This is a genomic window from Thauera sp. 2A1 (genome assembly GCF_009469595.2).
Classification (GTDB): Bacteria; Pseudomonadota; Gammaproteobacteria; order Burkholderiales; family Rhodocyclaceae; genus Thauera.
In genome coordinates, this window is record NZ_SSXV01000029.1 from 1 (window position 1) to 56,673 (window position 56,673).

A 56,673-nucleotide genomic window follows, 5' to 3' on the forward strand; every position below is an offset into this window, starting at 1 on the left:
GCGTGCGCATCGAACAGCATCTCGTGGCTCTGCGTCGGATACGCCTGCACGACAAAGGCACGGCTATAGCACAGCTTCAGGTGCGCCACGAGCACCTTGCGCCACACCCCACCGATGACCAGATGCTCCTCGCTCCAGTCGAACTGGTGCGCCTCTCCCGGCTCGAACTGCAGCGGAACAAAGGCCTTCGCGACCGATGCACCGCCTTCGGCCTTCCAGCGCCGAATGAACTCGGTGACGCGGCTGTAATCGCCGTCGAACCCCTGCGTCTGCAACTGCGCAAACAGCTTCAGCGCCGTGCGCCGGTCCCGTTGCGGTCGCCGCGCATCGGTCTCCAACATCTTGACCAGATGCCCCGCGTACGGCGCGATCTTGGTGTCGCCGACCTTGCGTCGGTACTTCGGCTCAACACCCTCGGGCGCCTTCAACCACTTGCGGATCGTCTTGCGCGTCAGCCCCGTGCGACGCTCGATCTCCGAAAGCGCGAGCCCTTCCCGGTAGTACAACCGTCTGACTTTCCCCGGCAGATTCATGGTGATCATCTCCTCTGTTCCCCGCTCCTCGACGGAAGCGGCGGAGGTTAATCACCTGGGTACTTTTCAGCGCGCAGACCCCGCGAAATCTGGGTAGTTTTCAGTGCGCGTCAACAGCATGTAGGTCAGTTCGATGGCAACGGACGGCTGCGCTTCCTTGAAAACTTCCAGCAAGTGGGGCAACGAACTGTTGATCGAAAAGTCGTTGTAGGCGATTGCGATACGACCGATATCTCCGCGCGCCGCTCGCTGTGCGAGTTGAATGCCGCGTTGGATATGGGTGAAGGCCTGCTGGCATTCTGCCAGGAACAGCCTGCCAGCCTCAGACAGGGTGACCTGGCGGGTGGTGCGCGAGAAGAGCTCGGCTCCGATTTCATCCTCGAGGGACTTTATCAGGCGGCTCAGGGCCGGTTGGGTGATGAAGAGTGCCTCCGAAGCCTTCTTGAAATGCAGCGATTCGGCGACGGCAACGAAGGCCCGCATGTGGCGCAGGTCAAAACGGATATTGCTGCCCATGGGCGAGTCCGGAGGACGAGGTTTGGTGTGGCGATGGTTCCGCCCGGGCGGGCGACTGTCAAGTGTGCGATTGGAGTGTTATGGCCGATGCCGCGCGTTGTCGCACTGCAGCTTCCGGGCAGGCGAGTGCGCATGTCGATAGAGCTCGGCGATGGTCGTCGGACAGGGCTCATAGGCGTTGGGTCGAGCGCGCTTTGGACGGCGACACGCCGAAGAAGTCGCGGTAGCAGCGGCTGAAGTGCGGTGCGCCGGTGAAGCCGCAGGCAATCGCGATGCTGGTGATGGGGGCATTCGTCTGCAGCAGCAGGCGGCGCGCGCGCGTGATGCGCAATTCGAGGTAGTAGCGTGACGGAGTGGACTTCATGTAGCGCTGGAACAGCCGATCGATCTGGCGCCGCGACACCTGGGCGTAGTGCGTCAGGTCTTCGATCGAAAGCGGCTCCTCGATGTTGCTTTCCATGAGCTTGAGGATCGCGCGCAATGCGTCCGGCAGCGCGGTGCTGGCTTCCAGCACCGGCATCGGTCTGTCGGGCATGTCCTCGGGGCCGCGGTCGCAGGCGAGGATCTCCTCGATGCCCCTCACGACGTCGTTGCCGTGCTGGTGACGGATCACGGCCAGCATCATGCCCAGTGCGCTGTTTGCGCCGGCCGAGGAGATGCGGTCGCGGTCGACGACGAAGGGCGTCGGCAGCAGCTTGACCCTGGGGCAGCTTTCCTCGAGACCCGCGCGGCTCTCCGGGTGCACCGTGCACGCGTAGCCGTCCAGCAGCCCGGCCCTGGCGAGTACGCAACTGCCATTCCACAGCGCGCCCATGGTAGTTCCGTTGCGGGCAAAGGCTTTCAGGCGGTCGAGAACGGCACGCGGCGGCGCCAAATCCGAGCGATAGCCGCCGCAGATGATGAGCATGTCGAAGTCCGCCGCGCCAAGGGAATTCAGTTCGGCGTCGGCTGCGATGCTGATGCCGAGGTCGCTGAGGACCGAGCTGCCTTCCAGACTGATGGCGTCGAAGCGGTAAAGCGGATTGCGGCTCAGCAGATTGGCGGTGACGATGGCGTCCACCGCCCCGGTGAAGGCCATCATCGAGAAGTGTTCGAGCAGCACGAAGGCGATGCGCCGGCTGATCGGCGGATGGTCGCTGTCGTTCTGATGGGCCCGCAGATACGCCTGATTGCTGTGGCGCAGCCGGCTGTTGAAGCGTCTGCTTCCAGCCGGGCTGTCCGGAACCTTGATCTTGTCTCTCTCTGCGGTGCTCATTCCCTGCCTTGTGCTCCATGCCGCGACCCGGCGACCGCGGGGCTGGCGTCCCCGAGCGCGAAACGGGGGGTCGACTGGTCGCGAAACGCGGTCTCGGCTCCAGAGGATGGTTCGATGCTCTGGATGGCCTCGCCCATTTCGGGTCTGGGCCGCCTTGGGGCGGCGCTCACCCTGAGTGAGGGCCAGCCAAGGTAAGCATAAACGATGCCGATCACCAGAGACATCCAGCAGGCGAATGGAAGCGGGATGTAGATGCGGTTTTCGAAGTTGCCGCCCGACCCGCCAAGCCGGAGCGCGGTGATGACGATGGGGGTACCTGTGTTCCGGGGCACCAGGGGAGACCCGGGGACCACCTTCCCTTGTCGTTCGTGACCTCGTGGTCGATGCAGAGACTCGGGGCGCGTGCAAATGGCCTTCTTCCGACTTGTGCAATGTTGTGCAAGTTCGTGAGGAGCACATTTGCATCGCTGATGGACGATCCTGGAGACAAAAAATGCTCCGTCACATCGCCCGGGAGAGCGATGTGACGGAGCACGGAGGGAGGAGAGAAGTGCTGGATGGTCGCTGCGAGCCTCAGGCGGTGGCGAGGCTGGCCTTCTGCTTGGTGCCGGCAGGCGCAGCGCTTTCGCGGCCGACGCTCATCACGTACTCGACGCAGCGGTCGACCGACTCCACGTCGCCGAACTTGGCGTCGATGTCGAACAGGTTCCAGGCCACGGCACCGGGGATGCGGTCGCCGATGCACTCGCGCACAGCGATCGGGCGGAAGCCTTCAGCCATGGCGTCGCACACGGTGGTGCGGACGCAGGCAGAGGCGGTCACGCCGGTCACCAGCACGGTGTCGACCCCGGCAGCGCGCAGGAAGCCGGCCAAATAGGTGCCCTGGAAGGAACTGGCGTGCTTCTTGATGAGCACCTGCTCGCCTTCGATCGGCGCGATGCGCGAGTCGATCGCCCACAGGTTCTCGTCGGCCTGGGCCACGACGTCGACCGGGATCTTGTTGTGCCACAGGCCCATGTCGGTGTTGGGGTTGCTGCGGTCATTGACCTGGTAGCAGGTGGTCACATGTACGACCGGGAAGCCACGCTCGCGGAAGGCGGCCAGCAGGCGCTGCATGCCGGGGATGATCTCCTCGTCAATCTTCTCGCAGGTGAAGGGATTGCCCGGACGGGTCCAGGCGTTGGCGAGGTCGACGCTGACGAGGGCGGGGCGCTTGCCGAAACCGACTCGGCGCTGGAAGCCGCGCTCCTGGTACAGCTTGGTGGCCTGGGCGAAGGCTTGGTCGAGCATGCTCTGCAGATCGTTGGACATCTTTCAGACTCCTTTAGGTGTGAGATATCAAGGTTCCGGTAACCGCCTTCTCGTGCTGGCTGGTTCGGGTGTTGCCCTCAGGCAGTTCGAAGATTAGGGATGCGGATAAATAACGTCCAATGACTAATTGGGCGTGATTGATGCTCTTGAAAGCAATTATTTGCCAGGCTTTTCGGGCGCGCGCGAGCGCGCGACTAAGCGCGCGATTATTTTCGGCGCGGCGACGTAGCAAGAACGACGCGCATGTCGGATCCAGGATAGTTGCGCAAATCACGTCCATCCCGGACAAATGCGTGACGGATACAGGCAAAAGCGCACTGGGCGAACTTCCTAAGATCTGGCTCCAACAGGTTGCGAAACGGCGCACCTGCCGCCAGGGGCGGAAGACCCAAGAACGAAAGGAGACAGAACAAGATGTTTGCCATGACCGACCGCATCGCAGGTTTCGACGACGAGCTGAAGGCCGCGATGGACGCGGAGTTCGAGCGCCAGGAGTCGCACATCGAGCTCATCGCATCCGAGAACTACACCAGCCCGCGCGTGCTCGAGGCGCAGGGCAGCGTGCTCACCAACAAGTACGCCGAAGGCTATCCGGGCAAGCGCTACTACGGTGGCTGCGAGCATGTGGATGTGGTCGAGCAGTTGGCGATCGACCGCGCCAAGGAGCTGTTCGGCGCCGACTACGCCAACGTGCAGCCGCACTCGGGCTCGCAGGCCAACGCCGCCGTGTACATGGCGCTGCTCGAGCCGCACGACACCGTGCTGGGCATGAGCCTGGCCCACGGCGGCCACCTGACCCACGGCGCCAAGGTCAACTTCTCCGGCAAGATCTACAACGCGGTGCAGTACGGTCTGAACGAAGCCACCGGCGAGATCGACTACGAGCAGGTCGAAGCGCTGGCGCGCGAGCACAAGCCGAAGATGATCGTTGCCGGCTTCTCTGCCTATTCGCGGGTGGTCGACTGGAAGCGCTTCCGCGACATCGCCGATCTGGTGGGCGCCAAGCTCTTCGTCGACATGGCCCACGTCGCCGGGCTGGTCGCCGCCGGCCTGTACCCCAACCCGGTGCCGTTTGCCGACGTCGTCACCACCACCACCCACAAGACGCTGCGCGGCCCGCGCGGCGGTCTGATCCTGGCGCGCGCCAATGCCGAGCTCGAGAAGAAGCTCAACGCCGTCGTCTTCCCCGGCATCCAGGGCGGCCCGCTGATGCACGTCATCGCCGCCAAGGCCGTCGCGCTGAAGGAAGCGCTGCAGCCGGAGTTCCGCGCTTACCAGGAGCAGGTGCTGAAGAACGCGCGGGTGATGGCGGGCGAGTTCATCGAGCGCGGCTACAAGATCGTCTCCGGCGGCACCGACGACCACCTCTTCCTGGTCGACCTGGTCGCCAAGGGCATTACCGGCAAGGCGGCCGACGCTGCGCTCGGAGCGGCGCACATCACGGTCAACAAGAACGCCGTGCCCAACGACCCGCAGTCTCCCTTCGTCACCAGCGGCATCCGCATCGGCACGCCGGCGATCACCAGCCGCGGCTTCAAGGAAGCCGAGGCGAAGGCGCTGACGCACTGGATCTGCGACGTGCTCGACGACATCAACGACGAATCGGTGATCGCCGGGGTGCGCGAGAAGGTCAAGACCCTGTGCGCGCACTTCCCCGTCTATCCCGCCAGTCGCTGATCGGCGCCACCGGAGAACCGAGATGGCCATCAGCGTATTCGAGATGTTCAAGGTCGGCATCGGCCCGTCGAGTTCCCACACCGTGGGCCCGATGCGCGCCGCGCTGACCTTCGTCACCCGGCTGCAGGAGGAGGGCGTGCTCGCCCGGGTGCGCCGGGTGCGCGCCGAGCTGTACGGCTCGCTCGGCGCCACCGGCAAGGGCCACGGCAGCGACAAGGCGGTGATGCTCGGGCTTGAGGGCGAGGCGCCCGACCTGATCGATCCGGACACGATCGACGGCCGGCTCACGCGCATCCGCGACGGGCGCAAGCTCTCGCTGCTCGGCATGCACGCGGTCGAGTTCAACGAGAAGACCGACCTTCTCTTCCTGCGCCGCCAGAGCCTGCCCTACCACCCGAACGGCATGCGCCTGATCGCCTTCGGCGAGGGCGACGTCGAGCTGGCGAACCGGGTGTACTACTCGGTGGGTGGCGGATTCGTCGTCAATGAGGCGGCGGCGGGTGCCGACCGCATCGTCGAGGATCGCACCGAGCTGCCGTACCCGTACCGCAACGCGGACCAGTTGCTCACGCAGTGCGCGGTCAATGACCTCTCGATCAGCCAGTTGATGCTGGAGAACGAGAAGGCCTGGCGCAGCGAGGCCGAGACGCGCAACGGTCTGCTGCACATCTGGAAGGTGATGCAGGCCTGCGTTCGGCGCGGCTGCGAGGCCGAGGGCGTGCTACCCGGCGGCATGAAGGTGCGCCGGCGCGCAGCCGAGCTCTATCACAAGCTGTCGAGCGCGCCCGAGGCCTCGCTGCGCGACCCGCTGACGACCATGGACTGGGTGAATCTGTATGCGCTGGCGGTCAATGAGGAAAACGCGGCCGGCGGGCGCATCGTCACCGCGCCGACCAACGGAGCGGCGGGAATCATCCCCGCGGTGCTGCACTACTACTACCGCTTCATTCCCGGTGCCACCGAAGACGGGGTGGTGCGCTTCCTGCTCACCGCCGCTGCGATCGGCATCCTGTTCAAGGAGAACGCCTCGATCTCCGGTGCCGAAGTCGGCTGCCAGGGCGAGGTGGGCGTGGCCTGCTCCATGGCGGCGGGCGCGCTGACCGAAGTCCTCGGTGGCACGCCCGAGCAGGTCGAGAACGCCGCCGAGATCGGCATGGAGCACAACCTCGGGCTCACCTGCGATCCGGTGGGCGGGCTGGTGCAGGTGCCCTGCATCGAGCGCAACGCGATGGGCTCGATCAAGGCGATCAACGCCGCGCGCATGGCGCTGCGCGGTGACGGCAAGCATTTCGTGTCGCTCGACAAGGTGATCAAGACCATGCGCGACACCGGGCGCGACATGAAGGACAAATACAAGGAGACATCCCGCGGCGGCCTCGCGGTGAATGTCATCGAGTGCTGAGTGCGAGGAGCAAAGGTCATGCAACACTATTCAGGATTCGGGCTCGTCAAGCACGGGCTCAGCCATCACGAGAACTGGCAGCGCATGTGGCGCAACCCGGTGCCCAAGAGTCAGTACGACGTCATTGTCGTCGGCGGCGGCGGGCACGGTCTGGCCACCGCCTACTACCTCGCCAAGGTGCACGGCATCACCAATGTGGCGGTGGTGGAGAAGGGCTGGCTGGGTGGCGGCAACACCGCGCGCAACACGACCATCGTGCGCTCCAACTACCTGTGGGACGAGGCCGCCTGGCTGTACGAGCACGCGATGAAGCTGTGGGAAGGGCTGTCGCAGGATCTCAACTACAACGTGATGTTCTCGCAGCGCGGCGTGATGAACCTGGGTCACACGCTGCAGGACATGCGCGACATCCACCGGCGGGTAAACGCCAACCGGCTGAACGGCATCGACGGCGAGGTGCTCGACGTCAAGCAGGTCCAGGAGATCGTGCCGATCATGGACTGCTCGCGCAACACCCGCTATCCGGTGCTGGGCGCCTCGTGGCAACCGCGCGCCGGCGTCGCGCGCCATGATGCTGTGGCCTGGGGCTATGCCCGTGGCGCCGATGCGCTGGGTGTCGATCTGCTGCAGCAGACCGAAGTCACCGGCTTTCGCATCAGCGGCGGCAAGGTGCTGGGTGTCGAGACCAACCGCGGCTACATCGGCGGCAAGACCATCGGCGTGGTCACCGCGGGCAATTCCGGGGTGCTGGCGAAGATGGCCGGCTTCAAGCTGCCGATCGAGTCGCACCCGCTGCAGGCGCTGGTGTCCGAGCCGATGAAGCCCATCCTCGACACGGTCGTCATGTCCAACCACGTGCATGGCTATGTCAGCCAGTCGGACAAGGGCGACCTCGTCATCGGCGCGGGCATCGACGGCTACAACGGCTACGGCCAGCGCGGCAGCTACCCGACGATCGAACACACGCTGCAGGCGATCGTCGAGCTGTTCCCGATGTTCTCGCGCGTGCGCATGAACCGGCAGTGGGGCGGCATCGTCGATACCTGCCCGGATGCCTGCCCGATCATCTCGGCGACACCGGTGGGCGGGCTGTTCTTCAACTGCGGCTGGGGCACGGGCGGCTTCAAGGCGACCCCGGGTTCGGGCCACGTGTTTGCGGCGACGCTTGCCGAGGGCAAGGCGCATCCGCTGGCCGCGCCCTTCTCGATCGACCGCTTCATCTCCGGAAAACTCATCGACGAGCACGGCGCAGCCGGCGTCGCCCACTGAGGAGAGGACATCATGCTGCACATCTACTGTCCCTATTGCGAGGAATACCGCGAGGAAGAGGAGTTCCGGCCCAAGGGCGAAGCGCACATCGCGCGCCCGGCGGAACCGGAAGCCACCAGCGACGAAGCCTGGGGCGACTACCTGTTCTTCCGCAAGAACCCGCGCGGGCTGCACCACGAGCAGTGGTACCACGCCGCGGGCTGCCGCAAGTTCTTCAACGCCACGCGTGACACCGTGAGCTACCAGATTCTCGAAACCTACAAGGCCGGGCAGCAGCCCACGGTGACCGCTGCGGCCTCCGGCAAGAAGGTGGCAAAATGAGCCAACGCAATCGTATCGAGCAGGGCGGGCGTATCGACCGCAGCCGCCCGCTGCGCTTCAGCTTCAACGGTGTCGGCTACCAGGGCTTTGCCGGCGACACGCTCGCCTCGGCGCTGCTCGCCAACGGCGTCGACATCGTCAATCGCAGCTTCAAGTATGCGCGGGTGCGCGGCATCGTCGCCGCCGGCGCCGAAGAGCCCAACGCGGTGGTCCAGTTGGGCGCCACCGAAGCCTCGCAGGTGCCCAACGTGCGTGCCACGCAACAGGCGCTGTACGACGGTCTGACGGCCGGCAGCACCAATGGCTGGCCCAATGTCGACCGCGACCTGATGGGCGTGCTGGGCAAGGTCGGCGGCAAGTTCATGCCGCCGGGCTTCTACTACAAGACCTTCATGTCGCCCGCGTCGATGTGGCCGAAGTACGAGAAGTACATCCGCAAGGCCGCGGGTCTGGGCCGCAGCCCCAGGGAGCGCGACCCCGACATCTACGACCACATCAACCGTCATTGCGACGTGCTGGTGGTGGGCGCGGGCCCCGCGGGCCTGGCGGCGGCACTGGTGGCCGGGCGCGCCGGGGCACGGGTGATCCTGTGCGACGAGCAGGAAGAGATGGGCGGCTCGCTGCTCGACTCGCGTGAGCCGATCGACGGCCGGCCGGCTGCCGACTGGGTGGCCGCGGTGTTGCAGGAGCTGGGCGCGATGCCCGACGTGCTGCTGCTGCCGCGCACCACCGCCAATGGCTACCACGATCACAACTTCGTCACCCTGCACGAGCGGCGCACCGAGCACCTGGCCGACCTCGCCCCGGCGCAGAACGGCCGCCGCACGGTGCGCGCCCGCATGCACCGGGTGCGCGCCGGACAGGTGATCCTCGCCACCGGCACGCACGAGCGGCCGCTGGTGTATGCGAACAATGACGTGCCGGGCAACATGATCGCCGGCGCGGTGTCTGCCTACATCCATCGCTACGCGGTGGTGCCGGGCCAGCGCCTGGTGCTGTCGACCTCCAACGACCACGCCTACCGCGCGGCGCTCGACTGGCGTGAAGCCGGGCGCGAGGTGGTCGCAATCGTCGATGCGCGCGGGAATCCCGAGGGCGACCTCGTGGCCGAAGCGCGCAAGCGCGGCATCCGCATCATCACCGGTAGTGCGGTGATCGAGACGCGCGGCAGCCGTCGCGTCTCGAGCGCGCTGGTCGCGAAGATCGACCTGGCCGGTTTCAAGGTGAGCGGTGCGGTCGAGGAACTGGCCTGCGACACCGTCGCCAGCTCGGGCGGCTACAGCCCGGTGGTGCATCTGGCCGCCCATACCGGGGCACGCCCCGAATGGCGCGACGACGTCCTCGGCTTCGTGCCGGGCAAGGTGAAGGGCATGATCCCGGCTGGCGGCGTCAATGGCGTGATGGCGCTGGCCGAGGTGCTGGCCGACGGCGTCGAGGCCGGCTGCCGTGCGCTGATGGAGACGGGTATGAAGGCCGCACCTCTCCGTCTGCCCGAGGTGCGAAGGGTGCGAGAGGGCAAGGCGGCCGCCCTGTACCAGGTGCCCCACGTCAAGCCGGCGATGCGGGCGCCCAAGCAGTTCGTCGACCAGCAGAACGACGTCACCGCGGCCGGCATCGAACTGGCCACGCGCGAGGGCTTCGAATCGATCGAACACGTCAAGCGCTACACCGGCATGGGCTTCGGTACCGACCAGGGCAAGCTCGGCAACATCAACGGCATGGCGATCGCGGCGCGCTGCCTCGGGCAGAGCATCCCGGAGACGGGCACCACGGTGTTCCGGCCGAACTACACGCCGATCACCTTCGGCGCCGTTGCCGGGCGGCACTGCGGCGAGTTCTTCGATCCGCGCCGCTACACCGCGCTGCACGCCTGGCACGTGGAGCATGGCGCCAAGTTCGAGGAAGTGGGGCAGTGGATGCGGCCGTGGTACTTCCCGCGCGGCAACGAGACGATGCACGAGGCGGTGCAGCGCGAATGCCGCGCGGTACGCGAGAACGTCGGCATCCTCGACGCCTCGACGCTGGGCAAGATCGAGATCCAGGGCAAGGATGCGCGCGAGTTCCTCAACCGCCTCTACACCAACGCCTGGACCAAGCTCGACGTCGGCAAGGCACGCTATGGCCTCATGTGCAAGGACGACGGCATGATCATGGACGACGGCGTCACCGCCTGCCTGGGCGAGAACCACTTCCACATGACCACCACCACCGGTGGCGCGGCGGGGGTGCTCGATTGGATGGAGATGTGGCATCAGACCGAATGGCCCGAGCTGGAGGTGTATTTCAACTCGGTCACCGACCACTGGGCGGCGATGGCGCTCAACGGTCCGAACGCCCGCAAGCTGCTCGCCGAGCTCACCGACATCGACCTCTCGAAGGACAAGTTCGGCTTCATGGACTGGCGCGAGGGCACGGTTGCGGGGGTGCCGGCGCGGGTGTTCCGCATCTCCTTCACCGGAGAGCTGTCGTACGAGATCAACGTGCAGGCCAACCATGCGATGCACGTGTGGAAAGCGCTGTTCGAGAAGGGCGAGAAGTACGGCCTCACGCCCTACGGCACCGAGACCATGCACGTGCTGCGCGCCGAGAAGGGCTTCGTCATCATCGGCCAGGACACCGACGGCTCGGTCACGCCGGAGGATCTCGGCATGCAGTGGTGCGTCGGCTACAAGAAGCCGTTCTCGTGGATCGGCCGGCGCGCGCTGTCGCGCCCGGACACCAGGCGCACCGACCGCAAGCAGCTCGTGGGTCTGAAACCGCTCGACAGCAAGCTGGTGCTCGACGAGGGGGCACAGATCGTGCTCGACAAGGAGGTGAAGATTCCGATGCCGATGGTCGGCCATGTCACCTCCAGCTACTTCAGCCCGACGCTGGGGCATTCCTTCGCCCTGGCGCTGCTCAAGGGCGGCAGCCAGCGCATCGGCCAGACCGTCTATCTGCCGATGGCCGACGGCCGAGTACATGCCGCCGAAGTCGTCAGCCCCGTCTTCTACGATCCTAACGGAGAGCGTCACCATGTCTGATCTGTCCATCTTCGACCTGAACCCGGCGGCGGGCGCCAAACCCGAATCGCCGCTCGCCATGACCCGTGTGACCGTCGCGACCGTGGCCTCGGCGGCCAAGGCCGGGGTGGTGGTGCGCGAGCACGCCTTCCTCGGGCACCTCATCCTGCGGGGCCGCGCCTCGGATCCGGCTTTCTGCGCCGGCGTCGAGCAGGCGCTCGGCCTGCCGCTGCCGCTGAAGATGGGGCCCCTGTCGCGCGACGAGGCGCGTGGGGTCAGCGTGCAGTGGATGTCGCCGGACGAGTGGCTGGTCATCGTTCCTGCCGGCAGCGAGTTCGCGACGGAGAAGCGGCTGCGCGAGGCGCTTTCCGGGCACTACGCGGTGATGAACGTGAGCGGCGGCCAGACTGTACTGGAGCTCAGCGGCCCGGCGGTGAGGGACGTGCTGATGAAGTGCACGCCCTACGATGTGCATCCGGGCCACTTTCCGGTGGGCAAGGCCGTGAGCAGCGTGTTCGCGAAGAGCACGGCCATCATCCGCCGCGTGGCCGAGGACCGCTGGGAACTGGTGATCCGGCGCAGCTTCGCCGATTACCTGTTCCGCTGGGTGCTCGATGCCAGCGAGGAGTTCGGCGTTCATGTGGTCCAGTGAGGGAGGGGCCGCGGCCGGACTCGAGGACGCACCGGCCGGTTCGCCGGTGCGCGGCTCGGCGGTCAGCATCCCGCCGCTTCCGGGCGATGACAGCATCTTCCTGCGAGGACTGCGGGTGGAAGCGCTCATCGGCGTCTACGAGCACGAGCGCCATGCGCCGCAGCCGTTGGTGGTCGATCTCGAGCTGGGTCTGGCCCACTCGCGCGGCTGTCTCAGTGACCGCATCGAGGATGCGGTCGACTACGCGGAGGTGGTCGCAGCGTTACGACGACACGCGCTGGCGAATCGTCGTGAGTTGCTCGAGGCATTTGCGCAGGATCTCGCTGACCGCTTGCTGAGGGACTTTGCGCTGGTCTCGGTCGCAGTGACCGTGTCGAAGCCCGGCATCCTGGATGCGGCCGACAGCATCGGTGTGTCGATCAGGCGCTGGCGTCGCCAGTGCAGCGATGCCTGACGTCGCCAGCGGCTGAGTCGGTTCGCGGCCTCGGCACTGGCCAGGCCGTCGTGTGCGCTCCCCTGCGCGGCGATCCACTGCGCAGCGGGGCGGCTCCAGTCAGGCACATCGTCCACAGGGTTTTGCATTCGCTCGTCCTGGAGGTGCGGCTGCGCCGATCTACCGCACGACCGGAACGGCCATCAGGTAATCGTATAGCTTGTCGGCAAGGGCCGCGCGCTGGTCGGCGGGCATCGTGTCCGGCAGGCCCGGCATGCTGGTACCCGGCCTGGCGAGGTCGGGGTGCAGCACCCATTGCAGGAAGGCGGGGCGGCTCAGCGATTTGACCCGTTCGGCGAGGTTGATCGGCCACTTGTCGCCGCCATAGCCATTGACCTGATGGCAGCTCAGACAATACTTCTGCGCCAGACCGGCGGTTTGCGCATGCTGCGCAGCGGTGCCGGCCGGCAGCAGGGCGTCCAGCCGTGCCGTCGCCAGCGACAGTTGCTTGATCTGATACGGCCAGAAGGTGCCCCCTTCGGCGCGCAGTTCCGGGTTCCGGAGGTTGTCCCACACCAGGTACCAAGGGCCGAGGGCGACGTTCTTCTCGTTCTGCAAGCGGTTATCGACGCTGAAGGTGGGGTGTCCGGGGCGTTCGAACACCAGGTAGGCGCGATACTGGCCGAAGCGCTCGGCCGGAATCCGCGAGACGTAGCCGTCGAGCGCGCGGAACTCGATCTCGGCGCCAGGAGCGCGCCACGCCTGCCCCAGCCAGCGATCCAGCACCCGCTCCGCCGGCCACCCCCGATACTGGACAGGCACCGGCCGGTCGGCCGTTGATAGATGCGGTTCCACGACCTGGACCACGACCGCCGCTTCGGCCAATGACCCTTCCATGTCACGCGGGTCGGGCAGGTCGACCGCAGCGGCACGGCCATGAAGGATCGCGGCCACCGCCAGGAGGAGCAGCGCGATCACATTGCGAGGCTTGCCGAGGGCAGCTGACCAGATTCGATTCATCATGACTCGCTGCTCCCGTAGCGGCCTATATTGAGTACATGACCGGCAATCGCCGGGCGTCACGTGGAGCACGATCATGAACAAGGTGAGGAAAAGCAACAAGGAGCCCAAGAAGCAATCCGTCCTGACCCCCAAGGAAAAGAGGGCCTCGAAGCGCGCCCGGAAACACGCTCACGACGCGGTGCCGCTGATCACCCCGCGGTGAGGCTGGACTGGCCCGCACGATGCGCGGAATTGGTCGAGATGCGCCCCTTTGGGGATCGAGTTCTTGGCCCGGGTGGACGCGTGACGCTCGTCAGCACGGATGTTCGACGACGCGCGCCTGAGCCGGTTTTCACCGGCCGCTCCCATAGGGGCGGGTCAGCACTTCCAGGAAGTGTCCGTCCGGGTCGTCGAAATACATCCCCCGGCCCCCGTCGCCGTGGTTGATCTCGCCCGGTCGCGACCGTCCCGGATCGGCCCAGTATGGCAGGCCACGCCCGCGAATCCGGTCGAAGACCTGATCGAACTCGACTTCGCTGATCAGGAAGGCATAGTGCTGCGACGCGATCGGCGCGTCGGTATCGAGGAAGTCGAGGCTGACGCCGTTGTCGACTTCGACCACCACGAACGGGCCGAAACGCGTCGGCGGCGGAAGCCCCAGGATGTCGGTCAGGAATGCGGCCGACAAGTGGCTGTCGCGGGCGTGCACGATGGTGTGATTGAGGTGGACGGCCATGGCATCGTGATCGTTGCTGGGTTGGGCGACATCTACCGAAAGGTTGCCCGAGGGCCATTGATAGGCCCGGTAAGCCGATCTCGCTATGCTGGCCGGGCCGCGTCGATGATCCTCTCCTTCGATGGACAGCAATCGGCCGTGCCGGTTCGGTGGCGCGTCGAGCGAAAGCCCCATGGGCGCCAACGCAAGGCACATTAAGGCCGAGCCGGACGTTTCCGGGTATCACTCAAGCCAAGGATGAGAAAGCCATGAATTCCGATCTCAATCAGCGTATCAGTTTCAACCCCCGCCAATGCGGGGGCCAAGCCTGCATCCGCGGGCTGAGAATCCGGGTGGCCTACGTTCTGGAAATGCTTGCCCAAGGCGTCGAGCAATCGGAAATCCTTGCTGACTTCCCTGACCTGGAAGCGGCGGACATCATGGCCTGCCTGCATTTCGCCGCGAAGCGGGCGGCGATTGCGAGACTGGCGGCATGATCTTCTGGGTGGACGCCCAACTACCACCCGGGCTCGGCAGGCAGGCGAGCAAATCGTCGAACTCGGCGACGCGTGAGCAGGATCTGGCCCGTAGCTCAAATGAATCGGTCTTTCCGGGCGGTACACATACATCCCCGGTCGAACGGCAAAATCTCCGCGATCCACCTCGCTACTTCGAGCATGTCTTCATCGTCGTCGATGAAATCGGCTGCCGCGCCAAGCCGAGTACAGATCGGATTTCCAAGTCGGTTCAGCTCGCAGGCAGCATGCTGGTCGAGGGCGGGTGCAATGCGTGCGGAAATTTCGCGGGTGAGAGCCCGACCGGCGAAGCCATAGGTCAGCCGGATCATCCCGAAGCCGCGGCGACCCCGCTCGATCCGGCGGCGGATGTCCGCCGGCTTTTCCTTGAAAGCGATGGTGCTACCATCGCCGCATGAGTGCCAGCGCCGAACTCTTCGCCATCGCCACCTCGCGCCTGGGCAAACGCTTCGACCAGATCATGGCGCTGGACGGGCTGGATCTTGGTGTCGCCCGCGGCATCATCTTCGGCCTGCTCGGACCGAACGGCGCGGGAAAGAGCACGGCGATCAAGATCCTCACCACGCTGCTCGATGCCAGCGGTGGTTCGGCCCAGGTCGCCGGCTTCGACGTGGCGAAGGAACCGGTCGAGGTGAGGCGGCGCATCGGCTACGTGCCGCAACTGCTGTCGGCCGACGGTGCGCTCACCGCCACCGAGAACCTCAACCTTTCGGCGCGCCTGTACGGCCTGCGAGGAGCGGAGCGCGCGGCACGCGTGCGCGACGCGCTGGCCTTCGCCGGGCTCGACGGGGTGGCCGACAAGCTGGTGCGCACTTACTCCGGCGGCATGGTCCGGCGGCTGGAGATCGCGCAGGCGACGTTGCACGGCCCCGAGGTGCTGTTCCTGGATGAACCGACCAGCGGTCTCGACCCGGTTGCGCGGCACACGGTGTGGGACCGCCTGCTGGAGCTGCGGCGCAGCCGCGGCATGACCATCCTCATCACTACTCACGACATGGAAGAGGCCGACGTGCTGTGCGACGAGCTGGCGATCCTGCATCGCGGCCGGCTTGCCGCCGTCGGCAGCCCCGCAGCGCTCAAGGCGCAGGTCGGCCCCGAGGCGGATCTGGAGGACGTATTCGCCCATTTCAGCGGCGCGGTGATGGATCAGGGCGGGCGCTTCCGGGACATCCGCGAGAGCCGCGGCACCCTGCAACGTCTGGGGTGAGACGCATGCGCGCGTACGCGATCGAAACGGCGGCGGTGGCGGACGCCGAGGTGCGCAAGCTGATGCGTGACCCGACCGAGCTGATGTCGCGCGCGGTGCAGCCGGTGCTGTGGCTGGCGATCTTCGGCCAGGTGTTCAGCCAGGTGCGGGGCATCCCGACCGGCAGCCTGCGCTATCTGGATTTCATGGCGCCGGGCATCCTCGCGCAGAGCATCCTGTTCAGCGCGATCTTCTACGGCATTTCCGTGATATGGGAGCGCGACCTCGGCATCGTGCACAAGATCCTCGTCACACCCGCCCACCGCAGCGCGCTGGTGCTCGGCAAGGCGATCGCCTCCGGCCTGCGCGGCCTGGTGCAGGCCGTCGTCGTGTATGGCGTCGCCGTCGCGACCGATGTCGACATCCAGTGGACACCGGCGGGCGTGCTGACCGTGGTGCTGGCGGTGGTGCTCGGCTCGTGCATCTTCTCCACCTTCTCGCTGGTCATCGCCTGCATCGTCAAGACGCGCGAGCGCTTCATGGGCATTGGCCAGGTGCTGACGATGCCGCTGTTCTTCGCCTCCAACGCCATCTATCCGCTCGACCTGATGCCGGGCTGGCTGCGCACCGTCGCCCTCGCCAACCCGCTCACCTACCTGGTCGACGTGCTGCGCGGCGCGATGATCGTCGGCGGCACCAGCGTGCACGCCTGGACGACCAGCTTCGCGGTGTTGCTGGGGGTGTTCCTGGCGCTGCTGGCGCTGGCTGCGCACCTGTATCCCGGCCTGGCGCGCTGAAATCGAGCCGGCGCCGCAGGGCTCAGGCCGTGAGCCGTGCGCCCAGCGCTCTCACTTCAGGCGGGCCGTTGACTGGCGCGGTGTCGCCCCGGGCGACGGTCTGCAGCAGGCGCGACACGACCGGCTCCAGAGGCAGCGATACGCCGAAATGCAGCGGCTTGCCGTCCCTGAAGATCGCCAGCGTGGGGAAGTTGTCGACATCGATGTCGCCGACGAGCTCGGCGTCGTCCTCGATGTCGGCCCACGCGAACAGCATGTCAGGGTGTGCGGCGGCGATGCGCTCCAGCACGGGGCGGAATTCACGGCAGGTACCGCACCATTCGGCGCACAGGGCGATCACGACCAGGGTACCCGGGACGAGCCGTGGATGGCCGGGAAGCTCGGCGACGGGGATCAGTGCGGTCATGCGTGGCGTCGCGGGTCGGTTCAGGCGCGTGCGGGCGCCTTGTCGACGCCCGGCCTGCTGGGGAAGAAACTCACCTTCTGCGCCACCACCGCATCGCGCATCTTCGCCACATGCGGTTTCATCGCGCCGACCACGTGCATCTCGCAGCGCTTGCAGTCGAAGCGCAGGGTCAGGGTTTCGTTGCCGTTGACCAGTTGCATCGGGTCGGGGCGGATGCCTTTCACTTCCTTCGGGCACAGGTTGAAGCTGTAGCGCAGGCAGTGCTTGGTGATCATCAGCGACACGTCGTCGCGTTCCTCGTTGGCCTCGTAGGCGGCGTCGATGAGCTTGACGCCGTGCTTCGCGTAGAAGGCACGGGCCTGGTCGTTGAGGACGTTGGCGAGGTAGCTCAGCGCGTCCTGCGGGTAGGGCACCGGCGGCTCGACCGCGGCGGCGCGCGGCGGGCGGACGTGAGCCTTCAGGCGGGCGGTTTCGAGCTGCTCGACGGCGTCGCGGCGCAGCGCGTTGAGCTGCGAGGCGGGCAGGAAGGAGGCTTCGGTCACGTCGAGCGCGATGTCGCCGGCGCTGAAGATCGTGTTGCCGAGCTTGGCGATGTGCTCGCGCAGCGTGGCGAGCGCGCGGTCGACGTTCTGTGCCGGCTCGTGCGCAGCGATGACGCTGGCGGTGGCGGTGACGCCGTCCTCGTCGGTGACGGTCAGCGCGTACCCGTCGGGCGTGGCGAAGAAGCGCGCATCGACGCGGATGCGGCGCTCGGCGGATTTCTTCTCCAGCGCACGTTCGAACTCGTGGTCGTGGTTGCGGAACAGCGACGTGCCGGGCACAAGGTCGGCAGGCAGCGGATCGGACGGGAAGACGCGGTCGATACCTTCGCCGCCGCCGTTGGCCTCGGCGCGGTTGACGCGCAGGCCAGTGAGCTCGCCCTTGGGGTTGTACCAGGTGAGTCCGTCGGCATTGTGGATCGGGGCTGCGCGCTCGACGTCGAAGAACTTGTGGCCCTTGGAGTCGATCTTCGTCACCCGCCCAATCGGTTCGCCGACGAACTTGGGCGATTCGAAGGCCTCGATGCCGTGGTGGCGCTCGTTGGCGAAGTAATCGGTGTAGCCGCGGTTGAAGGTCTTGTCGGCCTGCGGCGTGAACAGGAAGGTGCTGCGCCCGCTGGAGGCGCGGCGATACACCGGGCCGTCCGCCTCGGGGTGCTCGATGATCTCGTCTAGCAGCGTGCGGTAGTGCGCGGTGATGTTCTTGACGTAGGAGAGGTCCTTGTAGCGACCCTCGATCTTGAACGAGCTGACGCCGGCTGCGGCCAGGGCGCGCAGGTTGGCGCTCTGGTTGTTGTCCTTCATCGACAGCATGTGCTGGTTGCTGGCGATGGTGTTGCCGTCCTTGTCCTTCAGGTCGTAGGGCAGGCGGCAGGCCTGCGAACATTCGCCGCGGTTGGCGCTGCGGCCGGTGTGGGCGTGGCTGATGTAGCACTGGCCCGAGTAGGCTACGCACAGCGCGCCGTGCACGAAGTATTCGAGGTAGCAGCCGGTCGCCGCAGCGATCTTCTTCACGTCAGCCAGCGTCAGCTCGCGCGCCAGCACGATCTGCGAGAAGCCGACGTCCTGCAGGAAGCGCGCCTTGCTGGCGTCGCGGATGTCGGTCTGCGTGCTGGCGTGCAGCTGGATCGGCGGCAGGTCGAGCTCGAGCAGGCCCATGTCCTGCACGATCAGCGCGTCGACGCCGGCGTCATAAAGCTGCCACACGAGCTGGCGCGCGGGTTCGAGCTCGGCGTCGTGCAGGATGGTATTGAGCGCGACGAAGATCTCGGCGTGGTAGCGGTGCGCGTGCGAGACCAGGCGCGCGATGTCGGCGACGGTGTTCTCCGCGGACGAGCGCGCGCCGAACGACGGGCCGCCGATGTACACCGCGTCCGCGCCGTGGTTGATCGCCTCGATGCCGATGTCGGCCGTCTTGGCGGGGGCGAGGAGTTCGAGGACCTTGCGGTCGCGGGGGGCTGCAGTGCTCATCGGGAAAAACGCGCGCAAGCGCTTGATCGGAAAGGGCGCAATGATACCGCGTCCGCCGATACCGCGTCCGCCCGCTTCAGGCGTCGCGATGTGGGCGCCGCATCACCGCTGGCAGCAGCACCAGCAGGCCGATCGCGTCCGCCAGCCAGTCCAGCGGGTCGCCGACACGGGTGGGTGTGAAGGTCTGGGCGACTTCCATCGCCGCGCCGTAGGCAAGCAGGCCGACAACCAACACGGCAGTGCGCTGCGGCCAGCCGGCCCGCCCCAGCAGCGCCAGGGCGGCGAACACCAGCGCGTGCTCGACCTTGTCCTGCCACGACACGATCTGCACGATGTCGGGCGCGGGGAGCAGGGCGAGCCAGAAGAAGAGCGGCAGGGCGATGGTGAAGAGGAGGCGTGCGGGGAACTTCAGCGAAGGGTGGGGCATCAGTGTTGGCATTGAAAATTGTCCGCGAGATTGTCGCATTGGTCCGATGTGCGTGTAGGAGCGGGCTTGACCGCGATCTCGGGAGTCGGTCAGGGGCGCGGGTCAGGGGCGCCTGTCGCGGTCAAGCCTGCTCCCACAGGATCTCTCGACGCGATGAGGGCTGAGGATCATTCCGGAGTGAAACCATGAAACGCCTCGCTGCACGCGCCTTGCTTGCCACCTTCTGCATCGCGGTCTTTGCGCCGGGGATCGCCGCTGCGGCCGGCATGCAGGTGAAGACCGAGACCGGCACCGTCGTGCTGACCGAGGTCGCGCGCGGTCTGGAGAACCCCTGGTCGCTCGCCTTCCTGCCCGATGGCCGTATGCTGGTCACCGAACGGCCGGGGCGCATGCGCCTGGTGTCGCCGTCCGGGGCGTTGTCTGCGCCGCTCGCCGGCCTGCCGGCGGTGCATGCCAGCGGCCAGGGCGGTTTGCTGGACGTGGTGCTGAGCCCGGGCTTCGCGACCGATCGCCTGATCTACTTCAGCTTCGCCCAGCCCACTGCCGGTGGTGCGCGCACCGCGGTCGCGCGTGCGCTGCTGGACGCGGATGCGCTGCGGCTGCAGGACCTGCGGGTGATCTTCGCGCAGAAGGACGACCCGCCCGGCAGCCACCATTTCGGCTCGCGTCTGGTGTTCGGGCGCGACGGCACGCTCTTCGTGACGCTGGGCGAGCGCTTCAATCATCGGGACCGTGCGCAGGATCTGGACAGCCACCTGGGGAAGGTGGTGCGCATCAATCCGGACGGCAGCGTGCCGGCGGACAATCCTTTCGTCGGCCGGGCGGGAGCCTTGCCCGAAATCTGGAGCTACGGCCATCGCAACGTGCAGGGCGCGGCGCTGCATCCCCAGACCGGCGCGCTGTGGGCGCACGAGCATGGGCCGCAGGGCGGTGACGAACTCAACATCCTGCTCGCCGGGCGCAACTACGGCTGGCCGCAGATCACCTTCGGGCGCGAGTACGTCACCGGCTTCAGGATCGGTGAAGGCACCGAGCGCGCCGACGTGCAGCCTCCGCTGAAGCAATGGACGCCGTCGATCGCGCCGTCGGGCATGGCCTTCTACACCGCCGACGTGTTCCCGCGCTGGAAGGGCAATCTCTTCATCGGTGCGCTGAAGTACCGCATGCTGGTGCGCCTGGTGCTGGACGGCGACAACGTGACGCACGAGGAGCGCCTGCTCGCCGACCAGGGCATGCGCATCCGCGACGTGCGTCAGGGCCCGGACGGACGGCTGTGGCTGCTGGACGACAGCAACGGGCGCATCCTGCGGCTGGACCCGCGCTAGAGATCACCTGGACATCAGGCAGCCTGCTTGATCGCCAGTAGGGCCTGGTTGCGCAGCGTGCGCAGCAGGGCCAGCTCGGCTTCGGCGATGACGATGTCGCCGGCGTGGTCCTTGTCGGCGTAGATGAGTGCCACCGGCTTGTTCTTGAGGGTCAGCGGAAACAGCACGAAAGTCTGCGAGCTCAGCGCCTTGCGATACCAGGCCGGGATGCGGCTGGCGATCTGCGGGTCGTCCACGTCGCTGATCAGGATGTCCACGCCCTTCGCCGTGGCGACGTTGAACACGTTGTCCGGCTGCGTCGCGAGGCTGAAGCGCACGCTGCGGATCAGCAGGTCGACGTCCGGCCCGAAGCCGAAGCGACCTGCCATCGAGTTGTTGCGGGCGTCGCGGATGCACAGCAGCACATGCTTGAAGCCCATCGCGCGGTAGATGGTCTCCAGGATGATGCGCAGCACGTCGTTGAGTTTCAGCCCCTCGAGCAGCGCATTGGTGATGTCCTGGATGCCGGCAGTCAGCACCGACTGCGGGTCCGGCTTCGGGGAGGGCGCAGCACCGTCAGCGATCGCGCCGGCGGGCAGGGCTCGTTCCTCGAGCTGGCCAGGCACCGGCGCTTCCCCGGCGGGCGCTGCCCCAGCCTCCGCAGCATTGAGGAAACGATGCAACTGCCGCCCGATGCGGGTGGCGGGCAGATGGATCTGGATGATCCCGGCGATGTCGGTCAGTTCGTCGATCGCCGTGTCGAGCACTTCTTCCAGGGCGTTCTCGGCCATCGGCACGGCGTCGGTGAAGCGGCTGGCGATGTGGCGGATCTCGCGGTCGCGCTCGGCCGGGGCCAGGCCGGCGACGGCATCGCACAGTTCGTTGGCGCAGGCCGACAGCGCCCGCAGCCGCCCCTCCTGGGTATCGATGCGCCGCACCGGCCCTTCGGCGAGCTTGCGCATGCTGCTGACGATGACAGGCGGAAAGCCCCAGGCCTGCGCCAGCCCGGTGCCGAGATCCTCGAAGCTCAGGCCAAGCACCTGCAGCGCCGCCACATCCTCGCTGCAACTGCTCTGCCTCGCGACGCGGCGGATGTCCTCGCTTTCCTCGGCAAAGTAGTATTGCGACACCAGCCGGCCGAGGTTGTGGAACACCGCGCAGATGTAGGCCTGTTCCAGTTCGCGCAGGCGCATGCGCGCCGCAATCTCGCGCGCCAGCAGGCCGGCCAGGCAGGCGCGCAGGAATTCCTCCTTCAGTTGCGCCGCATTGGCCTTGTCCTGCAGGTGCTCGAACAGCAGCACGGTGATGGCGATGTTCCGCACCGCGTCGAAGCCGAGGACGATCACTGCGCGCGAGACCGTGCTGATGCTGCCGCCACCGGGGCGATAGTGCACCGAATTGACGACTCTCAGCAGCTTGTTGGTGAGTGAGAAGTCGCGCAGGATCAGCTCGGAGAGCTTGCTCACGCTCTCCGATTCGCTCGCGGTGATGCGGTTGATGGCGACCACCGAGGACGACAGCGCCGGGAAATCACCACGGTGGCGCATGCGCCGCAGCATGAATTCGAGCGCTTCCTGGCGTGGCTCGGTACGCTGCTCGCCCTCATGCGACAAGGACTCGCTGCCGGCGTCGGAGACCTGCGGCGGGAGACTGGATCCGGATTGCGATGCGTCAGAGCCTGGCTGCGTCATGGGAGGAAAGCGAGGTCGGGATTCTGTCGCCCGGAGCGAACTGGCGCGTGGTGCACGCAACCGTCTTGCAGGGAGCGTCGGCGGGTGGCCCGATTATGGCACACGCACGATCGTCGCTGCGTCGGCAGCATGCCAGCGACCCGATGCTGTCATGCAGGCGTGGCATCATCGCCGGATTTGCACAAGGCGGCGGCGACCGATGGAAAGTCCCTACAAAGGCAAGACCGGCCTGCGCCGGATCTGGAACGCATTCCACTATTCGCTGGACGGCCTGCGCGCCGCATGGCGGCACGAGGACGCGTTTCGCCAGGAGCTCTGGCTGGCGTTGATCCTGGTGCCCGCAGCCCTATGGCTTGGGGAGTCCGGAGTGGCGAAGGCGGTGCTGGTCGGCAGCCTGGCGCTGGTACTGCTGGCGGAACTGCTCAATTCTGCGATCGAAGCGACGGTCGACCGCATCTCGCTCGAGAATCACAATCTGGCCAAGCGGGCGAAGGACATCGGCAGCGCGGCGGTGCTGTTGAGCCTGTGCAACGTGGTGCTGGTGTGGGGGCTGGTGCTGTTCGGCTGAGGATAGCGGGCGGCCTCAGGCCGACGTGGGACCCCAGGTGCGGACGGCGCCGGTGTCGACGTGCACGAAGTCGGATTCCGGGTAATAACCCACGCCGCCCAGGCCCAGATCGATGGCGGCATCACGCAGGCGGTGCGTCGGTACGCCGGGAAGGCGGATGTCGATGGCGCGGCCGTCCATGTGCAGGCTGCGCTTGGCGACGCCACCGCCGCCGGTCTTGCGCAACATTTCGTTGGTGCCGGGTGACCGATAGGCGGAAATGATCTCGAAGGTTCCGCCGCCAAGGTTTATCCTCAGCGCATGCAGGATGTCGAACAACTGCGGATCCATCGCCTGCGCCTCGCCGGTGCGGAAGTCGCGCAGCAGCCAGTTCATGCGCTGCAGGGCGGGTGGGAGGTAATTGCGGCCGTCGTGGTAAACGACCTCGAGCCGCTCGTCCGTGTGTGTGTGGCGGAACGAAAGCTGGCGTCCATCGGCGATGATCGCGGGCAACTGCGCGGCGCGCGCCGTCATCATGGGCAAGCCGATGGGCGCGGCGAAGACACCCTTCAGCAAGAGCCGCCGCAGATTCTTCGCGGGAGAGGAATGACGCATGGAAAACTCGCTGTCCGAACAAGCACTTGACGAAGGCCGAATGCTAAACGATGTTGCGATCGGTTTGCGCAAAAATTTTCACGTCCTGCGCCGCATCGTGCTCTGCGGGCTGGCGCTCGCGGGCCTGGCGGGGCAAGCCTGGGCGCAAGGTGACAACGGGGTCGTCCTCCCTCCCCTCGAGCAGTCGATCGCGCGCGAGCTGAGCGCGCGTCCCGCATCGAGGGAGTGGGACGTGGTACGCACGACCTACGAGCGGCGTGGTTTCGCGCCGATCTGGGGGGACGCGGGGCGCAGGTCGGCGCTGATCGCCGTTGTCGAGGAGAGCCGGGCGGACGGCCTGGAGCCGGCCGATTACGGCATTGCGCAACTGCGCGCGAGCGCGCCGGCACGCCCGGCTGATGAAGATCCGTCGGTCGTGGCGGCGCGCGACGTGTTGTTTACCGGATCGCTGGCGAAGCTGGTCCGCCACCTTCGCTACGGCAAGGTCGATCCGCGCAGCCTGCATTCGATGTGGAATTTTTCGCCGCTGCCCGACGCCGGAACGCTAGCGGCGCAGTTGCAGGACGTGCTCGACGGTGAATCATTGCCGGCGGCGGTCGCCGCACAGGCGCCGCAGGTCGATGCATACCGCAACCTGCGCGTGGCGCTCGCACGCTTCCGCGAGCTCGAGCGCGCCGGCGGCTGGACGCGCATTGCGGCGGGGCCGAGCTTGAGTGCGGGCGATCGGGGACCGCGGGTCGCTGCGTTGCGGGCGCGGCTGCTCGCCAGCGGCGATCTGGCGGCATCCGGTGGCGCGAGTGGCGATCGCTTCGACGACGCGCTGGTGAGCGCAGTCAAGCGCTTCCAGGCAGGCCACGGGCTCGATGCGGATGGGGCGGTGGGCATGGCGACGCTGGAAGCGCTCAACGTGCCGGTGACGGAGCGCATCTCGCGGATTCGCGCCAACCTCGAGCGCTGGCGCTGGGTCGCGGCCGATATCGATCCCGACCTGCTGCTGGTCGATGTCGCCGGTTTTCGTGCCGAGCTGCGCCTCGCCAATCAGCGGGTGTGGTCCACCCGCGTGGTGGTGGGGCGGCCGTCGCGCGAGACGCCCTCCTTGCTGGACAGCGTGCAGCATCTGGTGCTTAACCCGAAGTGGGTCGTGCCGCCCACCATCCTGCGCGAGGATGTGATTCCCGGCATGCGGCGCAACCCGGGTTACCTGAATTCCCATCGATTGCGACTGGTGGATCGGTCCGGGCGCACGGTCGACGCGTCGGCCGTCGACTGGGCCGGGCAGGGCGGCAGCTTCCCCTATCAGGTGGTGCAATCCTCCGGGGCGGATGGCTCGCTGGGGCAGATCAAGTTTGCGCTCGGCAATCGCTATTCGATCTACCTGCACGATACGCCGTCACGCGCGCTGTTCAATCGTGCCTCGCGCGCTTACAGCTCGGGCTGCGTCCGTGTGCAGAATCCGCTGGAGCTGGCCGTGCTGCTGCTCGACGACCCGACGCAGTGGAGCCCAGAGGCTCTGAAAGCGGCCATCGCCACCGGCAAGACGCGCACCGTGCCGGTGAATCGCGACATCACGGTCATGCTGCTCTATTACACGGCCGATGCGGACGCATCCGGCACAGTGCATTTCCGCAAGGACATCTACGATCGTGATGCACGGCTGCTGTCCGCGCTGTCATCGTAGCGACGCAGGAGCGTAACGGCAGCGTCGCAATCGCCGCCTAAGCTGCGGCGACATGAAGACGCTCGATTTCATCACCGAGGATCTCTGCCTCGAGCCGCGGCTGCGCATTGCGCTCGTCACCGAGACCTATCCGCCCGAGGTCAACGGTGTGGCGATGACCTTGCAGCGCATGGTCGATGGGCTCATCCACCGCGGCCATCGCGTGCAACTGATCCGCCCCCGGCAGGCGCGCAGCGAGGTCGCCCATTGCGGCGGCGACTACGAGGAGATGCTGTCGCGCGGCATGAAGCTGCCGCGCTACGACGGTCTTCGTTTCGGCCTGCCGGCGAAGGCCGCTCTGGTGCGGGCGTGGAGCCGGCAGCGGCCGGATCTGGTGCATGTGGCCACCGAAGGGCCGCTCGGCTGGACGGCGATTTCGGCGGCGAGGAAGCTGCGCTTGCCGGTGACTTCCGATTTCCACACCAATTTCGATCATTACAGCGAGCATTACGGCGTGGGCTGGCTGCGGCAGCCGGTGGCGGCCTATCTGCGTCGCTTCCACAACCGCACCGAAACCACGTTCGTGCCGACCGCTGAGATGGCCCGCATCCTGCGAAGCCAGGGCTACGAGCGCGTCGAGGTGGTGTCGCGCGGCGTTGATACGAGCCTGTTTTCGCCCACGCGCCGCAGCGACGTGCTGCGCGCGCAGTGGGGCGCGTCGCCCGACGATGTGGTGCTGATCAGCGTCGGCCGCGTGGCGCCGGAGAAGAACCTGCCGCTGGTGTTGCGCACCTATGCTGCAGTACGCGACGCCTGCCCTGAAGCGCGACTGGTGATCGTCGGCGATGGGCCGATGCGCGAGGCAGTGGCGAACGAATGTCCCGAGGCGAAGCTGTGCGGCATGCGCATCGGCGAGGATCTTGCAGCTCATTACGCCTCCGCCGACCTGTTCCTGTTTCCCAGCCTCACCGAAACGTTCGGCAACGTGATGCTCGAGGCGATGGCGAGCGGCTTGTGCGCGGTGGCCTTCGATTATGCGGCGGCGGCCGAGGTGGCACGTGACATGGACAACGGCCTGTGTGCGTCGGGTCGCGACGAGGCCGCGTTCATCGACCGAGCGGTCCGTGCCGCGTGCGATGGCGCGCTGCGCCGCCGGCTCGCGGAGCGGGCGCGCGCGAGCGCCGAGCACTTCGACTGGGAGCGGGTGAACGACCAGTTCGCGGCCTCGCTGCTGCGCGCCTGGCAGGGCGCGCACCCCGCAGCGGGCGAGGCGGGCGCAGATCGACTACTGGGTGCGGAGCGCTGATGCAGCAGGTCCGCGCCGTGTTCATCTCCGACGTGCATCTGGGCACGCGCGCCTGCCAGGCCGACCGCCTGCTCGATTTCCTGAAGGAATACGAGTCCGAGTACCTCTACATGCTGGGCGACATCGTGGACTTCTGGGCAATGAGCCGCGGCATCCAGTGGGCGGCGTCACACAATACGGTGGTACAGAAGGTGCTTCGCCGGGCGCGCCGCGGCGACAAGGTGTTCTTCATCCCGGGCAATCATGATGAGGCTCTGCGCGAATATGCGGGGATCGCCTTCGGCGACATCCGTGTGGAGAGCGAGTGGGTGCACCAGGGCATCGATGGCCGGCGTTACTGGTTGATCCACGGCGACGAGTACGATCAGGTGACCCGCCATCATCGCTGGGTGGCCGTGCTCGGCGACGTCGCCTACAACGGGCTGGTCCGCATGAACCACGTCCTGTCACGGGTGCGGCGCGCGCTGCACATCTCAGGTTACTGGTCGCTTGCGGGCTACGCCAAGCAGAAGGTCAAGCGTGCGGTCGGCTTCATCTTCGACTTCGAGGATGCGGTGGCGCGTGCCACCCAGCAGCGCAGTCTGGACGGCGTGATCTGCGGCCATATCCACTGGGCCTCCGATCGCCAGATCGGCGCGATCCGCTACCTGAACTGCGGCGACTGGGTCGATACCTGCAGCGCGATCGTCGAGCATTACGATGGCCGGATCGAGGTGGTGAATTGGGGTGTGCTGGCCGGTGCGGCGGATCGCGACAAGGAGGCGATGGACACGCCCACACTCGTCGCCTAAGATTCGCGGCCCGCGCCGGCGTACCGCGCCAGCGCGTGACGAAGATACGAAAAACGAATGTCGCCCGACCGTCGCGATCCGATGCGTCCGGAACCGGGTGAGGAGACAAACAACATGCAAAACCCTGTTCGGGCTCCCCGCTTGCGGCGAGCCCTGTTCGCCATGGCCACCATCACCGCCATGGGCGGCCTGGGGGTCCCGCCGTCCGCGATCGCCGAATCCGCAAACGCTGCTGCTCATCTCGCCGCAAGCGGGAAGGTTGCCAGAGCAGGCACGGTGACGGTACGCCGTGATTCCTGGGGCGTGCCGCACGTCTATGCGAATACCGTCTTCGGCCTGTTCTATGGCTACGGCCATTCGGTGGCACAGGACCGCCTGTTTCAGATGGAGATGGCGCGCCGCAGCACGCAGGGCACGGTGGCCGAGGTGCTGGGCGACAAGTTTCTCGCCTTCGACAAGGCCACCCGCGCCAATTTCTGGCCGGCTTCGATCCATGCGCAGATCGCGGCCCTGCCGAAGGCGGATCGCGACATCCTCGAAGGCTACGCCGCTGGGATGAACGCCTGGCTCGACAGGGTCAAGGCCGATCCAGATCGCCTGATGCCGAAGCAGTTCCGCGATTTCGGCTTCGAGCCCGCGCCGTGGACGGCCTACGACGTCGCGATGGTGTTCGTCGGCACGATGGCCAACCGCTTCTCCGACTTCAACACCGAGCTCGACAATCTCGCGCTGCGCACCGCTCTGATCGACAAGCACGGCGAGGCGAAGGGGAAGCAGATTTTCGACCAGTTGAAGTGGATCGTGGACCCCGAGACGCCGACCACGATCGCGCCGGAGGAAGGCGAATACGCGGTGAAGCTGGCGCGTCAGGCCAGCGATGCGTCCCTCGCCTATGCGCTGCCGCGCTACGACGACGTGCCGCCCACCCTGGCCCGCCTGGCGAAGACGCCTGACGGCGCGCTGGCCGGCGGCACGCCGGAAGCGCAGCGCGAGCTGCTGCTGGCCGAACTGCGTACGCTGGGCATGACCGGCCAGGCCGGCTTCCCGGCGGCGAGCAACATGTGGATCATCGGCCGCAAGCTTGCGCGCGGCGCCAACTCCATCCTGCTCAACGGCCCGCAGTTCGGCTGGTTCGCTCCGGCCTACACCTACGGCATCGGCCTGCACGGCGCTGGTTTCGATCTGGTGGGCAACACGCCGTTCGCCTATCCAAGCGTGCTGTTCGGCACCAACGGGCGCATCAGTTGGGGCTCCACCGCCGGTTTCGGCGATGGCGTCGACATCTTCGTCGAGAAGCTCGATCCGGCCGACCCGATGCGCTACCAGCACAAGGGCGAGTGGCGCACGATGGAGAAGCGCACCGAGACCATCGCGGTGAAGGGCGCTGCGCCGGTCACGCTGGACGTGTTCCGCACGGTGCATGGCGTGGTGGTCAAGAGCGATGCGGCGCAGGGCGTCGCCTACTCCAAGCAGCGCACCTGGGACGGGCTGGAACTGCAGTCGCTGATCGCCTGGACGCGCAAGGGCCAGTCGCAGAACTGGGCGCAGTGGCTGAAGCAGGCCGAACGTCACGCGCTGACGATCAACTGGTACTACGCCGATGCCAACGGCAACATCGGCTATGCGCATACCGGGAAATATCCGAAACGCAAGCCTGGCCACGATCTGCGCCTGCCGGTGCCGGGCACCGGCGAGATGGACTGGGACGGCCTGCTTTCCTTCGACACCAACCCCAAGATCTACAACCCGCGCCAGGGCTACATCGCCAACTGGAACAACCCGCCGATCAAGGGCTATCCCAACCCGGACATGATCTGGCTGTCGTGGGGCGCCGCCGATCGCCTCAACGAGCTCGAGCAGCGCCTGCGCGCGAAGGGGCCGATGGACGCCGAGGGCATGTGGAGCCTGCTCAAGCCCACCAGCCTGGCCGACGTCAATGCGCGCTACTTCCTGCCGGTGCTGCGTGATGCGGTGGCGCCGCTGCCTGAGGGCGATGCGCGCAAAGCGCTGGTCGCCGCGCTGCAGCAGTGGGACGGCATGAATACCGACAACAACCGCGACGGCGTCTACGACCATCCTGCGCCGGCCATCCTCGACGCCTGGCTGAGCGCGATGCTGAAGGCGACGTTCGCCGACGAGGTGCCGGCGGACTTCATGCGCTATTTCGGCGCCACCGGCTATCCGACGCCCGACCGTCCGCCGGCAGGCTCGATCAACATCCAGGTCGGCACCAAGCTGCTTTACCAGGTGTTGCGTGGCAAGTCGGCCAGCGTGCCGCAGCAGTACGACTTCCTGAACGGTCGCGATGCGCTCGAGGTGGTGCGCGAGGCGCTGGGCCAGGCGGCGGACAAGCTGGCGGCTGAGTACGGCGGGAAAGTGCCGGCGAACTGGAAGGTGCCGGTCGCGCGGCTGCGCTACTTCACCAACAACTTCATGGGCATCCCGCAGGCGCTCGAGGTCGAGGGGGCGCAGACGCACGTGGTGATGAACCGCGGCACCGAGAACAACATGGTGGCGCTGGGCGGTGGCGCGGTGCGGGCCTGGGATGTGCTCGGGCCGGGTCAGAGCGGCTTCATCGACGCGCAGGGAATGCGCTCGCAGCACTACGCCGATCAGCTCGAGCTGTTCGACACCTTCGGCCGCAAGGCCCTGCCATGGTCGGCTGAGGAGGTCAGGCGCGACACCCGCTCGGTCGAGCAGCTCTCGCTGCCGGCGCGCTGAGCCGTCTGCGGCGCAGGAGGATGCAGGCCGGGCGGAGTCGTTGGGTCTGCCCGGCTTGCGATGCGCGCATTTGCCGAAAAGCGGCGTGCATTTGCTACGATCAGGAACTTACTTTTTCTACCAGCGGAGTTGCCTGTGCCAGCCTTGCTACCCAATGTCGATCCCGACGGGCTGCTCGAATATTCGGTGGTGTACACCGATCGCGCGCTCAATCACATGTCGCGGCGCTTCCAGGGCGTGATGAAGGACATCTCCGCGATCCTGAAGCAGGTCTACAACGCCAGGTCGGCGATCATCGTCCCCGGTAGCGGCACCTTCGGCATGGAGGCCGTCGCGCGGCAGTTCGCGACCGACCGCAAGTGCCTGGTCATCCGCAACGGCTGGTTCAGTTTCCGCTGGTCGCAGATCTTCGACATGGGCCGTATCCCGTCGGAGCAGATCGTGCTGAAGGCCCGCCAGGTCGAGTCCGGCCCCAAGGCGCCGTTCGCGCCGGCGCCGATCGACGAAGTCGTGGCGACGATCCGCGCTAAGCGACCCGACATGGTGTTTGCGCCGCACGTCGAGACGGCCTCCGGCATGATGCTGCCCGATGACTACCTGCGCGCGGTGGCGGCCGCGGTGCGTGAAGTGGGCGGCCTGTTCGTGCTCGACTGCATTGCTTCGGGCACGATGTGGGTGGACATGGCCGACGTCGGCATCGACGTCCTCATCAGCGCGCCGCAGAAGGGCTGGAGCGGCTCGCCCTGCTGCGCCTTCGTCATGCTGGGCGAGCGCGCGCGAGCCCGCATCGACGAGACCTCCAGCACCAGCTTCGCCTGCGACCTGCGCAAGTGGCTGCAGATCATGGAAACCTATGAAAGCGGCGGACACGCCTACCACGCGACCATGCCGACCGACGCGCTGGCGAGCGTGCGCGACGTCATGAAGGAAACGCAGGCCTACGGTTTCGACAAGGTGCGTGACGAACAGCGCGAGCTTGGCCGGCGGGTGCGCGCCACGCTGGAGCGCAAGGGCTTCCCCAGCGTGGCAGCGCCGGGCTTCCAGGCACCGAGCGTGGTCGTCAGCTACACGGACGATGCGGAGATCCAGAACGGCAGCAAGTTCGCCGCCCTTGGCATGCAGGTCGCCGCCGGCGTGCCGCTGCAGTGCGACGAGCGCGCCGACTACCGCAGCTTCCGCATCGGCCTGTTCGGGCTCGACAAGCTGCATGAAGTCGAACGCAGCGTTGCGGCCCTGGAGCAGGCGATCGAGCGCCTGCCCGGCTGACGTCGCCGGACATCGGCCAAGCTCGAAAATCGCTCGCGGCCGGACCGGATCCGGCTGCGGCTGCGGCGACAAGACCTGGCTTGGGGCGCGCCAGCGCGGCAGCCCAGCAACGGACATTCACTGAAGGAATTCCCTCCCATGAGATTCGGCACCCCTCTGTCTCCCAGCGCGCTCAAGGTCATGCTGCTCGGCGCCGGCGAGCTCGGCAAGGAAGTGATCATCGCGCTGCAGCGGCTGGGCGTGGAGGTCATCGCCGTGGATCGCTACGCGGATGCGCCCGGCCACCAGGTCGCGCATCGTGCGCACGTCATCTCGATGACCGATGGTGCAGCGCTTCGCAGCCTGATCGAGCAGGAGCGGCCGCACCTGATCGTGCCGGAGATCGAGGCGATCGCCACCGACATGCTGGCGGAAGTCGAGGCCGAGGGCCTGGCCGAAGTGATTCCCACCGCGCGCGCCGCGCGCCTGACGATGAACCGCGAAGGTATCCGCCGCCTCGCCGCGGAGGAGCTCGGCCTGCCGACTTCACCCTATCGCTTCGCCGATTCGCTCGAGGCGCTGCAGGCGGCCATCGACGAGGTGATCGGCTATCCGTGCATCGTGAAGCCGGTGATGTCGTCGTCCGGGAAGGGGCAATCGACGCTGCGCGGCCCGGAGGATGTCGGCAAGGCATGGGAATACGCCGCGGCGGGCGGGCGGGTGAACCAGGGCAGGGTGATCGTCGAGGGCTTTGTTGACTTCGACTACGAGATCACGCTGCTGACGGTGCGCGCGCGCGATGAGCGGGGCGAGGTCCAGACTTACTTCTGCGAGCCCATCGGCCATGTGCAGGTGGCCGGAGATTATGTCGAATCGTGGCAGCCGCAGCCGATGAGCCCCGCCGCGCTGGCGGAGTCCAGGCGCATCGCTGCTGCGGTCACCGGCAACCTCGGCGGGCGTGGCATTTTTGGCGTCGAGCTCTTCATCAAGGGCGACAAGGTGTGGTTCTCGGAAGTCAGCCCGCGCCCGCACGACACTGGCCTGGTGACGCTGTGTTCGCAGCGCTTCTCCGAGTTCGAGCTGCATGCGCGCGCCATCCTCGGCCTGCCGGTGGATACGACGCTGCGCGAGCCGGGCGCCTCGGCGGTGATCTATGGCGGCATGGAAGCGGCGGGGATCGCCTTCGACGGCGTGGCCCAGGCGCTGGCGGTGCCGCGCAGCGACCTGCGCCTGTTCGGCAAGCCGGAATCCTTCGTCAAGCGTCGCATGGGGGTTGCCGTTGCGAATGGTGCCTCGATCGACGAGGCGCGCGAGCGCGCGAAGCTGGCCGCGAGTCGGGTGAAGCCAGTCGCCGGCTGAGCCTCGTCGGCGATCGCTCACCGATGAGTTCAAGATCGCGGGCGCGGGCGCCGCATCCTCGGTCGCTGCGCGGTTCGCCCGGTGCGCGACGCGGTGGTCGAACCGGCCTCCCAGCCTTGTCCCCTGCAAAAACCTTGTTGTATCGTCCGGCGCCCAGCCGCAGACCAGTCGCGAGATTTCCGCCATGACTCATACCGCCCCCGAACTCTTTGCGACCGTGATCTTCGCGATCGCTGTGCTGCACACCTTCTCGACCAAGATCTTTGCCCGTCTTGCGCATCTCCAGCCGGCGCACGCCGGACTCTGGCACCTGCTGGCAGAGGTCGAAGTCGTCTTCGGCTTCTGGGCATTTGTCCTGATTCTGGGGCTGTTCGTGCTTTCGGGCGAGCAGGCCGCAGTGGGCTACCTCGACGGGCGCAATTTCACCGAACCGATGTTCGTGTTCGTCATCATGGTGATCGCTGCCAGTCGTCCCATTCTCAACGCAGTGGTCGGGGTGGTGCGATTGTTTGCGGCCGCGATTCCGATCCCGCGCGCCGTGGCGATGTATTTCCTGATCCTCGCAGTTGTGCCTCTGCTCGGCTCCTTCATCACCGAGCCGGCGGCAATGACCCTGGCCGCGCTGATGTTGCGCGAGAATTTTTTCCAGTATCAGCTTTCGAACCGCCTGAAGTACGGCACGCTGGGTCTGCTGTTCGTGAATGTGTCGATCGGCGGCACGCTCACCCATTTCGCTGCGCCGCCGGTGCTGATGGTGGCTGGCAAGTGGGGCTGGGACACTCTTTACATGTTCTCCCACTTCGGTTGGAAGGCCGCGGCGGCAGTGACCTTCAATGCGTTCGTCCTGACCTGGTTCTTCCGCAAGGAACTCGCCCAAAGGGGGCACGTTCATGGTGAATCCGGATCGTCGAAGGTGCCACCGGTCGTAACGGGCATCCACCTCCTCTTCCTGGTGGCGGTCGTCGCATTTGCGCACCACCCTGCCGTGTTCATGGGCCTGTTCCTGTTCTTCATCGGCTACACCGAAGCCTACAAGAAGCACCAGGATCGCCTGATCCTGCGCGAGGGGCTCATGGTGGCCTTCTTCCTCGCCGGGCTCGTCGTGCTGGGCGGATTGCAGCAGTGGTGGTTGCAGCAGACGCTGGTGGGCGTCGAACCGACGCTGCTCTACTTCCTGGCGACGGCACTCACGGCCGTGACCGACAATGCTGCGCTGACGTATCTCGCGTCGCTGGTCGAGGGCGTCACCCTCGACTTCAAGTACGCAATCGTGGCCGGAGCGGTCACGGGCGGTGGTCTGACGATCATCGCGAACGCCCCGAACCCGGCAGGCGTTGCGATTCTCAAGTCGAGCTTCACGGACGAAGCGATCAGTCCGCTCGGCCTTTTCCTCGCGGCCCTGCCACCGACCTGCGTTGCGATTTTCGCTTTCCAGGCCTTGTAGCGACTGCTCCGGTTTTGCATCGGGATCGCCGGGCCGGCCGCATTGCGGTCGGCCCGGCGTCCTTTTGTGCGTCCATTGGGGTCGCACCGTGCCGCGAGGTGGAGTGGGCGCTACCGGTTGAGTGGGGAAAGTTTGACCCGCCGTGACACTGCTGGACCCTCACTCATGTTTCCGGCGAGCGGCTTCAATCCCCTGAAGGCATTCGGAGTTTGGGTCGTCAATACCGTAAATCTGGTGGGTCGGCCGTGACCCGATAATTCAGATGCCGGCTTATGCCGACCTTGCGCCATCCCGCTGCCTGCAACGCCGTCAGGTTTTTGGAAGCAGGTGGCGCGGTACTTGCTGACTGAGCACGGACCGAACTCGGAGCCAGCGCCATGCTCGATGGCAACCTCTCGAGGGTGACGTGGGCAATACAACGGTATTTCGCCAGTCATCCGGACGCCGCGGACAGCGCGCAGGGCATTGCGCGTTGGTGGCTGGTGGGTGAGGGCGTCGAGGCCACCGCGGATGAGGTGGAGGCAGCGCTCGGCGTGCTGGTGCAGCGCGGGGTGGTGCGGGCTCAGCGCATGCCCGACGGGCGCCTGATCTATGCGTGGGCGGGCGTACGGGGCGCGGGCGGGACGCACTGACGAAATTCGATACGGAACAGGCGATGGCGAACGTATTCGGTGTGCATTCGGTCGGCAGCTCGATCGCGACTTTCCTGCGGAACACCTATCCCGCGGAAGTCGCCGGCCAGACCATGCCCGCCTGTGAGTTCAGCCTGATGAGCGCCGGTCAGCTCGCCGGCGACATGGAGGAGGGCAATCGCATCACGCTCTTCCTTTACCGCATCTCGGTGAATGAGCACAGTCGCCAGAGCGCCCACCTGCGCGCGGCCGAATCCGGTGCCGGACCGCTGGGTCTGGATCTGCACTACCTGATGAGCGCGTGGGGCATGACCGCGCATGAGGAACAGGTGGCCCTGACCTGGGCGTTGCGCCAGTTGCACCAGTTTCCAGTGCTGGACTTGTCCTCCCTGTCACCCGAGGCCGGCTGGGCGGGCGACGAGGTGATCCAGATCGTCCCGTCCGAGTTGTCCACCGAGGACCTGATGCGCATCTGGGATGCCCTGACGCCGTCGTATCGACTATCGGTTTCGTGGGTCGCGAGGCTGGTCCGGATCGACCCGGATGTGGATGCCGCCGAGTTCCGGCCGGTGGTTGCGGCGCGCTTTGCCTTTGGCGAGGAGGCGCGATGAGCGTACGCGAATTGCGCGAGCTCGAGCGCCTGGAATGGCGGGTGCTCGGCGCCCTGCGCCCGGTTGACGGCGTGACCGCCATGCCCTTGCGCGCGGCGCACGGCATGCTGCGGGTGGAGGCCGAAGGCGCGCGCATCGTCCGCAACCGCAGCGGTTTGTTCGTCATTCACGAATGGGATCGGCTGCCCGCCCACGCCCTTCGTTTCGACGCGCCACCGCCAAACCCTGATCCGGGTAGCGAGTCGCTGGAGGTTGTGGTGCGCGAACTGTCCGGCCGGTACCTTCCGCGCATTGCCCACATCGCGCTGCCGCGCGATCCGGACCCCGATGCCGATGCGGCGGATTCGCTCTTCGTCCCCGCGGACGTGCCACTCTATCCCGCGCCGACCGCCGATCTCGGCACCAACTGGTGCGCCCTGCGCGTCACTGTGACGCGCAATTTGCCGGGCAACGCTGGCGGCAATGCCGGCAACCGGCCGCTCGGCGATGCGCTCGGCGGTGCGCTGCTGCGTGTCGTGTCTGGTGGCAGGGTCATCGCCCGCGGACTCACTGATTGGCGCGGCGAGGGGCTCGTGCCGGTGGCCGGCGTGCCGGTCACGACCTGGTCGGAAGAAGAAGGTGCGGTGGTGGTCAGCAGCATCGCCGCAACCGTCGAAGTGTATTTCGATCCCGCAGCCGGGACGCGCACGAACCCGTCAGCGGTGGCTGGGGGCCGTCCGCCGCCACGCTTGCCCTTGGTGGACCCCGATGATCTGGAACGGCGCCGCGCCACTCTGCCGTCGGCACAGCGCAACCTGAGCCTCGCAGCGCGGGGCACGCCACACCTGAACCTGGGCCTCGACTTGCCATGAGATGGGAGTCCATGCGTCGTCGTCCATTTCCCTGGGCGTGAACACGGCCCAGCACGCTCGAAGAAAGGAGACCAGCCATGCCCGAGTACCTCGCACCCGGCGTCTATGTCGAGGAAACCAGCTTCCGCGCCAAGTCCATCGAAGGCGTGGGTACCAGCACGACGGCCTTCGTCGGACCGACTCGCAAGGGGCCGTACCGTGCCGACGAGGACGAGCAGGAAGTGCCCGAACTGCTCACCAGCTTCGGTGATTTCGAGCGCATCTACGGGGGAATCTCGGACCTTGCGCTGACGGGCACCAGCCCGAACACCAACTACCTTGCGCATGCGGTGCGGGCCTTCTTCAACGAAGGCGGCTCGCGTCTCTACGTGTCGCGCGCGGTGGGCGCCAACGCGGCAACGGCGGCGGCTGGCGTCACTGCCGACGGCACCGCCGCTGACGAGGCGGTGAGCTTTGTCGCGCGCTTCCCCGGCTCGATCGGCAACGGGCGCATCGTCGTGCGCGAAGTGCTGGCGCCGGTCGCGCTGCCGGCGATGCAGAACGCCCCCGCAGGCACGCTGCTGGTGACCGGCAGCGGCGGCACGACCGCCTATCACCTGAAGGTGGGCAGCGAATGGCGGCCCGCAAGCAATCCGGCCGGCGCGGCTGAAGTGGTTGCGACCCTTGCCGCGGACACGCCGCGCATCGTCACGCTGCTGGTGGTGGCGATCGATGCCGATGGCGAGAACCTCAGCTTCGAGGGCATGGGTTTCGATCGCACCCATCCAGCCTGGGTGGGGCATGTCATGTCGGCTACGCCGTCGCGACGCGCTGATCATCTGCAGAACATGTTCGCGATCACCATCGGCGGCAACGTCAGTGCGCTGGAGTTGCGCAATGCCCTGTTTGCCGGCGCCACGGCCAATGCCGCGGGCGAACTGGAACGCAGCTTCGCGCTGGGCAACGGCGCCGACGGGGCGGCACCGGCTTCGAGCGACTACGCGCTCGCGCTGGGCGAACTGGCCAGCCTCGAGGACGTGTCCATCGTCGCTGCGCCGGGGGCTGCGGCCTACGCGGATGCGCAGGCGGTGAACAACCTGCTGATCTCGCACGCCGAGGCGCGCCGCGCCTACCGCATCGCGGTGCTGGACCTGCCGCCGGCGCAGACGCCTGGCCAGGCCCGCACGCTGCGCGGCCTGATCGATTCGCGCTACGCCGCGGTGTACTACCCCTGGGTCGTCGTCCCCAACCCGCTGGCGCGCCCGGGCCGCGAAGACATCCCGCGCGAGCTTGCGCTGCCGCCGTCGGGCTTCGTGACCGGCATCTACGCGCGCAACGACATCCAGCGCGGCGTGTGGAAGGCGCCGGCCAACGAAGTGGTGCGCGGCGCATTGCGCTTCGAGCTCGACATCAACTTCGCGCAGCAGGAAATGCTCAACCCGATCGGCGTGAACTGCCTGCGCTACCTGTCGGGGCGCGGCTTCCGCGTGTGGGGTGCGCGTCTGCCCTCGTCCGACCCGGAATGGAAGTACGTGAACGTGCGGCGCTACTTCAACTATCTGGAGTCGTCCATCGACCGCGGCACGCAATGGGCGGTGTTCGAGCCCAACGGCGAGCGCCTGTGGGCCAACGTGCGGCAGACGATCTCCGACTTCCTCTACAACGAGTGGCGCAACGGCGCGCTGCTTGGGACCAAGACCGAGGAAGCGTATTTCGTGCGCTGCGACCGCAGCACCATGACCCAGAACGACCTCGACAACGGTCGGCTGGTGTGCCTGATCGGCGTGGCGGTGATCAAGCCGGCCGAATTCGTCATCTTCCGCATCGGCCAGAAGACCGCCGATGCCAGTGCCTGAGCGAGGGGGACTGAATCATGGCTGAACGCATCACGCCCTACGGCGCCTTCAACTTCGTCGTCAATTTCGATGGCGGCGAGGAGTTCGGCGGCTTCTCCGACGTGTCGGGCATCGGCACCGAAGTGACGGTCGCCGAGTATCGCGCCGGCAACGACAAGGAAAACCATGTGCGCAAGGTGGCCGGCGTACACAAGGTCAGCGACGTGACCTGCAAGCGCGGCATCGTCAATTTCGACAGCCTGTGGGCCTGGATCCAGCAGACCCGCACCGATGGCCCGGCCGCGCAGAAGACGGTGGCCATCACGCTGATGGACGAGGCACGGAAGCCGGTGCGGACTTGGGTGCTGCGCGGCTGCATCCCGATGAAGTACACCGGCCCGACGCTGGCCGGCAAGGGGGGCACCGACGTAGCGATGGAGGAAATCGTGCTGTCGGCCGAAGGCTTCGAGATCCAGGCCTGAGGCCCGTTCGACACGATCCGGACCGACATTCCGATCCATAACCGACGAACGCCAACGAGCCTGCCATGTACGGCCTGCGCTACGAGACCGCCGCTCCGCCGCTGCGCCCGGATCCCAACCGGGTCGACGTCGCCTGCTTCATCGGCTACGTCGCGCGGCGGCCCGGCCCGCTTCCGGCAAGCGTCATCGACGCGCTTGCCGCGCAGCGCTGGCTGGTGCGCGACGCGACGGCGGCACGTGGCTGGTCGCCCGGCTCGTGGCGTAGCGATGCCGACGAGATCGAGACGCTGTTCCAGCTTCCCGTCGTGGTGGAGAGCTGGGCCGCTTTCGACGCCCTGTTTGCCTGGGACGCACGGCCGGTGAAGGCGGGCAGTACGCGCCGGTGCACGAGCTACCTCGGCGCGGCGGTGCGCAGCTTCTTTGCCAACGGGGGCCGTCGCGCTGTCATCGTGCGTGCGGGGGATCCCTGGCCTTTCCTCGAGGCGAGCGGGGAACGCGCTGCGGCGCGCGATGAGCGGCTCGCGGCGCTCATCGCACCCGAAGCGACGGCGGTCGATCCGACGACCTGGCGCGGACTGGGGCATCTGTTCGGATTGCCGGAGGTGGCGCTGGTGGCGGCGCCCGACCTCGCCGATGCCTGCGCCGCCGATGGCGACACGGTGAGCGTCGCGATCGAGCCGCCCGCGTCACCGGAAGTGTTCGTGGAATGCACCGACGGCGGCGAGGCCCGCGTGGAGGAGGACGTCGGCCTGCGCGACCTCGCCCCGCCGCGCTGCGACGAGACGGGTTTTTACGCCTGGCGCAACGCGGTCGCCGCGGCGCGCGCACGCTTCGCCCGCGACCATCGCGAGATGCAGTTCCTCGCAGCCTTGCCTTTGCCGCGCGCGGATGTGCGCAGCATCGCGGTCTCGGGCACGGTGTGGGCGCAGGCCGACTTTGCCGCCTGGCTGGAGCGTGCCGGGATCCTGCAGGCGGGCATTGACGACGACCCTCAGGGCAGGCCCGAGGCGGCCTTCGTGCAGCTCGGCTGGCCCTGGATCAGGACGAGGTCCAGCAGCGACCTGCCGTCGCTCTTGGAGCCGCCCGACGGGATGCTGGCTGGTCTGCTGGCGCGCAACGCCCTGGCGCGCGGCACCTTCCGTTCGGTCGCCGGCACGCTGTTGCCGGCGGTGTATGACAGCGAACCGGTGTTGAGCTGGAGCGGTGTCGCCGAAACCTCGTCCGACCGACTGGCCGAGCGCGTGTGCGTGGTGGCGCCAGGTGCCGACGGCTGGGCGTTGCGTTCCGATGTGAGCACGTCGGACGTGGAGCCCTGGCGCGCGGGCGGTGTTGCGCGCCTGCTCGGCGCCATCCTGCGCGCTGCGAGGCGTGCAGGCGAGTCCGCCATCTTCGAGGCCAATGGCCCGGCACTGTGGGGCCATGTGCGTCGCAGTCTGGAGCAGACGCTGCTGGCGTTCTGGCGCGAAGGCGCGCTAGGCGGTGCGACTGCCGCCGATGCCTTCGTCGTGCGCTGCGACCGCAGCACCATGAGCCAGAACGACCTCGACAACGGCCGCGTGCGCGCCGAGATTGCCGTGCTGCCGGTCGCTTCCGTGGAGCGGATCACCGTGGTGCTGGAGCTGATCGGCGGTGGCGTGGCGCTGACGGCGCAGGAGGTGGCGTGATGGCAGATCCGCTGAGCCGGGAGGCGAAAGAGCGGCTGGATTACGCGCCGCTGCACGTCTTCCGCTTTCACGTCAGTTTCCGCAAGCAGGCGCTCGGCCACGTTCCCGCGAGCACGACGGATGTGCCGATCTGCCAGGGAGCCTTCTCCGAGTGCACCGGCCTGGAGGCGACCATGGAGCCGAAAGTGATCAAGGTCGGCGGGTCGAACTATGGCGCCGCGCAGCGCGCCGGCCCGGTGAGCTTCGCCACCGTGGTGCTCAAGCGCGGCATGACGCAGACGCGCGATCTGTGGAACTGGTTCAGCATGGTGGGCGGCGGCGCCTACGCCTATCGCCTGATGGTCGAGATCGAGATGCGCAACGCGCGCGACGAGGCAGTGGTGCGCTGGGCCTTGCGCCGTGCGCTGCCGGTCAAGTTCAAGGCGGCGGACCTCAATGCGAAGGGCAACGAGGTCGGCATCGAGGAACTGCATCTGGCGCATGAAGGCCTGGTGCTGCTGCCGGTGAGTGGAGGCTGAAGATGCCCGAACTGCCAGAAGACCGCGCCGACACGCCAGCCACCTTCGAGACCCTGACGGGGCCGAAGGTGCAGGTGGACGTGCATTTCAATCCCGCCAGCCTGCAGATGCAGGTCAGCAACACGTTGAAGGAAGAGGGCAAGGGCGCGAAGAAGAAGCAGTACGTCAGCCAGACCTCGTCCAAGTTGACGATGGATCTGGTGTTCGACACCACCGACACCGGCACCGACGTGCGCGTCGTCACCAAGAAGATGGCGCAGATGCTGCAGCCCATCGCCGAAGGCAGCAGCAAGTTCGTGCCGCCGACGGTGAAGTTCTCGTGGGGCGCCTATTCCTTCACCGGCCTGGTGGAGCAGTACAAGGAGACGATCGATTTCTTCGCTGCCGGCGGCCTGCCGCTCCGCGCATCGATCAACCTGACCCTGGCCAACCAGGAGAAGGTGTTCGACATCGGCACCAGCGACCAGCAAGCCAGCGTCGATAGCGACATTACGCCCGAGGCGGTCGTCGTGCCGGACGACGGTGGCCCGGTCGGCGGTGCGCAGGGCCTGGCGAACGCGATGGGCGCGCCGCGCGCCGCGCGAGGTATCGCCGGCGCCAACGGCGCAGCCAGCCTGCGCTTTGGCGCTGGCGGCGGACTGGCGGTCGGCGCGTCGGCGAGCGTGGGATTTTCCGCCGGTGCATCGATGGGGGCGGGTTTTTCGGGTGGCATCGGCGCTTCGGCCGGCGCCGGATTATCCGCGGGAGCCTCGGCCAGCGCGGGATTCGGTGCCAGCGCGGGCGCGGGAGCAAGTGCCAATCTGCTGCCCGCCGCAGCGTTTGCCGCAGGCGGAGGGGCAGGGATCGGCCTTGGAGGAAGTGCTGGAGCCGGTGCCGGACTGTCGCTCGGTGGCGGGGTTGGTGCGGGAGTTGGTTTGTCGGTGGGCGGCGGTGTCGCCGTCGGGGCTTCGGCGGGCGCTGCCGCCAGCGCCGGCCTTGCTGTCGGAGCCAGCGCCAGCGCGGGGTTCTCCGGCCTGCGCAGCGAGACGACGGTTTCGACCCACACGCTGTCGACCAGCCAGTTGCTGCAGCCGGCCGTGTCCAGCTCGCCACACGGTTCGGTTGCTGCGGGTGGGAGGCTGATCGACGACGGCAGCAGCGGCCTGAAGGTGGACGTGGGCGCCGAGGCGGATTTCGTCATCGGCATCCGCTGAGTCACGAGCGAAGAGGAGCACGGCCATGCCGATCACGATCGAGGAAATGCAGGCGGAGGTCACGCCCGAGCGCGAGATGCCGGCGCAGTCTTCGTCCGGCGGTGAGTCGCAAGGGGCGCGCGACATGGAGCTGATGGAGCGGATCGCGCGCGAGCAGCGGGTGCGCGAGGAGCGGGCACAGCGGGTGGTGGCGGATTGAGGTGCGAAGGCGAACGAACGTCCCCGTAGGAGCGGGCTTGACCGCGATCTCACACGTCCGGTCGCGGTCGAGCCCGCTCCTGCACGGATGTGGTGCCCGGGAATGCCCTGCATCCGGGTGGTCCTGCTTGAGCGCGGAACGAACGAGCAAATAGCTGGGAGCAGCGGAGATGTCTGAAACCTCGGTCAGTCAGCAGGCGGTCTATCGCGCACGGCCCACCTTGCGCGTGGCCGGGCAGGCCGACGAGCGGGTGTCGGAGCTGCTCATCGCCATGTGCATCACCGAGGCGGAAGGCGGCATGAGCACTGCGGAGCTGCGCTTCTCCAACTGGGTGAGCACTTCGGCCGGGGCCGAGAGCGCGTTCGAGGACGGTTCGCGGCTGGCGCTCGGCACCGCGATCGAGGTGTATGCAGGCGACGAGACGCAGCCACGGGAAATCTTCCGCGGCGTGGTCAGCGCGCTGGAGGCGGAGTTTGGCCAGGGCACGCCGCCGGAGTTGACGGTGATGGCCGAGGATCCGCTTGCGAAGGCGCGCATGGCCCGGCGAAGCAAGGTCTACGCCGACATGGCGCCGGCCGAGGTGGTGCGGCAAGTGGCGAACGAGCTCGGCCTGCGGCCCACGGTGCAGGGCTTGAGCGCGCCAGTGGGCACCTGGGCGCAACTGAACGAAAGCGATCTCGCCTTCCTGCGCCGGCTGATCGGCCGCTTCGATGCCGACCTGCAGATCGTCGGCGACGAATTGCAGGTGTCGCCGCGCGGTGACGTGCGCCGTGGCGAACTGACGCTGGAAATGCATGGCCAGCTCGCCCGTGCCCGCGTGGTGGCGGACCTGGCCCAGCAGGTGACCAAGCTTACCACCGGCGGCTGGGACCCGGTCGGCGGCAGCACCGTCAGCGGCGAGGCGACGCGCCTCACCCACGGCGGCCCGGGCAGCGGCACCAGCGGCAGCGACTGGCTGGCGCGCGCGCTCGACGACCGTGCCGAACACTTGGGCCATCTCGCGGTGAGCACCGATGCCGAAGCGCAGGCGATCGCCGAGGCCGCCTTCGACCGCCGTGCGCGTCGTTTCGTGCGGCTCGACGGGGTTGCCGAGGGCAATCCGCAACTGCGCGTCGGCACCCATGTGGCGGTGAGCGGCATGTCGGCGCGTTTTGACAATACCTACTACGTGGTCGAGGCACGTCACCGCTACGACGTGCATGCCGGCTACCGCACCGAATTCGTGGGCGAATGCGCCTGGCTGGGAGGCCGCTGATGGATCGCGCACCACATTTCGAGCGCAGCGCCGGCTGGATGCAGGCGGCCTATCTCGCGCGTGTGGTCGATATCAACGACCCCGAAAGCCGCGATCGCGTGCAGGTACGGCTGTACGCCTTCGACGACGTGGACGGCCAGGACGCGCCGCTGTGGGCGCGCGTGGTGTGCCCCTTTGCCGGCGCGGATCGCGGCGCCTTCTTCATGCCCGACGTCGACGACGAGGTGCTGGTGGTGTTCGTGCAGGGTGACCCGCGCCATCCGCTGGTGGTGGGCGGCCTGTGGAATGGCGCGAATGCGGCGCCGGCCTCGCTGTCGGGCGGCACCAACCAGTACAAGTGCATCCGCTCGAAGAACGGCGTGGTGGTCACGCTCGACGACCAGCAGGGGCAGGAGAAGCTGGTGCTCGAGACGCCGGCAGGGCAGAAGCTGACCCTGTCCGACGGGCCGGGCAAGGTGCGCATCGAGGACAGCAATGGCAACAGCGTGGTGCTGGAATCCAGCGGCATCACGATCACCGCGGCGGCGCAGGTCAAGGTCGATGCGGCCAACGTCAAGGTGACGGCGGGCATGGTCACCGTCGATGCGGCGATGGCGAAGTTTTCCGGCGTCGTCAAATGCGAGGTGCTGATGGCCACGTCGGTGGTTGGCACCAGCTACACGCCCGGAGCGGGGAACGTATGGTGAGCCATCACGACATCCTGCTGCGCGCGCCGCGCGAGATCGCCGACGACGACGCGCCCGCGATCCTGCAGCGCAGCGACGAGGACTTCGTCGAGGCGGTGCTCGCAGCATTGCGCGACGAGAGCGGGCGGGTCGCGCTGCGCGACGATCTTGCGAAGGAGGCCGGCATCGCCGCCGGTACCGACACGCGCAAGCGGTTTCGCAAGGACGGCCGATCGCTGATCAAGACGCTGATGGGGCTGGCAGGGCGCAAGACGGCTGCAAGTGCGCTGCAATCAACGTCCCAATCGGCCGACGCCAGCGCTTCGGTGTCCTCGGTCGCCGAACTTTCCGAGAAGATTCGGCGTAGCGCCGAGCGCACCCGCGTGCTGAAACTGTTCCAGCCGATTCAACGCCAGTTCCATCTGGCGGTGATCGAGGCGCATTGCCTCGCACCCGGAAACCCGCGGCTCGACCCGAACAAGGTCGACAGCGCCGGGCTGGTGATCCGCCGCCTGCGCCGCGATGCGAAAGGCGTCGAGGTGAAGCAGGGCTGGATGCGCGCGGGCGACCACCTGCGCGGCTGGGCGCGCGTGGAGGCCGATGCCGCCAAGGCCGGCGACGAGCAGACGCGCTACGACCCCGAGGCCGCACGACGGCTCGTCCGTCCCACCACCGGCCAACCGGTGCTCGACCGCGAGGTGGTTGCGCTGCTGGGGGAAGCCGAGGACGCGGTGCTGTCCGAACAGGTGGTGCCGATGTTCATCGCTCCGCCGGATGTGTGCCGCGCTGCCGGACGCACCTTCTTCTACGGCCTGGTGCCGACCACGTCCAGCGAGCGTGCCGAGGGCGGTGCCCCGGCCTTCGACACGGCGAGCTTCGGCCCCGACTCGGCCGATTTTCGCGCGCATCTGGTGGGCCCGTTGCGCGGATTGGGCGACAGTTTCCCGCGTGCCGGCTACACGCTGACGCCGGCCATGACGTCGATCGCTCAGCCCACGTCGGCCGGCGATGCCGACCACGCGGCGATGAAGCGCCTGCTGCTCCTGTTGCGCCAGCTTGCGATCGAGTTCGACGCCTTCGGCGATGATCCGGACAGCCAGGCGCTGGTCGCGGTGCTCAACGGCATCGGGCTGCCGCTGCTCGGCCCCGAAGGCCTGCCGTCGGGGCTGACGACACCGGCGGGCGATTTCCTCGCGAGCGCGAGCCGTGTGCTGCTAGACGGCGAAACCGTCGCCAACCCACCGGTGATGCCGATCGGCTGGCCCGCGCTCGATCAGCAGACGACGGCGGCGCTTGCCAGCGCGCTGTCGGTCACGCTCATGAACCGCTTCGAGGCGGTGGCCGGCACCGCCGGGCGCTACGACGACCCGGACGCGCGTTACGTGCTCCGTGCCTTCGTGCGCCTGAAGCCGGAAGGCTCTTGTCCGGGGCGCACCGTGTGGAGCGCCTACAGCCCCGCCTTCGTGATCGCGCCCTGGTACGAAGGCGGCGGTGCGCCGCCGGTGCAAGTGCCGCTGCCCGATCCGATGGACAAGGAGATGCTGAAGAAGCTCAAGCCCAACGTCGCCTTCACCGTGCCACCGTCGCTGCACGACCTGCTCGCCGGCGATCCGCAGGACCTGCTCGACGGCAAGAAGCCTTCCGCCAGCGGCATGACGATAGGCTGGATCTGCAGCTTCAACATCCCGATCATCACGATCTGTGCCTTCATCGTGCTGAACATCTTCCTGTCGCTGTTCGACCTGTTCTTCCGCTGGATGATGTTCATCAAGATCTGCATTCCCTTCCCGAAGAAGGGTGGAGGTGAGGAATGAGCACCGACAGCCTGCCCCGCCCGCTGATCGGTTGGCCGCTGTTCGCCGTGCCCGATGGCGATGGCCGGCTCGACTGGCCCGACCTCGAGACCAGCGTGCGCCAGCAGATCCGCGTCATCTTGAGCACGCGCCCGGGCGAGCAGTTGATGCGCCCGGAATTCGGCGCCGGGCTCGACCGGCTGCTGCACGAGCCCAACAACCTCGGCACCCGGCGGCAGATCCGCGACTGGGTCATGGAGTCGCTGCCGCGCTGGGAACGCCGCATCGTGCTCGATCGGGTGGAGGTGCTCGAGGTGCCGGGCGAACCCGCCGACCTGCGGGTCGAGATCGCTTACCGACTGGCGCGGACCGGCACGCCGGCGGCGCTTGCCGTGACTGTCCGACTGGAGGCCTGACATGCCCATCCTGCCTCCCCGACTCGATGACCGCAGCTTCGACGACCTGCTCGAGGACCTGCTGGCGCGCATTCCCGCCCACACCCCGGAGTGGACCAACCCGCGCCTCGGCGACCCGGGCCGCACCTTGCTCGAACTCTTCGCCTGGCTCGGCGATGCGCTGCTCTACCGCGCCAACCTGATTCCGGAACGCCAGCGCCTGGTGTTCCTCAAGCTGCTGGGGCAGGGCCTGCGGCCGGCGCAGCCGGCGCGCGGCATCGTCAGCCTGTCGTTCGCGCAGCCCACCGAGCTTGCCGGCCTGACGCTGGCGGCCGGCGCCCGCATCAAGGCAGCGGTGCCGTTCGAGACCTTGAGCGAAACGACCGTGCTGCCGGTCACCGCCGAGGCCTACTACAAGCGGCCACTGCCCGAGGCGGACCGCCTGCGCATGGCCGACGTGCTGACCGGCCTGCAGCGGGTGCACCGCATCACCGACGAAGTGGCGGGCTATCTGACGACGCCGCTGTTCGAAGGCGGACAGGCGGCCGGGCAGGGCGTGGACGTCTTCGCCGGGAGCACCGACCGTGCGCTGTGGCTGGCGCTGCTCGCGCCTGCGGCGCAACAGCCCGAGCAGCAACCCGCGGCCAACACCGCTGCGCGCGCCGCGCTCGGCGGTGGCGACAGTGGAGCGGCGGCGCTGCTGTCGGTGGGTGTCGTCCCAGCGATCGCCGCGCCCGCGCTGTTCGAGGAGATCGGGCCACGCGCACGTGTGCCGGTGTTGTGGGAGGTCGTCACCTCTGCCGCCAATGGTCTGGACGCCGACTACCTGACGATCGAACCCCTGCCCGGTGATGCCAACGACACCACCGCAGGCCTGACCCGGCCCGGGGTGTTGCGCCTGCCGATGCCCGACGAAAGCCTGATTTTCGCCCCGGTGAATGACGTGGGCGAAAACCCGCGAGCCGGGGTGGGCGACAACCCGCCGCGCATCGACGACGCGGGGCGCGCCGCGCGCCTCGTCGGCTGGCTGCGGCTGCGGCCGAAACCGGGCAGCGGCGTCGAGAGCCTGCGCCTGTCGTGGGTGGGCGTGAATGCAGTCGAGGTGGACCAGCGCGTCACCATCGGCGGCCGCGTGCTCGGCGCGTCGACCGGCGCGGCCGACCAGGCTTTCCAGCTTCCCGCCGGCTCGGTGGATCCGGCCAGCCTGGTGTTGCAGGTTGAAGCGCCTGGGCAGGGCTACCAGCCCTGGACCCGCGTCGATGACCTGGCCGCCATCTCGGCTGACGCGGTCGTCGCACGCGAGGCGCCTGCCTTCGAGCTGGACGCGGAGACGGGCACGGTGCGCTTCGGCGATGGCGTACGCGGACGTGTGCCCGAGCGGCAGATGCGCATCCGGCTCGCTTCCGGGCGCTTCGGCGGCGGCCGCGCGGGCAATCTTCCGCAAGCCAGCCTCACCGAGGTGAGTGGCGCCACCTTGGTCGGCGTGCAGCGCAGCCTGCCCTCGATCAAGGTCTGGCAGCCGCTGGCGATGGAAGGCGGCGAGGACGCCGAAACCCTGGCTCGCGCAGAGCAACGCATCCCGGCCCTGCTGCGGCATGGCGATCGTGCGGTGACGGCCGAGGATTACCGCCGGCTGGCGGGCGAAACGCCGGGCACGGATGTCGGCCGCGTCGAAGTGCTGCCCCGCTTCAAGCCGCGTGAGCGGCGCCCCGATGTGCCCGGCGTGGTGAGCGTGATGGTGCTGCCGGCACGCCCGCTGGGCAAGGCACCCAATCCGCGACCGGACCGCCCCTTCATCGAGCGCGTGCATGCCTGGCTGTCGGCACGCACGCCGCTGGCGACCGAGCTCTATGTGATCGGCTGCGAATACGTGGCGCTGGGCGTCTCGGTGGCGGTCGCCATTCGCGATGGGTACGCGCGCGATGCGGTGCTGTTCGAGGTGCGCGAGGCGCTGCGGCGGTTGCTGTGGCCGCTGCCGCCGGGCGGGCAGGCGGGCCAGGGGTGGCCTCTGAATCGGGACGTGCGCGAGCGCGAGCTGGAGGTCGAAGTGTCGCGGGTGGCGGGCGTGGCCGAGGTGGGCGGGCTCAACCTGTTCGGCCGGGCGACGGTCGACGGCCGCGACCAGTGGTCGCTGCTCACGCGGGCAACCTCTGACGGTTCGCAGACGCTCGAGATTGCAGCCTGGCAACTGCCCGAGCTGCTGAGTGTGGTGGCAGTGGACAGCGCCGGCGGCGCGGTGGGTGCGCCCACCGACCTGTCCGCGGTGCCGAATCCCTTCGCCAGCGACACCGCGGTGGCGGTGCCGGTGGTGCCCGAGGCGTGCTGATGGACGCCAATGGACTGCGCTTCTGGTTGCTCGGCGACGACCGCCACTGGCCGTCGCGCAGCCACCTCGCGTGGCACGGCGCGTGCCGCGCACTGCGCCTGGCGAGCGAGCGCACGCTCGGTGCGCCGGTCGCGGGCGCCGCGGGCATTGCCGCATCCGCGCTGGAGCGGCTGCCGCAGGCGGTGGACCGCGAGGGCGCGGTGGCGTGGTGGGACGAGGTGGCGTCGGCCATCGTCGCCCGCAGCCATCTGCCGGATACCGCGGTCACGTTGTCGCTGGGAGAGCGGCCCGCCGACTTCGCCGCGGGCTACGACGACGTGCTTTACGTGGCGCTGTCGGGACGCGTGCTGATGCACGACCTGCGTGGCCGCTGGCCGGATCTCGTCCTGACGACGCCCGGCTTCGAGCCGTGGCGCGTGGCTGCCGACCCCGCGGGCGGCGCCTGGCTGCTGGAGCGAGCCAGTGGCCGCATCGCTCGGCTCGCGGGCTGCATGCAGGCGGCGCGACCGGCAGCGGACTACGCTCACACCACCTTCCGCCCCGATCCGGAAAACCCGGACGCGCCCCACCTGCTGCCTTGCGAGCGGGTCGCCTGGCCGATCGGCGAGCGCCCGCAGGCGATGGCGGTGAGCGCCGATGGCCGTCTTGCGCTCTTGAGCTGGTCGGGCGATGGCGACACCGCGCTACGGGTGTTGGACGTCGAGCTCGGGCTGCTGGGTGCGCCGCAGTCGCTGGCCGGTGTGCGCTTTGGCTACGCGCTCGACTGGTTGCCCGATGGCCGCATCGCGGTGCGCGTGCCGGGCCGGCGCGATGTGCCGGTGTTCGCGCCGCGGCTGGCGTTGGAGGATGGCTCCGGGATCGATGCATCGATCGTGCTGCAGCCTTCCGGAGACATCTATCCCCTTGCGGTCGATGCCGAGGAGGCGCCTTTCGCACATCGCCTGGACGATCCGCCGCGCTATCCGGTGACCGGCAACAGGGTGGAGCCGCTGCACCGGCTGTCCCTGGCGAACCTGGCGCGGCGTGGCGACGCAGCCAACTTCGGCGGTGTCGGGCAGGATGGCGGGGGTGTCCACCTGATCGACAGTGGCGACCAGCGTACGGTGTGGCATCGCCTGCATGCCGAGGCCCGCGTGCCGGCGTCCTGCGGCTTCATCGTGTGGCTCGCGGCCACTGCCGAACCCCTGCCGCCCGCCGACGGTGATGCGACGGCCTGGCATCCGCACCTCGTCGGCGAAGTCCCGCCGCTTGCGCCCGAACTTGTCCCGGGCGGCAGAGTGCCGTCCGGTGCGCTGCCGCGCGCGGCGTGGGAGCGCCTGCCCTCCGAACTGCCGGGTCATCCCGGGCTTGGCGCATGGGGCGCGCCGGAGCCCGGCCGCGCGGGGCTGTGGACGGTGCTGGTGCAGCGTCATGGCCGTCGTGTCCGCAGCCTGGTCGGGCGCTACCTGTGGGTGAGGGTGATGTTGTTCGGCGACGGCCGCGATTCGCCCGAGCTCGCCGCACTGCGCATCTACGGTTCGCGTTTCTCCTACCGCGACCACTACCTCCCGCGCCTGTATCGCGAAACCGAGTTTGGTGCGGCAGCGGAAGCGGGCCAGCCCGACGTGCCGGCGACGGCCAGCGCAGCCGACTTCCTCGAGCGCATGCTCGCCAACCCCGAAGGCTGGCTCACCGCGCTCGAGGATCGCGTTGCCGGCGCGCACCTGCTCACCGACCCCGCGGTGGCGCCGGAAGAAGCGCTCGAATGGCTGGCGGGCTGGATCGGCGTCGCGTTCGATGGCGCGCTGCCGGTGGAGCGCCGGCGTGCCTGGCTGATGCACGCGGCGGAGCTCGCACGCTTCCACGGCACCCGGCGAGGCCTGAGCCTGGCGCTGGACATCGCCACCGACGGTGGCGTCAGCGGCGGAGAGCTGGTGGTGCTGGAGGGCTTTCGCATGCGCCGCCTGATGGCCACGCTGCTGGGTGTGGACCTCGCGGTGGAAGACGATCCATTGCTGCCCGGCCTGGTCATCAGCGGCAATTCCATTGTCGGGGACACGCTGGTGCTGGGCGAGGCCGAGCGGGCCGCACTGCTGGCGTTGTTCCGCGACGAGGTCGCCAGCGACGCCGAGCGCGCGGCAGTGCTGGCCTTCTACGACAAGCTCGCGTATCGCGTGCTGGTGCTGGTGCATCAGGAAGTGGATGCGCAGGACCTTGGCCTGATCCGGCGCATCGTCGAGCTCGAGTCGCCTGCGCATGTGGAAGTGCAGGTGGACACCGCGAGCTGGCCGCTGCTGGTGGGCATCGCCAGCCTCGTCGGGGTCGACACCTACCTGGGGCCGCCGCGGCCGATCAACGCCGCGCGTGCGGATGTGTCCAGCCTGGGCAACGGCGACCTGGTGCTTGGCGTCGGCAGTCTGGACGCGCGCCTGTCCGGCGCGGTGGCGCCGATCCCGGACGCGGTGCCGCGGGGCAGGCCGGTGGCCGACGCAGGCCGCGACTTCGGCGCGCCTTTTGGAGAATCCTTCGTGCTGGACGGCAGTGCATCAAGTGCTGCCGCCGGGCGTCGCATCACCGAATTCCGGTGGCGCCGCGTCGACTGATACGAGCTGTACAGATCTCACCGTAGAAAGGAGCATCGCCATGGCAACCTTCATCATCAACCAGGTCGTGAAGACCGACACCCCCACCGTCGAAGTGACGGTCCCCACCGACAAGCCGCTGCCGCTCGGGCGTCACACCTTTCGCCTGGTGGTGGTCGATGACTCCGGCAACACCTCCATTCCCGACGAGGTGGTGGTGATCGTCGCCGACACCGTCAACCCGACGGCGGTGCTCACCGCGCCGCGTTCGGTGTCCTTCGGCACCAGCTTCACGCTGAGCGGCGAGAAATCCTTCGATGCCGGCGGCGGGCGGGTCACCACCTACCTGTGGACCTATCTCGGCCAGCCGATCACCTGAGGGGAATGCCGTCATGGTCGCCTTCGTCGTCGGGCGCGCAGTCAAGACCGCCGAGCCGGTGGTGACGGTCGACCCGGGTCTGCCGCTGGGCGTGCATCGCTTCCAGCTCCAGGTCATCACTGCCGATGGCCGCCGCAGTTCAGTCGATGTGGTGGATGTGTCGGTGCAGCGGCTGCAGATCCTGGAGCCGCTGCAGCCGGTGCTGCGGCCCACGATCATCGATCCGGTCAGTCCCGTCATCAGCCCGGCCGCGACGACGCCCCTCGCGACCAGCACGACGACCAGCACGACGATCAGCTCGACGCTGGTTCGCACCCCTCGGGAGCGGAGCGTGCGCCAGATCGACACCGACGCACCACCGGAGCCGCCCGCCGCAGGCCGCAAGACACGCAGAACGCGCAGGAGTGAATCATGAACCGAGATCTTCGCCCGCCCGCGGACGATCCCCTCTACGGCCTGCCCGATGCGGCACGGCCCAACTACGCGACGGGCATGTTGCTGGGCGCGGACGACTTCGCCGCAGAGCAGATCTATCACCGCAACCGCCTGGCGCGTGCGCTCGCCTTCGCCAGCGGTGCGGGCGCCCGTCGCCTGCCCGAAGGGCTGGGCGACAGCCCCGGGGCTGCCGGCCTGCTGGGTGGCGGCACGCTGGCCGGTCTGCGGGTGGCCTTGCGTGCAGCGAGCGGCACTCAGCCGGAGGAGATCCGCGTCGCGCCAGGGTTGGCGGTGGATCGTCTAGGCAGACTGATCGAGGTGCCGAACCCGGTGTGTCTGCGCCTTCAGCGCTGGTTCGATGGCGAGCTCGAGCGTGACGGCGGAGACGATCTGCGCCGCGCGGCGCTCGCCGATGCAGGACGGTTCGCGAGCGCGAGGCTGAACGACGAGATCGCGGCGGGCGCGGGGCCGTTGCCGGAACGCGCGGTGATCGTCGATGTGTTCGTGCGTTTCGTGACCTGCCGCCAGGCCCTGACGCCGGCCTTCGCCAGCGGTCCGTTCGATGCGCTCGATGCGGTCGAGACTTCGCGCCTGCGCGATGCGTACGAGGTGCATTTCGTGCCGCGGACGGATGGGCTCGACGACGACTTCAATGGTCTGCCCTTGCTCGATCGCGATCTGTCGGCCCTGACGGGCGCGGCGCGGCGCGATGCGCTGCAGGACGCGGTGCTCGACGGTTGGCCCGATCTGGCCGCGACCGTCGGCGCCGACAACCAGCTCGCCTCGCCGCCCGGGCACCCTCCCGGGCTGGATCCGACAGCGGTGTTCCTCGCCCGCGTGCTCATCGGCGTGGGTGCGGGCGATCCGCCCGCGCGCAGTGGGGGGGCGGTGGTCGACAACGGCGCGCGGCGCTTCCTGCCGCACCTGGGGATGCTGGCCGGCGCGCTCGGGCTGGGACTGGATTGAATTGACGCAACCTTCCGGTGCCGTGCGCCCTGCGGCGCGTGAGCCGGGACACCATGCGGCGCCGAGATGCGCCGGGGAGACAGAGTCATGGATCTGACCAAGGGACTCGGCAGGGCAAGCCTGAGCGCAGCGGAAGTTGCGGCCCTGCGTACCGCGGGTGCGCTGATCGAGGATCCGCGCCGCGAACGTCCGCGCTACTTCGACGGCCGCTTCCTTGCCGCGCGCGACCTGATCCGCGACCAGCAATACATCCTCACCCGCGAGGCCGATCTCGGCCAGGCGGCCGGCAGCGGGGTTGCCGCCGGGCTCGACGTCGAACCGGGCGGCGGCGGTGACCGGCTGCGGGTGAGCGCCGGCCATGGCGTGACGCCGGCCGGCGAGCTGGTGCTGCTGCCGCGCGATGTCGAGGTGAGGCTGGCCGACATCCCGCACGCCGAGCAATTGTCGGCACGCTTCGGGCTGGGGCGCATCGCCCATCCGCCATTGCGCAGCCGTACCGGCCTGTTCGTGCTGGCGCTGCGGCCGGTCGAATTCACCGCGGGGCCGGTCGGCGCCTATCCGACGTCCATCACCGGGCCGCGCACCGTCGAGGATGGCGACATCATCGAGGCGACCGCGATCGTGCTCGTGCCGTGGAATGACGATGGTGCCGCGGACGACCTGCAGGCGCGGCGCGGCCGGGCGGCGGCGACGATCTTCGCCGCGGCGGGCATGCGGGCGCTGTCGTCGAACGTGCTGCCGGTCGCCATGGTGGCGCTGCAGAACAATATCGTGGCCTGGATCGATGTTGCGATGGTGCGCCGGGAACTGGGCGCCGATCGAGCCGACCTGCCGGGGCTGGGGCACGCGCCGCGCGCCTTGCGCCTCGCGCACCTGATGCAGCATCAGGTGCATCTGGCCGATGTGCTGAATGCCAATGGTGGCAAGAGCTTTGCCGCGCGAGAGCACTTTTCGGCGCTGCCATCGGCCGGGCCGCTGCCACCGGGAATCATCGACACACGCGATTTCACCCAGCGCTACTTTCCGCCGGAAGTGGCGGTCGATTTCTCCATCATTCCCGAAGACGAGCTGCCGGCGCTGGTGGAGGAGTCGCTTTCGCTGCCGCCGCTCGATCTCGAGGCCGACAGCGAGACGCTGGAAGCCTGCTCGGTGCTGATTCTGGCACCGGTGCCGCGCAACGAGTGGCGGGTGGTCAGCAGCCGCCTGACGACGCGGACCCTGACGCTGCGACCGGCCGCGCTCAACCTGGTGGCAGCGCGCAAGCCGCTGGAGATTCTGCAACGGCTGCGCATCCCGAGCGTGGCCGTGACCCCCGTCCCGGTCGATCCCTCCACTGCCGAGTGGGCGCGGCTGGCCGCCTTGTCCGACCTGTGGTTCGTGCGCCGGCGCAACCTGGCCTACCGGGACGCGCTGGCGGGTGACGCGGTGCGGCTGGCTGCGGCGGAGGTCGCGCCTGCGGTGGTGCTCAATCGCCTGCAGGGCATCGGCCTGGATGCGCCCTTGAATCGCGTGCTGGAGCGGGCCACGCCACTGGCGGTTAGCGAGGCGAGCAGCCTGCTGGCCAGCCCGCGCTTTGCCGATTCGCCCACGCTGACTGCGGCGGCGCTTTCCGAGCTGTCGAAGGCCGAGACCATTGACCGCGCCACGGTGCTGAAGGTGGCCGCGGACCTCTCCGCGCCCGGGGTTGGCGATGGCCTGGTGAAGCTGGAGACGGCGACGGCGGACACGGCACCGAGCAAGGCAGCGTTGCAGACCATCGCCGATGGCGGGGAATGGCGCAGCGCGGATCTCGCCGCGGCCACGGCGACACGCACCGAACTGACGCCGCTGGCCAACAAGCTGCTGAGCCCGGAGGTGGTGCGGCCGACGACGGCTGTCACGGGTGCGACGGTGCGGCCGGCGACGGTTGCCGCGGGTGCGACCGTCAGGCCACGCGCGGGGGCACCCACGGCACCGGCAGCAGGCACGGATGCGCGAGCGAAGCCCGCCGCCCGGACGACCGGGGCGGCTGCATCCGGCGGGTCCCGCGCGGCGGCGAAGGGCAGTGGCGGCGGTGAGGGCGGTGCGGGCGAGGCGGTGGCGCGTCGTCGCAAGGCTCCGGCCGAAACCGGTCCTGGCGAACCCGCGTCGACGTCCCCTTCGGGCAGGCGTCGCAAGCCGGCTGGTGGCACGGGTGAGAAGTGAAGGCCGGCGGGCGGCGCTGCGCCGCTGGCGGCTTGATGATTGACGGAGGTGTCGCGTGAGCATCACACCGATCAAGGGTTCCCTGCGGGGCGAACAGGTGGTGCACCTCGCTCCGGAAAATGCGGCGGACGTATCGCGCTGGTGGCTGCGACGCCCGAACCTGTTTGCCGGTCGCACGTTGACGGGGCCGACGCTGCAGGGCCGCCAGGCCTGGGCCGCCGCGCATGTGGCGCTGCGCGGGCGATCCTTCACCGCTGGCGTCGTGCGGGGGTTGGAGGCCGTGCTGCTGGGCGGCAGCAGCGGGCTCGCCGATGCCCGCATCGCCCTCATGCAGGGCAGCGGACTCGCCTTCGGCGGCGACGACGTGCGGGTGCCGCAGGCTGTCGAATTCGCGCTGGCCGGTCTTTCCGTCGTCGGTGATCCGTCGGCGTTCGCCCCCGCCGAGGGCGGCAGCGGTGGAGGCGGGGGCGAAGGCAGCAGCGGCGGTGGTTCGGTCTTGCGGACGAAGGTCATCGGGCCCCGCCTTGGCGACCTCGTTGCGCAGCGCCCCGATGCCATCCCTCGCGTCGGCGTCCTGGTGCTGCAAGCGGTGTCGGCGGATCGCATCGGCGAGTTCGACCCGACGGACCCTTGCGGGCTGGACGGGTGCGGCTCCGGCAACGTCACCTCCTTCGAGGACTGGCGCATCGGCGACGCGGCGCGCCTGCTCTGGTATGCGTGGCCCACGGAGCTCGACGCATTCGCGCTCGATGTGGTGCTGGCCGCGGCGCCGGCACGCTGGCGCAACCTGCTCGCCTGGCAGGTGTTCGATGCCGAACGCAGGCTCGGGCCCGATGACGCGTTGCCGTGGGAGGAGTACGGCGTTGCGGTCGGGCTGGTGTGCTGCGACGCGACGTGGAATCCGCTTTTCCTCGACCGCGCCAGCGTGGTGCGGGCGGGCGGCCGCGGGCGCTACGACCGCATGGGCGGCGGGGCCGAAGGTCTCGCGGCGCACTGGCGCCTGCCCGGGCTGTGGCAGGCCCAGCTCGAACAACTGGCCGAGCAGGTGGCTGCGGCGGGTGAGCCAGCGCCGCCGCCGGCGACGCTGGCGGCAGGGTTCAGCCGCCTGCCGCCGTTTGGGCTGCTGCCCGCCAATGTGGTGGACCTGACCACCCTGCGCAGCGGTTTTTTTGCCGGGAGCTTCGAACTGGATGCTGCACCGGTTCCGGTGGAGCAACTCGACGCCGCGCTTGCGGAGGCCGCTGCGCTGGCACCGCTGGACACCGCGCTCGGTGGCCGGGTGCGGGTGCTGGTGCCGGTGCCGCAGGCGGTGTTCGAGCCGCGGTTGTTGCTGCGCGAGGTGATCGATCCCGAGTTCGCGACGACGCTGGCGGGGTTCCTGTCGGTGCGCGCGCGCTGGCTGGGCGACCGCCAGGGCTTGCGCACCCGCGCATCGCTGCTTGCACGTGCCATTTCCGGCAAGACGCTGGAGGTTCCGGCCATCGCGGACGATCCCGAAGCGCTGGAGCCGGAATCGCTTGCGCCGTGGGGGCCGCCGCCGGCAGGCGGTGGTCATCGGTCCACTCTCAAGGCGGGCATACACCAGCATTTCTTCGAGGCCGCGACCGAGACTCTCAGCGTG

The 56,673-nt window shown here is 68.0% G+C and carries 51 protein-coding genes and 1 pseudogene (1 of these 52 only partly in view); 41 read left to right on the forward strand and 11 right to left on the reverse strand.

Going from position 1 to position 56,673, the window contains the following annotated elements:
• From GH664_RS19785 to GH664_RS19800, 4 genes and pseudogenes are all read right to left on the reverse strand, one after another.
• Positions 1–533, reverse strand: a pseudogene (locus tag GH664_RS19785) (IS21 family transposase); the annotation flags it as partial.
• Positions 534–599: 66 nt separating this feature from the next.
• Positions 600–1,049: a LysR family transcriptional regulator gene (locus GH664_RS19790; protein WP_153169837.1), complete on the reverse strand. Its 450-nt coding sequence runs from the start codon at positions 1,047–1,049 to the stop codon at positions 600–602.
• Between the two features lie 169 nt (positions 1,050–1,218).
• Positions 1,219–2,304, reverse strand: a complete 1,086-nt coding sequence (locus GH664_RS19795) for a GlxA family transcriptional regulator (RefSeq protein WP_153169838.1) — start codon at positions 2,302–2,304, stop codon at positions 1,219–1,221.
• A gap of 573 nt (positions 2,305–2,877) precedes the next feature.
• Entirely contained in the window at positions 2,878–3,615 is a 738-nt protein-coding gene (locus tag GH664_RS19800; protein WP_153169839.1) for an isochorismatase family protein, read from the reverse strand.
• A gap of 414 nt (positions 3,616–4,029) precedes the next feature.
• On the opposite strand from GH664_RS19800, the gene glyA reads away from it, so the two are divergent.
• Genes glyA through folB form a run of 7 tightly spaced genes read left to right on the forward strand, consistent with a single transcriptional unit; the run spans position 4,030 to position 12,392 of the window.
• On the forward strand, positions 4,030–5,292 hold the full coding sequence (gene glyA / locus GH664_RS19805) for a serine hydroxymethyltransferase (protein ID WP_153169840.1): 1,263 nt from the start codon (positions 4,030–4,032) through the stop codon (positions 5,290–5,292).
• Between the two features lie 22 nt (positions 5,293–5,314).
• A complete protein-coding gene (locus tag GH664_RS19810) occupies positions 5,315–6,694 on the forward strand; it encodes an L-serine ammonia-lyase (RefSeq protein WP_153169841.1) in 1,380 nt (459 codons plus the stop codon).
• A gap of 18 nt (positions 6,695–6,712) precedes the next feature.
• On the forward strand, positions 6,713–7,963 hold the full coding sequence (locus GH664_RS19815; protein WP_153169842.1) for a sarcosine oxidase subunit beta family protein: 1,251 nt from the start codon (positions 6,713–6,715) through the stop codon (positions 7,961–7,963).
• A 12-nt stretch (positions 7,964–7,975) separates the two neighbouring features.
• Complete coding sequence (locus GH664_RS19820; protein ID WP_153169843.1) at positions 7,976–8,284, forward strand: sarcosine oxidase subunit delta; 309 nt, start codon at positions 7,976–7,978, stop codon at positions 8,282–8,284.
• The gene (locus GH664_RS19825) at positions 8,281–11,307 is read left to right on the forward strand and encodes a sarcosine oxidase subunit alpha (RefSeq protein ID WP_153169844.1); all 3,027 of its coding nucleotides are present in this window, start codon (positions 8,281–8,283) and stop codon (positions 11,305–11,307) included. The genes GH664_RS19820 and GH664_RS19825 overlap by 4 nt, the downstream gene beginning before the upstream one ends.
• A complete protein-coding gene (locus GH664_RS19830; RefSeq protein ID WP_153169845.1) occupies positions 11,300–11,938 on the forward strand; it encodes a sarcosine oxidase subunit gamma in 639 nt (212 codons plus the stop codon). Before GH664_RS19825 ends, GH664_RS19830 begins: the two co-directional genes overlap by 8 nt.
• Positions 11,925–12,392 (forward strand): dihydroneopterin aldolase, encoded by a 468-nt coding sequence (gene folB, locus GH664_RS19835; RefSeq protein WP_153169846.1) that lies wholly within the window; start codon positions 11,925–11,927, stop codon positions 12,390–12,392. Before GH664_RS19830 ends, folB begins: the two co-directional genes overlap by 14 nt.
• A gap of 159 nt (positions 12,393–12,551) precedes the next feature.
• Here the strand turns inward: folB and GH664_RS19840 are convergent, their stop codons facing one another.
• Positions 12,552–13,394, reverse strand: coding sequence for a cytochrome c family protein (locus tag GH664_RS19840; protein ID WP_153169847.1), 843 nt, complete (start codon positions 13,392–13,394; stop codon positions 12,552–12,554).
• Positions 13,395–13,467: 73 nt separating this feature from the next.
• On the opposite strand from GH664_RS19840, the gene GH664_RS19845 reads away from it, so the two are divergent.
• Entirely contained in the window at positions 13,468–13,596 is a 129-nt protein-coding gene (locus GH664_RS19845; RefSeq protein WP_255424958.1) for a hypothetical protein, read from the forward strand.
• A 129-nt stretch (positions 13,597–13,725) separates the two neighbouring features.
• Here the strand turns inward: GH664_RS19845 and GH664_RS19850 are convergent, their stop codons facing one another.
• The gene (locus tag GH664_RS19850; protein WP_153169848.1) at positions 13,726–14,109 is read right to left on the reverse strand and encodes a VOC family protein; all 384 of its coding nucleotides are present in this window, start codon (positions 14,107–14,109) and stop codon (positions 13,726–13,728) included.
• A 248-nt stretch (positions 14,110–14,357) separates the two neighbouring features.
• Between GH664_RS19850 and GH664_RS19855 the strand changes: the two genes are divergently transcribed.
• Genes GH664_RS19855 through GH664_RS19870 form a run of 4 tightly spaced genes read left to right on the forward strand, consistent with a single transcriptional unit; the run spans position 14,358 to position 16,607 of the window.
• Complete coding sequence (locus GH664_RS19855; protein WP_153169849.1) at positions 14,358–14,585, forward strand: DUF433 domain-containing protein; 228 nt, start codon at positions 14,358–14,360, stop codon at positions 14,583–14,585.
• Positions 14,582–15,022, forward strand: a complete 441-nt coding sequence (locus GH664_RS19860; protein ID WP_153169850.1) for a hypothetical protein — start codon at positions 14,582–14,584, stop codon at positions 15,020–15,022. Before GH664_RS19855 ends, GH664_RS19860 begins: the two co-directional genes overlap by 4 nt.
• Positions 15,019–15,831 (forward strand): ATP-binding cassette domain-containing protein, encoded by an 813-nt coding sequence (locus GH664_RS19865; protein ID WP_153169851.1) that lies wholly within the window; start codon positions 15,019–15,021, stop codon positions 15,829–15,831. Before GH664_RS19860 ends, GH664_RS19865 begins: the two co-directional genes overlap by 4 nt.
• A 5-nt stretch (positions 15,832–15,836) precedes the next feature.
• A complete protein-coding gene (locus GH664_RS19870; protein WP_153169852.1) occupies positions 15,837–16,607 on the forward strand; it encodes an ABC transporter permease in 771 nt (256 codons plus the stop codon).
• Positions 16,608–16,629: 22 nt separating this feature from the next.
• On the opposite strand, the gene GH664_RS19875 is transcribed toward GH664_RS19870, so the two are convergent.
• The 3 genes from GH664_RS19875 to GH664_RS19885 form a co-directional block, all read right to left on the reverse strand.
• The gene (locus GH664_RS19875) at positions 16,630–17,013 is read right to left on the reverse strand and encodes a thioredoxin family protein (protein ID WP_153169853.1); all 384 of its coding nucleotides are present in this window, start codon (positions 17,011–17,013) and stop codon (positions 16,630–16,632) included.
• 20 nt (positions 17,014–17,033) lie between these two features.
• Positions 17,034–19,022, reverse strand: coding sequence for a U32 family peptidase (locus tag GH664_RS19880; protein ID WP_153169854.1), 1,989 nt, complete (start codon positions 19,020–19,022; stop codon positions 17,034–17,036).
• A 76-nt stretch (positions 19,023–19,098) separates the two neighbouring features.
• Positions 19,099–19,461, reverse strand: coding sequence for a VanZ family protein (locus GH664_RS19885; protein WP_153169855.1), 363 nt, complete (start codon positions 19,459–19,461; stop codon positions 19,099–19,101).
• Positions 19,462–19,715: 254 nt separating this feature from the next.
• On the opposite strand from GH664_RS19885, the gene GH664_RS19890 reads away from it, so the two are divergent.
• Entirely contained in the window at positions 19,716–20,774 is a 1,059-nt protein-coding gene (locus GH664_RS19890; RefSeq protein WP_228111639.1) for a PQQ-dependent sugar dehydrogenase, read from the forward strand.
• Positions 20,775–20,788: 14 nt separating this feature from the next.
• Here the strand turns inward: GH664_RS19890 and GH664_RS19895 are convergent, their stop codons facing one another.
• Positions 20,789–22,366: an HDOD domain-containing protein gene (locus tag GH664_RS19895; protein WP_228111636.1), complete on the reverse strand. Its 1,578-nt coding sequence runs from the start codon at positions 22,364–22,366 to the stop codon at positions 20,789–20,791.
• A gap of 277 nt (positions 22,367–22,643) precedes the next feature.
• Here GH664_RS19895 and GH664_RS19900 point away from each other — a divergent pair, with 277 nt between their 5' ends.
• Entirely contained in the window at positions 22,644–23,012 is a 369-nt protein-coding gene (locus GH664_RS19900) for a diacylglycerol kinase (protein WP_153169858.1), read from the forward strand.
• Between the two features lie 15 nt (positions 23,013–23,027).
• Here GH664_RS19900 and GH664_RS19905 read toward each other — a convergent pair whose 3' ends face one another.
• A complete protein-coding gene (locus GH664_RS19905) occupies positions 23,028–23,606 on the reverse strand; it encodes a DUF882 domain-containing protein (protein ID WP_153169859.1) in 579 nt (192 codons plus the stop codon).
• A gap of 40 nt (positions 23,607–23,646) precedes the next feature.
• Between GH664_RS19905 and GH664_RS19910 the strand changes: the two genes are divergently transcribed.
• The 27 genes from GH664_RS19910 to GH664_RS20040 all read left to right on the forward strand — a co-directional run.
• Positions 23,647–25,284 (forward strand): murein L,D-transpeptidase, encoded by a 1,638-nt coding sequence (locus tag GH664_RS19910; protein ID WP_228111637.1) that lies wholly within the window; start codon positions 23,647–23,649, stop codon positions 25,282–25,284.
• Positions 25,285–25,336: 52 nt separating this feature from the next.
• Entirely contained in the window at positions 25,337–26,569 is a 1,233-nt protein-coding gene (locus GH664_RS19915) for a glycosyltransferase family 1 protein (protein WP_153169861.1), read from the forward strand.
• Complete coding sequence (locus tag GH664_RS19920; RefSeq protein WP_153169862.1) at positions 26,569–27,360, forward strand: UDP-2,3-diacylglucosamine diphosphatase; 792 nt, start codon at positions 26,569–26,571, stop codon at positions 27,358–27,360. Before GH664_RS19915 ends, GH664_RS19920 begins: the two co-directional genes overlap by 1 nt.
• Before the next feature lie 114 nt (positions 27,361–27,474).
• Entirely contained in the window at positions 27,475–30,081 is a 2,607-nt protein-coding gene (locus GH664_RS19925) for a penicillin acylase family protein (RefSeq protein ID WP_153169863.1), read from the forward strand.
• A gap of 135 nt (positions 30,082–30,216) precedes the next feature.
• Positions 30,217–31,347: an aminotransferase class V-fold PLP-dependent enzyme gene (locus GH664_RS19930; RefSeq protein ID WP_228111638.1), complete on the forward strand. Its 1,131-nt coding sequence runs from the start codon at positions 30,217–30,219 to the stop codon at positions 31,345–31,347.
• Positions 31,348–31,485: 138 nt separating this feature from the next.
• The gene (purT, locus tag GH664_RS19935; RefSeq protein WP_153169865.1) at positions 31,486–32,685 is read left to right on the forward strand and encodes a formate-dependent phosphoribosylglycinamide formyltransferase; all 1,200 of its coding nucleotides are present in this window, start codon (positions 31,486–31,488) and stop codon (positions 32,683–32,685) included.
• Positions 32,686–32,869: 184 nt separating this feature from the next.
• Entirely contained in the window at positions 32,870–34,129 is a 1,260-nt protein-coding gene (locus GH664_RS19940) for a putative Na+/H+ antiporter (RefSeq protein ID WP_153169866.1), read from the forward strand.
• 401 nt (positions 34,130–34,530) lie between these two features.
• A complete protein-coding gene (locus GH664_RS19945) occupies positions 34,531–34,761 on the forward strand; it encodes a hypothetical protein (protein ID WP_153169867.1) in 231 nt (76 codons plus the stop codon).
• Between the two features lie 23 nt (positions 34,762–34,784).
• Entirely contained in the window at positions 34,785–35,372 is a 588-nt protein-coding gene (locus GH664_RS19950) for a DUF4255 domain-containing protein (RefSeq protein ID WP_153169868.1), read from the forward strand.
• Entirely contained in the window at positions 35,369–36,223 is an 855-nt protein-coding gene (locus GH664_RS19955) for a hypothetical protein (protein WP_153169869.1), read from the forward strand. The genes GH664_RS19950 and GH664_RS19955 overlap by 4 nt, the downstream gene beginning before the upstream one ends.
• Positions 36,224–36,300: 77 nt before the next feature.
• Positions 36,301–38,058, forward strand: coding sequence for a phage tail sheath subtilisin-like domain-containing protein (locus GH664_RS19960; RefSeq protein ID WP_153169870.1), 1,758 nt, complete (start codon positions 36,301–36,303; stop codon positions 38,056–38,058).
• A gap of 17 nt (positions 38,059–38,075) precedes the next feature.
• Positions 38,076–38,519, forward strand: coding sequence for a phage tail protein (locus GH664_RS19965; RefSeq protein ID WP_153169871.1), 444 nt, complete (start codon positions 38,076–38,078; stop codon positions 38,517–38,519).
• A 65-nt stretch (positions 38,520–38,584) separates the two neighbouring features.
• The gene (locus GH664_RS19970; protein WP_153169872.1) at positions 38,585–40,183 is read left to right on the forward strand and encodes a phage tail sheath C-terminal domain-containing protein; all 1,599 of its coding nucleotides are present in this window, start codon (positions 38,585–38,587) and stop codon (positions 40,181–40,183) included.
• The gene (locus tag GH664_RS19975; protein ID WP_153169873.1) at positions 40,183–40,701 is read left to right on the forward strand and encodes a phage tail protein; all 519 of its coding nucleotides are present in this window, start codon (positions 40,183–40,185) and stop codon (positions 40,699–40,701) included. The genes GH664_RS19970 and GH664_RS19975 overlap by 1 nt, the downstream gene beginning before the upstream one ends.
• 2 nt (positions 40,702–40,703) lie before the next feature.
• Positions 40,704–41,894: a hypothetical protein gene (locus GH664_RS19980; RefSeq protein ID WP_153169874.1), complete on the forward strand. Its 1,191-nt coding sequence runs from the start codon at positions 40,704–40,706 to the stop codon at positions 41,892–41,894.
• A gap of 25 nt (positions 41,895–41,919) precedes the next feature.
• The gene (locus GH664_RS19985) at positions 41,920–42,093 is read left to right on the forward strand and encodes a hypothetical protein (protein ID WP_153169875.1); all 174 of its coding nucleotides are present in this window, start codon (positions 41,920–41,922) and stop codon (positions 42,091–42,093) included.
• Positions 42,094–42,262: 169 nt separating this feature from the next.
• Entirely contained in the window at positions 42,263–43,348 is a 1,086-nt protein-coding gene (locus GH664_RS19990; protein WP_153169876.1) for a phage late control D family protein, read from the forward strand.
• A complete protein-coding gene (locus GH664_RS19995) occupies positions 43,348–44,034 on the forward strand; it encodes a phage baseplate assembly protein V (RefSeq protein ID WP_153169877.1) in 687 nt (228 codons plus the stop codon). The genes GH664_RS19990 and GH664_RS19995 overlap by 1 nt, the downstream gene beginning before the upstream one ends.
• Positions 44,028–45,827, forward strand: coding sequence for a hypothetical protein (locus tag GH664_RS20000; protein ID WP_153169878.1), 1,800 nt, complete (start codon positions 44,028–44,030; stop codon positions 45,825–45,827). Before GH664_RS19995 ends, GH664_RS20000 begins: the two co-directional genes overlap by 7 nt.
• Positions 45,824–46,222, forward strand: coding sequence for a GPW/gp25 family protein (locus GH664_RS20005; protein WP_153169879.1), 399 nt, complete (start codon positions 45,824–45,826; stop codon positions 46,220–46,222). Before GH664_RS20000 ends, GH664_RS20005 begins: the two co-directional genes overlap by 4 nt.
• Position 46,223: 1 nt before the next feature.
• The gene (locus GH664_RS20010) at positions 46,224–48,527 is read left to right on the forward strand and encodes a putative baseplate assembly protein (RefSeq protein ID WP_153169880.1); all 2,304 of its coding nucleotides are present in this window, start codon (positions 46,224–46,226) and stop codon (positions 48,525–48,527) included.
• Positions 48,527–51,109, forward strand: a complete 2,583-nt coding sequence (locus tag GH664_RS20015) for a phage tail protein (protein WP_153169881.1) — start codon at positions 48,527–48,529, stop codon at positions 51,107–51,109. The genes GH664_RS20010 and GH664_RS20015 overlap by 1 nt, the downstream gene beginning before the upstream one ends.
• Before the next feature lie 40 nt (positions 51,110–51,149).
• On the forward strand, positions 51,150–51,467 hold the full coding sequence (locus tag GH664_RS20020) for a hypothetical protein (RefSeq protein WP_153169882.1): 318 nt from the start codon (positions 51,150–51,152) through the stop codon (positions 51,465–51,467).
• 13 nt (positions 51,468–51,480) lie between these two features.
• Positions 51,481–51,882, forward strand: a complete 402-nt coding sequence (locus GH664_RS20025) for a hypothetical protein (protein WP_153169883.1) — start codon at positions 51,481–51,483, stop codon at positions 51,880–51,882.
• Positions 51,879–52,868: a hypothetical protein gene (locus tag GH664_RS20030; RefSeq protein ID WP_153169884.1), complete on the forward strand. Its 990-nt coding sequence runs from the start codon at positions 51,879–51,881 to the stop codon at positions 52,866–52,868. Before GH664_RS20025 ends, GH664_RS20030 begins: the two co-directional genes overlap by 4 nt.
• An 87-nt stretch (positions 52,869–52,955) precedes the next feature.
• Positions 52,956–55,052 (forward strand): hypothetical protein, encoded by a 2,097-nt coding sequence (locus GH664_RS20035; RefSeq protein WP_153169885.1) that lies wholly within the window; start codon positions 52,956–52,958, stop codon positions 55,050–55,052.
• 55 nt (positions 55,053–55,107) lie between these two features.
• A protein-coding gene (locus GH664_RS20040; RefSeq protein WP_153169886.1) for a hypothetical protein crosses the window boundary here: on the forward strand, positions 55,108–56,673 show its 5' end (the start). It continues 3,408 nt past the right edge of the window; only the first 1,566 of its 4,974 coding nucleotides appear in the window; its start codon is at positions 55,108–55,110; the stop codon falls past the right edge of the window.

Bases quoted from the DNA above. Each gene is read 5' to 3' on its own strand.
- GH664_RS19920 (WP_153169862.1), top strand. From the start codon at position 26,569: ATGCAGCAGGTCCGCGCCGTGTTCATCTCCGACGTGCATCTGGGCACG.
- folB (WP_153169846.1), top strand. From the start codon at position 11,925: ATGTGGTCCAGTGAGGGAGGGGCCGCGGCCGGACTCGAGGACGCACCG.
- GH664_RS19885 (WP_153169855.1), bottom strand. From the start codon at position 19,461: ATGCCAACACTGATGCCCCACCCTTCGCTGAAGTTCCCCGCACGCCTC.
- GH664_RS19860 (WP_153169850.1), top strand. From the start codon at position 14,582: ATGATCTTCTGGGTGGACGCCCAACTACCACCCGGGCTCGGCAGGCAG.
- GH664_RS19855 (WP_153169849.1), top strand. From the start codon at position 14,358: ATGAATTCCGATCTCAATCAGCGTATCAGTTTCAACCCCCGCCAATGC.
- GH664_RS19880 (WP_153169854.1), bottom strand. From the start codon at position 19,022: ATGAGCACTGCAGCCCCCCGCGACCGCAAGGTCCTCGAACTCCTCGCC.
- GH664_RS19810 (WP_153169841.1), top strand. From the start codon at position 5,315: ATGGCCATCAGCGTATTCGAGATGTTCAAGGTCGGCATCGGCCCGTCG.
- GH664_RS19985 (WP_153169875.1), top strand. From the start codon at position 41,920: ATGCCGATCACGATCGAGGAAATGCAGGCGGAGGTCACGCCCGAGCGC.
- GH664_RS20025 (WP_153169883.1), top strand. From the start codon at position 51,481: ATGGTCGCCTTCGTCGTCGGGCGCGCAGTCAAGACCGCCGAGCCGGTG.
- GH664_RS19980 (WP_153169874.1), top strand. From the start codon at position 40,704: ATGCCCGAACTGCCAGAAGACCGCGCCGACACGCCAGCCACCTTCGAG.
- GH664_RS19975 (WP_153169873.1), top strand. From the start codon at position 40,183: ATGGCAGATCCGCTGAGCCGGGAGGCGAAAGAGCGGCTGGATTACGCG.
- GH664_RS19970 (WP_153169872.1), top strand. From the start codon at position 38,585: ATGTACGGCCTGCGCTACGAGACCGCCGCTCCGCCGCTGCGCCCGGAT.
- GH664_RS19940 (WP_153169866.1), top strand. From the start codon at position 32,870: ATGACTCATACCGCCCCCGAACTCTTTGCGACCGTGATCTTCGCGATC.
- GH664_RS19870 (WP_153169852.1), top strand. From the start codon at position 15,837: ATGCGCGCGTACGCGATCGAAACGGCGGCGGTGGCGGACGCCGAGGTG.
- glyA (WP_153169840.1), top strand. From the start codon at position 4,030: ATGTTTGCCATGACCGACCGCATCGCAGGTTTCGACGACGAGCTGAAG.
- GH664_RS20020 (WP_153169882.1), top strand. From the start codon at position 51,150: ATGGCAACCTTCATCATCAACCAGGTCGTGAAGACCGACACCCCCACC.
- GH664_RS20010 (WP_153169880.1), top strand. From the start codon at position 46,224: ATGCCCATCCTGCCTCCCCGACTCGATGACCGCAGCTTCGACGACCTG.
- GH664_RS19960 (WP_153169870.1), top strand. From the start codon at position 36,301: ATGCCCGAGTACCTCGCACCCGGCGTCTATGTCGAGGAAACCAGCTTC.
- GH664_RS19990 (WP_153169876.1), top strand. From the start codon at position 42,263: ATGTCTGAAACCTCGGTCAGTCAGCAGGCGGTCTATCGCGCACGGCCC.
- GH664_RS19915 (WP_153169861.1), top strand. From the start codon at position 25,337: ATGAAGACGCTCGATTTCATCACCGAGGATCTCTGCCTCGAGCCGCGG.
- GH664_RS20005 (WP_153169879.1), top strand. From the start codon at position 45,824: ATGAGCACCGACAGCCTGCCCCGCCCGCTGATCGGTTGGCCGCTGTTC.
- GH664_RS19955 (WP_153169869.1), top strand. From the start codon at position 35,369: ATGAGCGTACGCGAATTGCGCGAGCTCGAGCGCCTGGAATGGCGGGTG.
- GH664_RS20030 (WP_153169884.1), top strand. From the start codon at position 51,879: ATGAACCGAGATCTTCGCCCGCCCGCGGACGATCCCCTCTACGGCCTG.
- GH664_RS19825 (WP_153169844.1), top strand. From the start codon at position 8,281: ATGAGCCAACGCAATCGTATCGAGCAGGGCGGGCGTATCGACCGCAGC.
- GH664_RS20035 (WP_153169885.1), top strand. From the start codon at position 52,956: ATGGATCTGACCAAGGGACTCGGCAGGGCAAGCCTGAGCGCAGCGGAA.
- GH664_RS19900 (WP_153169858.1), top strand. From the start codon at position 22,644: ATGGAAAGTCCCTACAAAGGCAAGACCGGCCTGCGCCGGATCTGGAAC.
- GH664_RS19820 (WP_153169843.1), top strand. From the start codon at position 7,976: ATGCTGCACATCTACTGTCCCTATTGCGAGGAATACCGCGAGGAAGAG.
- GH664_RS19795 (WP_153169838.1), bottom strand. From the start codon at position 2,304: ATGAGCACCGCAGAGAGAGACAAGATCAAGGTTCCGGACAGCCCGGCT.
- GH664_RS19800 (WP_153169839.1), bottom strand. From the start codon at position 3,615: ATGTCCAACGATCTGCAGAGCATGCTCGACCAAGCCTTCGCCCAGGCC.
- GH664_RS19950 (WP_153169868.1), top strand. From the start codon at position 34,785: ATGGCGAACGTATTCGGTGTGCATTCGGTCGGCAGCTCGATCGCGACT.
- GH664_RS19910 (WP_228111637.1), top strand. From the start codon at position 23,647: ATGCTAAACGATGTTGCGATCGGTTTGCGCAAAAATTTTCACGTCCTG.
- GH664_RS19845 (WP_255424958.1), top strand. From the start codon at position 13,468: ATGAACAAGGTGAGGAAAAGCAACAAGGAGCCCAAGAAGCAATCCGTC.
- purT (WP_153169865.1), top strand. From the start codon at position 31,486: ATGAGATTCGGCACCCCTCTGTCTCCCAGCGCGCTCAAGGTCATGCTG.
- GH664_RS19925 (WP_153169863.1), top strand. From the start codon at position 27,475: ATGCAAAACCCTGTTCGGGCTCCCCGCTTGCGGCGAGCCCTGTTCGCC.
- GH664_RS19905 (WP_153169859.1), bottom strand. From the start codon at position 23,606: ATGCGTCATTCCTCTCCCGCGAAGAATCTGCGGCGGCTCTTGCTGAAG.
- GH664_RS20015 (WP_153169881.1), top strand. From the start codon at position 48,527: ATGGACGCCAATGGACTGCGCTTCTGGTTGCTCGGCGACGACCGCCAC.
- GH664_RS19965 (WP_153169871.1), top strand. From the start codon at position 38,076: ATGGCTGAACGCATCACGCCCTACGGCGCCTTCAACTTCGTCGTCAAT.
- GH664_RS19830 (WP_153169845.1), top strand. From the start codon at position 11,300: ATGTCTGATCTGTCCATCTTCGACCTGAACCCGGCGGCGGGCGCCAAA.
- GH664_RS19995 (WP_153169877.1), top strand. From the start codon at position 43,348: ATGGATCGCGCACCACATTTCGAGCGCAGCGCCGGCTGGATGCAGGCG.
- GH664_RS19790 (WP_153169837.1), bottom strand. From the start codon at position 1,049: ATGGGCAGCAATATCCGTTTTGACCTGCGCCACATGCGGGCCTTCGTT.
- GH664_RS19840 (WP_153169847.1), bottom strand. From the start codon at position 13,394: ATGATGAATCGAATCTGGTCAGCTGCCCTCGGCAAGCCTCGCAATGTG.
- GH664_RS19890 (WP_228111639.1), top strand. From the start codon at position 19,716: ATGCAGGTGAAGACCGAGACCGGCACCGTCGTGCTGACCGAGGTCGCG.
- GH664_RS19875 (WP_153169853.1), bottom strand. From the start codon at position 17,013: ATGACCGCACTGATCCCCGTCGCCGAGCTTCCCGGCCATCCACGGCTC.
- GH664_RS19815 (WP_153169842.1), top strand. From the start codon at position 6,713: ATGCAACACTATTCAGGATTCGGGCTCGTCAAGCACGGGCTCAGCCAT.
- GH664_RS20000 (WP_153169878.1), top strand. From the start codon at position 44,028: ATGGTGAGCCATCACGACATCCTGCTGCGCGCGCCGCGCGAGATCGCC.
- GH664_RS19850 (WP_153169848.1), bottom strand. From the start codon at position 14,109: ATGGCCGTCCACCTCAATCACACCATCGTGCACGCCCGCGACAGCCAC.
- GH664_RS19865 (WP_153169851.1), top strand. From the start codon at position 15,019: ATGAGTGCCAGCGCCGAACTCTTCGCCATCGCCACCTCGCGCCTGGGC.